The organism is Apibacter sp. ESL0432 (assembly GCF_019469225.1).
Lineage (GTDB): Bacteria > Bacteroidota > Bacteroidia > Flavobacteriales > Weeksellaceae > Apibacter.
The window spans coordinates 1-57,671 of the sequence record NZ_CP048266.1 but is presented as its reverse complement, the minus strand read 5'-3'; the positions used below and the strand labels follow the sequence as shown (position 1 = coordinate 57,671).

Annotated in this window: 54 protein-coding genes and 1 tRNA gene (1 of these 55 running past the window's edge); 20 read left to right on the top strand and 35 right to left on the bottom strand. The window is 30.5% G+C overall.

Annotation, left to right across the window (positions count from 1 at the left end):
- The 6 genes from GYM73_RS00275 to smpB all read right to left on the bottom strand — a co-directional run.
- Window positions 1-45, bottom strand: the beginning of a protein-coding gene (locus tag GYM73_RS00275; protein ID WP_220233773.1) for a histidine kinase. The gene continues 618 nt to the left of window position 1, outside the view; 45 of the gene's 663 nt are visible here — the first part of the coding sequence; the start codon lies at window positions 43-45; its stop codon lies off the left edge, out of view.
- Between the two features lie 124 nt (window positions 46-169).
- The gene (locus tag GYM73_RS00270) at window positions 170-1,243 is read right to left on the bottom strand and encodes an iron-containing alcohol dehydrogenase family protein (RefSeq protein WP_160542538.1); all 1,074 of its coding nucleotides are present in this window, start codon (window positions 1,241-1,243) and stop codon (window positions 170-172) included.
- 4 nt (window positions 1,244-1,247) lie between these two features.
- Window positions 1,248-1,997 (bottom strand): 3-deoxy-manno-octulosonate cytidylyltransferase, encoded by a 750-nt coding sequence (kdsB, locus tag GYM73_RS00265; protein WP_220233772.1) that lies wholly within the window; start codon window positions 1,995-1,997, stop codon window positions 1,248-1,250.
- Between the two features lie 241 nt (window positions 1,998-2,238).
- Entirely contained in the window at window positions 2,239-3,660 is a 1,422-nt protein-coding gene (locus tag GYM73_RS00260) for an OmpA family protein (RefSeq protein ID WP_220233771.1), read from the bottom strand.
- A gap of 105 nt (window positions 3,661-3,765) precedes the next feature.
- Entirely contained in the window at window positions 3,766-5,175 is a 1,410-nt protein-coding gene (locus tag GYM73_RS00255; RefSeq protein ID WP_160542541.1) for an OmpA family protein, read from the bottom strand.
- A gap of 63 nt (window positions 5,176-5,238) precedes the next feature.
- Window positions 5,239-5,697, bottom strand: coding sequence for an SsrA-binding protein SmpB (gene smpB / locus GYM73_RS00250; RefSeq protein WP_105296380.1), 459 nt, complete (start codon window positions 5,695-5,697; stop codon window positions 5,239-5,241).
- Window positions 5,698-5,742: 45 nt separating this feature from the next.
- Between smpB and GYM73_RS00245 the strand changes: the two genes are divergently transcribed.
- On the top strand, window positions 5,743-7,365 hold the full coding sequence (locus GYM73_RS00245) for an ABC-F family ATP-binding cassette domain-containing protein (protein ID WP_160542542.1): 1,623 nt from the start codon (window positions 5,743-5,745) through the stop codon (window positions 7,363-7,365).
- Window positions 7,366-7,530: 165 nt separating this feature from the next.
- On the opposite strand, the gene GYM73_RS00240 is transcribed toward GYM73_RS00245, so the two are convergent.
- The 5 genes from GYM73_RS00240 to GYM73_RS00220 all read right to left on the bottom strand — a co-directional run bounded on the left by GYM73_RS00240 (window position 7,531) and on the right by GYM73_RS00220 (window position 11,628).
- Window positions 7,531-8,172: a C40 family peptidase gene (locus GYM73_RS00240; RefSeq protein ID WP_255490341.1), complete on the bottom strand. Its 642-nt coding sequence runs from the start codon at window positions 8,170-8,172 to the stop codon at window positions 7,531-7,533.
- Between the two features lie 115 nt (window positions 8,173-8,287).
- On the bottom strand, window positions 8,288-8,770 hold the full coding sequence (gene rnhA / locus GYM73_RS00235) for a ribonuclease HI (protein WP_220234331.1): 483 nt from the start codon (window positions 8,768-8,770) through the stop codon (window positions 8,288-8,290).
- Between the two features lie 15 nt (window positions 8,771-8,785).
- On the bottom strand, window positions 8,786-9,490 hold the full coding sequence (locus GYM73_RS00230; RefSeq protein WP_220233770.1) for an HAD family hydrolase: 705 nt from the start codon (window positions 9,488-9,490) through the stop codon (window positions 8,786-8,788).
- A gap of 12 nt (window positions 9,491-9,502) precedes the next feature.
- Window positions 9,503-10,426: a 1,4-dihydroxy-2-naphthoate octaprenyltransferase gene (gene menA, locus GYM73_RS00225; protein ID WP_220233769.1), complete on the bottom strand. Its 924-nt coding sequence runs from the start codon at window positions 10,424-10,426 to the stop codon at window positions 9,503-9,505.
- 131 nt (window positions 10,427-10,557) lie between these two features.
- Window positions 10,558-11,628, bottom strand: a complete 1,071-nt coding sequence (locus tag GYM73_RS00220; protein ID WP_304511190.1) for a lipoate--protein ligase — start codon at window positions 11,626-11,628, stop codon at window positions 10,558-10,560.
- Window positions 11,629-11,781: 153 nt separating this feature from the next.
- Between GYM73_RS00220 and tyrS the strand changes: the two genes are divergently transcribed.
- The 3 genes from tyrS to GYM73_RS00205 all read left to right on the top strand — a co-directional run bounded on the left by tyrS (window position 11,782) and on the right by GYM73_RS00205 (window position 14,091).
- Entirely contained in the window at window positions 11,782-13,080 is a 1,299-nt protein-coding gene (gene tyrS / locus GYM73_RS00215) for a tyrosine--tRNA ligase (protein WP_220233768.1), read from the top strand.
- A gap of 75 nt (window positions 13,081-13,155) precedes the next feature.
- Window positions 13,156-13,650 (top strand): hypothetical protein, encoded by a 495-nt coding sequence (locus GYM73_RS00210; protein ID WP_160568630.1) that lies wholly within the window; start codon window positions 13,156-13,158, stop codon window positions 13,648-13,650.
- 15 nt (window positions 13,651-13,665) lie between these two features.
- Window positions 13,666-14,091 carry a DUF6646 family protein gene (locus GYM73_RS00205; RefSeq protein WP_220233767.1) on the top strand — a complete coding sequence of 142 codons (426 nt, stop codon included), beginning with the start codon at window positions 13,666-13,668 and terminating at the stop codon, window positions 14,089-14,091.
- A gap of 70 nt (window positions 14,092-14,161) precedes the next feature.
- On the opposite strand, the gene GYM73_RS00200 is transcribed toward GYM73_RS00205, so the two are convergent.
- The 8 genes from GYM73_RS00200 to GYM73_RS00165 form a co-directional block, all read right to left on the bottom strand.
- Window positions 14,162-14,752 (bottom strand): HAD-IB family hydrolase, encoded by a 591-nt coding sequence (locus tag GYM73_RS00200; RefSeq protein WP_220233766.1) that lies wholly within the window; start codon window positions 14,750-14,752, stop codon window positions 14,162-14,164.
- Between the two features lie 44 nt (window positions 14,753-14,796).
- Complete coding sequence (locus GYM73_RS00195; RefSeq protein WP_220233765.1) at window positions 14,797-15,525, bottom strand: SDR family NAD(P)-dependent oxidoreductase; 729 nt, start codon at window positions 15,523-15,525, stop codon at window positions 14,797-14,799.
- Window positions 15,522-16,322, bottom strand: coding sequence for a hypothetical protein (locus GYM73_RS00190; RefSeq protein ID WP_220233764.1), 801 nt, complete (start codon window positions 16,320-16,322; stop codon window positions 15,522-15,524). The genes GYM73_RS00195 and GYM73_RS00190 overlap by 4 nt, the downstream gene beginning before the upstream one ends.
- Window positions 16,323-16,915: 593 nt before the next feature.
- A complete protein-coding gene (locus GYM73_RS00185; protein WP_220233763.1) occupies window positions 16,916-18,241 on the bottom strand; it encodes an FAD-binding oxidoreductase in 1,326 nt (441 codons plus the stop codon).
- 4 nt (window positions 18,242-18,245) lie between these two features.
- A complete protein-coding gene (locus tag GYM73_RS00180) occupies window positions 18,246-19,112 on the bottom strand; it encodes a decaprenyl-phosphate phosphoribosyltransferase (RefSeq protein ID WP_220234329.1) in 867 nt (288 codons plus the stop codon).
- A gap of 86 nt (window positions 19,113-19,198) precedes the next feature.
- Window positions 19,199-19,795, bottom strand: coding sequence for a ribonuclease HII (locus GYM73_RS00175; RefSeq protein ID WP_220233762.1), 597 nt, complete (start codon window positions 19,793-19,795; stop codon window positions 19,199-19,201).
- On the bottom strand, window positions 19,796-20,566 hold the full coding sequence (locus tag GYM73_RS00170; protein ID WP_220233761.1) for a C40 family peptidase: 771 nt from the start codon (window positions 20,564-20,566) through the stop codon (window positions 19,796-19,798).
- A gap of 10 nt (window positions 20,567-20,576) precedes the next feature.
- Complete coding sequence (locus GYM73_RS00165) at window positions 20,577-21,209, bottom strand: O-methyltransferase (protein ID WP_220233760.1); 633 nt, start codon at window positions 21,207-21,209, stop codon at window positions 20,577-20,579.
- 590 nt (window positions 21,210-21,799) lie between these two features.
- Between GYM73_RS00165 and GYM73_RS00160 the strand changes: the two genes are divergently transcribed.
- Entirely contained in the window at window positions 21,800-22,126 is a 327-nt protein-coding gene (locus tag GYM73_RS00160; RefSeq protein WP_105296398.1) for a YegP family protein, read from the top strand.
- A gap of 177 nt (window positions 22,127-22,303) precedes the next feature.
- Window positions 22,304-25,114: an excinuclease ABC subunit UvrA gene (uvrA, locus tag GYM73_RS00155; protein WP_255570984.1), complete on the top strand. Its 2,811-nt coding sequence runs from the start codon at window positions 22,304-22,306 to the stop codon at window positions 25,112-25,114.
- Between the two features lie 134 nt (window positions 25,115-25,248).
- Here the strand turns inward: uvrA and GYM73_RS00150 are convergent, their stop codons facing one another.
- From GYM73_RS00150 to GYM73_RS00115, 8 genes are all read right to left on the bottom strand, one after another.
- Window positions 25,249-27,519 (bottom strand): aconitate hydratase, encoded by a 2,271-nt coding sequence (locus tag GYM73_RS00150; RefSeq protein WP_220233759.1) that lies wholly within the window; start codon window positions 27,517-27,519, stop codon window positions 25,249-25,251.
- Window positions 27,520-29,017: 1,498 nt separating this feature from the next.
- Complete coding sequence (locus tag GYM73_RS00145) at window positions 29,018-29,524, bottom strand: cupin domain-containing protein (protein ID WP_255570983.1); 507 nt, start codon at window positions 29,522-29,524, stop codon at window positions 29,018-29,020.
- A 45-nt stretch (window positions 29,525-29,569) separates the two neighbouring features.
- Window positions 29,570-30,631: an alpha/beta hydrolase gene (locus GYM73_RS00140; protein WP_220233758.1), complete on the bottom strand. Its 1,062-nt coding sequence runs from the start codon at window positions 30,629-30,631 to the stop codon at window positions 29,570-29,572.
- A 10-nt stretch (window positions 30,632-30,641) separates the two neighbouring features.
- Complete coding sequence (locus GYM73_RS00135; RefSeq protein WP_220233757.1) at window positions 30,642-31,391, bottom strand: carboxymuconolactone decarboxylase family protein; 750 nt, start codon at window positions 31,389-31,391, stop codon at window positions 30,642-30,644.
- Between the two features lie 383 nt (window positions 31,392-31,774).
- Window positions 31,775-31,848, bottom strand: a tRNA-Ala gene (locus GYM73_RS00130).
- A gap of 10 nt (window positions 31,849-31,858) precedes the next feature.
- Entirely contained in the window at window positions 31,859-32,290 is a 432-nt protein-coding gene (locus GYM73_RS00125) for an Rrf2 family transcriptional regulator (protein ID WP_105296402.1), read from the bottom strand.
- Between the two features lie 14 nt (window positions 32,291-32,304).
- Complete coding sequence (gene rsmI, locus GYM73_RS00120; protein WP_220233756.1) at window positions 32,305-32,976, bottom strand: 16S rRNA (cytidine(1402)-2'-O)-methyltransferase; 672 nt, start codon at window positions 32,974-32,976, stop codon at window positions 32,305-32,307.
- Between the two features lie 15 nt (window positions 32,977-32,991).
- Complete coding sequence (locus tag GYM73_RS00115) at window positions 32,992-33,687, bottom strand: hypothetical protein (RefSeq protein WP_220233755.1); 696 nt, start codon at window positions 33,685-33,687, stop codon at window positions 32,992-32,994.
- A 71-nt stretch (window positions 33,688-33,758) separates the two neighbouring features.
- Between GYM73_RS00115 and GYM73_RS00110 the strand changes: the two genes are divergently transcribed.
- Window positions 33,759-34,364, top strand: coding sequence for a thymidine kinase (locus tag GYM73_RS00110; protein ID WP_220233754.1), 606 nt, complete (start codon window positions 33,759-33,761; stop codon window positions 34,362-34,364).
- 14 nt (window positions 34,365-34,378) lie between these two features.
- Window positions 34,379-36,823 carry a bifunctional UDP-N-acetylmuramoyl-tripeptide:D-alanyl-D-alanine ligase/alanine racemase gene (locus GYM73_RS00105; RefSeq protein ID WP_220233753.1) on the top strand — a complete coding sequence of 815 codons (2,445 nt, stop codon included), beginning with the start codon at window positions 34,379-34,381 and terminating at the stop codon, window positions 36,821-36,823.
- A gap of 225 nt (window positions 36,824-37,048) precedes the next feature.
- Here GYM73_RS00105 and GYM73_RS00100 read toward each other — a convergent pair whose 3' ends face one another.
- Window positions 37,049-37,780: a S24 family peptidase gene (locus tag GYM73_RS00100; RefSeq protein WP_255570981.1), complete on the bottom strand. Its 732-nt coding sequence runs from the start codon at window positions 37,778-37,780 to the stop codon at window positions 37,049-37,051.
- 355 nt (window positions 37,781-38,135) lie between these two features.
- Here GYM73_RS00100 and GYM73_RS00095 point away from each other — a divergent pair, with 355 nt between their 5' ends.
- From GYM73_RS00095 to yaaA, 5 genes are all read left to right on the top strand, one after another.
- Complete coding sequence (locus GYM73_RS00095) at window positions 38,136-38,405, top strand: hypothetical protein (RefSeq protein WP_105296408.1); 270 nt, start codon at window positions 38,136-38,138, stop codon at window positions 38,403-38,405.
- A gap of 254 nt (window positions 38,406-38,659) precedes the next feature.
- Window positions 38,660-39,013, top strand: coding sequence for a hypothetical protein (locus GYM73_RS00090; protein ID WP_160542565.1), 354 nt, complete (start codon window positions 38,660-38,662; stop codon window positions 39,011-39,013).
- 261 nt (window positions 39,014-39,274) lie between these two features.
- Entirely contained in the window at window positions 39,275-40,009 is a 735-nt protein-coding gene (gene sufC / locus GYM73_RS00085) for a Fe-S cluster assembly ATPase SufC (RefSeq protein ID WP_220233752.1), read from the top strand.
- A 45-nt stretch (window positions 40,010-40,054) separates the two neighbouring features.
- Window positions 40,055-41,320, top strand: a complete 1,266-nt coding sequence (gene sufD, locus GYM73_RS00080; RefSeq protein WP_220233751.1) for a Fe-S cluster assembly protein SufD — start codon at window positions 40,055-40,057, stop codon at window positions 41,318-41,320.
- Between the two features lie 126 nt (window positions 41,321-41,446).
- The gene (gene yaaA / locus GYM73_RS00075) at window positions 41,447-42,205 is read left to right on the top strand and encodes a peroxide stress protein YaaA (RefSeq protein ID WP_220233750.1); all 759 of its coding nucleotides are present in this window, start codon (window positions 41,447-41,449) and stop codon (window positions 42,203-42,205) included.
- A gap of 16 nt (window positions 42,206-42,221) precedes the next feature.
- On the opposite strand, the gene GYM73_RS00070 is transcribed toward yaaA, so the two are convergent.
- On the bottom strand, window positions 42,222-42,752 hold the full coding sequence (locus GYM73_RS00070) for an RNA polymerase sigma factor (RefSeq protein WP_158254190.1): 531 nt from the start codon (window positions 42,750-42,752) through the stop codon (window positions 42,222-42,224).
- Window positions 42,753-42,932: 180 nt separating this feature from the next.
- Here GYM73_RS00070 and GYM73_RS00065 point away from each other — a divergent pair, with 180 nt between their 5' ends.
- From GYM73_RS00065 to GYM73_RS00040, 6 genes are all read left to right on the top strand, one after another.
- Window positions 42,933-43,478: an HdeD family acid-resistance protein gene (locus GYM73_RS00065; protein ID WP_105296414.1), complete on the top strand. Its 546-nt coding sequence runs from the start codon at window positions 42,933-42,935 to the stop codon at window positions 43,476-43,478.
- 289 nt (window positions 43,479-43,767) lie between these two features.
- Window positions 43,768-44,046 carry a co-chaperone GroES gene (gene groES, locus GYM73_RS00060; protein WP_055426187.1) on the top strand — a complete coding sequence of 93 codons (279 nt, stop codon included), beginning with the start codon at window positions 43,768-43,770 and terminating at the stop codon, window positions 44,044-44,046.
- A gap of 34 nt (window positions 44,047-44,080) precedes the next feature.
- On the top strand, window positions 44,081-45,709 hold the full coding sequence (gene groL, locus GYM73_RS00055) for a chaperonin GroEL (RefSeq protein WP_105296415.1): 1,629 nt from the start codon (window positions 44,081-44,083) through the stop codon (window positions 45,707-45,709).
- A 478-nt stretch (window positions 45,710-46,187) separates the two neighbouring features.
- Window positions 46,188-47,114: a mevalonate kinase gene (locus GYM73_RS00050; protein WP_160542569.1), complete on the top strand. Its 927-nt coding sequence runs from the start codon at window positions 46,188-46,190 to the stop codon at window positions 47,112-47,114.
- A 53-nt stretch (window positions 47,115-47,167) separates the two neighbouring features.
- Entirely contained in the window at window positions 47,168-48,064 is an 897-nt protein-coding gene (locus tag GYM73_RS00045) for a UbiA family prenyltransferase (protein WP_166005111.1), read from the top strand.
- 80 nt (window positions 48,065-48,144) lie between these two features.
- Window positions 48,145-49,041, top strand: a complete 897-nt coding sequence (locus GYM73_RS00040; protein WP_220233749.1) for a pseudouridine synthase — start codon at window positions 48,145-48,147, stop codon at window positions 49,039-49,041.
- A gap of 26 nt (window positions 49,042-49,067) precedes the next feature.
- On the opposite strand, the gene GYM73_RS00035 is transcribed toward GYM73_RS00040, so the two are convergent.
- Both GYM73_RS00035 and mltG read right to left on the bottom strand, forming a co-directional pair.
- Window positions 49,068-50,063, bottom strand: a complete 996-nt coding sequence (locus GYM73_RS00035; protein ID WP_220233748.1) for an acyltransferase — start codon at window positions 50,061-50,063, stop codon at window positions 49,068-49,070.
- A gap of 10 nt (window positions 50,064-50,073) precedes the next feature.
- Window positions 50,074-51,096, bottom strand: coding sequence for an endolytic transglycosylase MltG (gene mltG / locus GYM73_RS00030; protein ID WP_220233747.1), 1,023 nt, complete (start codon window positions 51,094-51,096; stop codon window positions 50,074-50,076).
- A gap of 128 nt (window positions 51,097-51,224) precedes the next feature.
- On the opposite strand from mltG, the gene GYM73_RS00025 reads away from it, so the two are divergent.
- Window positions 51,225-51,947 (top strand): shikimate dehydrogenase, encoded by a 723-nt coding sequence (locus tag GYM73_RS00025; protein ID WP_220233746.1) that lies wholly within the window; start codon window positions 51,225-51,227, stop codon window positions 51,945-51,947.
- Window positions 51,948-51,955: 8 nt separating this feature from the next.
- Here the strand turns inward: GYM73_RS00025 and GYM73_RS00020 are convergent, their stop codons facing one another.
- The 4 genes from GYM73_RS00020 to GYM73_RS00005 form a co-directional block, all read right to left on the bottom strand.
- Window positions 51,956-52,711: an SDR family NAD(P)-dependent oxidoreductase gene (locus GYM73_RS00020; protein ID WP_220233745.1), complete on the bottom strand. Its 756-nt coding sequence runs from the start codon at window positions 52,709-52,711 to the stop codon at window positions 51,956-51,958.
- 89 nt (window positions 52,712-52,800) lie between these two features.
- Complete coding sequence (locus GYM73_RS00015; RefSeq protein ID WP_220233744.1) at window positions 52,801-53,460, bottom strand: hypothetical protein; 660 nt, start codon at window positions 53,458-53,460, stop codon at window positions 52,801-52,803.
- A gap of 11 nt (window positions 53,461-53,471) precedes the next feature.
- Window positions 53,472-54,800, bottom strand: coding sequence for a DUF5689 domain-containing protein (locus tag GYM73_RS00010; RefSeq protein WP_220233743.1), 1,329 nt, complete (start codon window positions 54,798-54,800; stop codon window positions 53,472-53,474).
- Between the two features lie 40 nt (window positions 54,801-54,840).
- Complete coding sequence (locus tag GYM73_RS00005) at window positions 54,841-57,636, bottom strand: hypothetical protein (RefSeq protein ID WP_220233742.1); 2,796 nt, start codon at window positions 57,634-57,636, stop codon at window positions 54,841-54,843.
- Window positions 57,637-57,671 lie beyond the last annotated feature (35 nt).

Here is a 57,671-nt window from a genome sequence, read left to right as displayed (position 1 = left end):
TATGTTAAAAAGGAATATCAGAAAAGCAAAAAAAAGTTTCTTCATATAAGATTAAAATGGGTTGACTGTAAAAAAATTCCAGGCAACTTTAAAGTTATCCCGGAATTATCATTTTTCTTCAATTTATATCTTTGCATTAATTGAACTATTATTTTTCGAATAATAGTATTTACATTTCTTCGTAAAGTGCTCTTAATTTTTCTTTAGTCATTATTTTCTGCCAATCTTTACCTAATGCATTTTCCCAAAGCGGTGCCATTCCATAAGAAACATTTATCATAGTATTGAATTGTTCATCAGACAATCCTTTGCATACACCTTGCGGAATTTCAATCTGATTTTTTTCAACCATATATTTAAATTCCTTAACTCCTTCCGGATAATACTCTTCTAATCGGTCAAAAACAATGCAATTACCTACTCCATGATGAGTTCCTAGTAAATAAGAAAGTCCGTAACTCACCGCATGAGCAATTCCTACTTGTGAATAAGCGATGCTCATTCCTCCATGCCAAGATGCCATCATTAAATCTTCATCAGACTCATCATCCCATTCAGATTTATGAACATATACTTTTTGGCAAAGTTCTAATGCTTTTTCTCCGTAACTTTTACTGAAAGCATTAAGATATGTTCCTGTTAAAGACTCAATGCAATGAATATAACAATCCATACCGGTAAAAAATGCCTGATTTTTTTCTACTCCTTTTACTAAAGATGGATCCAAAATAACTTGATCAAAAGGGGTAAAATCTGAATTAATACCTAATTTTCTTTCCGGCCCGGTTAATATACAAGTTCTGGAAACTTCTGCTCCTGTACCACTAATTGTTGGTATACCTACATGATAAACAGCCGGATTCTTCACTAAATCCCACCCTTGATATTGAGAAGAAGAACCTTCACTATTCATCATAATTGCAACAGCTTTTGCCGAATCCATTACACTTCCTCCTCCTATTCCAATAACTCCGGAAACAGTTCCATATTCCTCTTTTAATGAATCTCTGATCGCATCAATTCCTTTGGTTTTGGGTTCATCAGTAGTATCTATAAATATAATTTTATCTTTTCCTTTTAAGGGAATTCTTTTTTCTAATTCTTTTCCTTCAAACACTTTATCTACTAAAAAAATAAATGGATAATCTTTATTTCTTTTTTCTTCAATAATTTCTGAAGTTTGATCAAAGCTTCCACGTCCATAAATTACACGGGGAACCATTGGGAAATTTCTGAATTTCATATTTTTATTTTTTCTCGTTTATCTGTTTTTTTAATATTTCATTTGCTTTTTCCAAATCCTCCGGAGTGTCTATTTCAACTCCTACAAAATCAGTCTCTATTACCTTAATTTTCATGCCATATTCTAAATATCGTATGCACTCCACCTTTTCTGCTTGTTCGTTTTGTAACATCGGTAATTTTGCAAAATCTAGTAAGGCTTGTTTACGAAAAGCATATACACCTACATGCTCATAGTAATCCGCCTGAAATGACTTTTCTCGAGGATATGGTATAACTGAACGTGAAAAATATAGTGCAAAGTCATTTTGATCTTTAACTACTTTTACATAATTAGAATCCTCAATTAAATTCCAATCGTCCATTTTACGAATCAAGGTAGCAACATCAATTTTATTTTCTTGATCTTTCTTAAATACTTCAATTAGCCTTGCTAACGGTTCGGTTTTTACAAAAGGTTCATCTCCTTGTATGTTTATGATGATATCGCATTCTAAATTTTCAACAGCTTCTGCAATTCGATCACTTCCTGTCTCATGTTCTTTTTTACTCATAATGGCTTTACCTCCGTTTCTGGTAATTTCATTATGAATGATTTCGGAATCAGTTACTACAAATACATCTGAAAAAAGATTGGTTTTGATTGCATTTTCATAGGTTGACCGAATGACTGTTTTTTCCCCTAACATACCCATCAGCTTTGCAGGGAAACGAGATGCTGCATATCTTGCAGGAATAACTGCTATTATTTTCACGTTATTTATAATTTAATTACAAAGTTAACTAAAATAGCTTTTGTTAATCGGTATTATCCCTATTAAAAAAACATTTTAAATGTGCTTTTTTTTATCTTTAAAATTTCTTTTTCAGCTATTATTTTTTTTACAAATCATTATTTAATGATTGTACTATTTTATTATGCTTTTATAAATAATGAATAAAAAAAGTCATCCAAAATTTGGATGACTTTTTTATTAGAAAAGTTTGTTTAGTAAATTATCTTCTTCTGTGACTAGGAGTTTTTACTTTAACTTCTTCTGTGATTGATACTTTTGAACCGGTTTGATCTAAGATCACAACTCTTCTGTTTTCTCTATCACAAGTTTCTTGATCCGGATAAAGAATATTTCCTTTATCGTCTTTCTTAGCATTGATATCTTGTTGTTTACATAACAATTCTGATTTACCGAATCCTCTTGCTATCAATCTATCTTTGCTTACTCCGTTTTTAACTAATTCGTTTACTACAGATTGTGCTCTTTGTTTTGATATTCTATTATTTACGGCTACAGATCCTACTCTGTCGGTATGTCCGTCTACAAAGAATTTTTTACCATCAAAACTTCCGTCATTTAACATTTTTGCAGCATCGTTAACTAATGGTAAAGATTCTGCTGTTAATTTAGAGCTGTTAAATTCAAAGTTGATATTTTTTAATTTGAATGTAACGTCTTTAGTTTCCCAAGGACAACCATTATTATCAATTGGTCCTTTTACTGTTGGACAAGCATCATCAATATCAGGGATACCGTCTCCATCTGTATCAGGACATCCTTGGAATTGTGCAGGTCCTGCTGCATTCGGACATCTGTCTTGATCGTCAGGAATACCGTCTCCGTCTGTATCAGGGCATCCTTGGAATTGTGGTAATCCCGGTGTATCAGGACATCTGTCTTGATCATCTGGAATTCCGTCCCCATCTCTATCGCTCGGCGCTACCGGAGGTGGTGGTAATGGTTGTTCTTTCTTAGCTCCAAATTTAAATATTAAAGATGCTGAGTGTTGAAAGAAGTCAGAATAATCTTTTGATTGATTAGTTACCCAGTTATATTGAGATTCTATGTTTAAACCAAAGTTTCTGGTAAACCAAAAGTTAATACCTACACCTCCGTTTACTACAAACATATCATCCTTTCCTGTAAATTTACCTCCTAACTTATAATTTTTATCTGAGTTATAATCATCATCATAAGCGTCTAAGTGAGTAGATGGATCATCCTCAACAATTTTAATTCCTTTATAAGAATATTTGTGATAGTTGGCACCTACTCTCACATATGGGTCCAGCCATCTTAATGATTTTGACTCACTAAGTGGAGTAAATCTAAGACCTAAACCTGCTAAAACAAAAAATTCGTCTTTTATTTTTAATCTTTTGTTATCCATATCACTTATTGAAGCTTGTAAATCAACTGCAAAGTTTTTACCAATACTTCTTGCTACAGTTAATTTTGATAATGGAAAAGAAAAACTATAATCATCGGTATCAAAATATCCGTCAAAGATACCACGCACTGACGTATGGTCAGTTGCATGCATCCCTATCCCCACATACCACTTTTCTGTAGTATTTTGAGCTTTAGTTACAATGGCCATTATAACAGCTCCTATTGTAATCAATAATTTAAATTTTTTCATATTAATTTCTTACTACTATGATTTATTTTATTCTACTAAACAAATTCTATTCCAATATATAAAAAAACCATCCTTATTAGGATGGTTTTTTTATTTGTAGATCAATTATTTCTTAATTTTCACTTCTTTTGTTACGGAAACTTTATCTCCTGCCTGATCTAAAACTACCACTCTTCTATTAGATCTATCACAAGATTCTTGGTCAGGATATAGTATATTTCCTTCTTCGTCTTTTTTAGTATTGATATCTGCTTGTTTACATAATAATTCTGTTTTTCCAAAGCCTCTAGCTATCAATCTATCTTTTTCTATACCTTCATTAATTAATTCGTTAACTACAGATTGTGCTCTTTGTTTTGATATTCTATTGTTTACGGCTACAGATCCTACTCTGTCGGTATGTCCGTCTACAAAGAATTTTTTACCATCAAAACTTTCGTCTTTTAATAATTTAGCTGCATCTTTTACTAATGGTAAAGACTCTGCTGTTAATTTAGAACTGTTAAATTCAAAGTTGATATTTTTTAGTCTGAAAGTAACGTCTTTAGTTTCCCAAGGACAACCGTTGTTTTCAATTGGTCCTTTTACTGCTGGACAAGCATCATCAATATCAGGAATACCGTCTCCATCTGTGTCAGGACATCCTTGGAATTGTGAAGGTCCTGCTGCATTCGGACATCTGTCTTGGTCGTCCGGAATACCATCTCCGTCTGTATCAGGACATCCTTGGAATTGAGGCAATCCCGGTGTATCAGGACATCTGTCTTGATCGTCTGGAATACCGTCTCCGTCTCTATCACTTGGTGCTTCTACCGGTGGAGGTGGCGGAAGTGGTTCTTCTTTCTTAGCTCCGAATTTAAATATAATCGATGCAGAATGTTGGAAGAAATTTATATAATCTTTAGAATATGCTGTTGCCCAGTTATATTGAGACTCTAGATTTATACCAAAGTTTTTTGTAAACCAGAAGTTAATACCTACTCCACCATTTAATATGAAATTATTATCATGACCGGTAAATTTACCTCCCAGTTTATAATTTTTCTTAGGATTATAATCATCATCGTAAGCGTCTAAGTGAGTGGTTGGATCGTTTTCAACGATTCTAATTCCTTTATAAGAATATTTGTGGTAATTTGCCCCTACTCTAACGTATGGATCTAACCATTTTAAAGATTTGGATTCACTTAATGGGGTATATCTAATACCTAATCCTGCTAAAACAAAGAATTCATCTTTAATTTTTAATCTTTTATTGTCTATTTCTCCAATTGAAGCTTGCAAGTCAACTGCAAAGTTTTTAGCTATGCTTCTAGCTACTGTTAATTTAGACAACGGTGGTACAATACTATAATCATCGGTATCAAAATATCCGTCAAAGATACCACGAACAGAAGTATAGTCTACCGCATGAGCTCCAATCCCGATATACCACTTATCCGAAATGTTTTGAGCAAATACAGTAGTTGCTAACGTTGTAGCCAATCCTGTAAGTAACAAATTGAACTTTTTCATATATAAAAATCTAATTTTTAGGTTGCAAAGTAACATTTTTATTATCTAACTCCCAAGAAAAAATTAATATTTCTTTACCATTCTGTTAATATTTCGTTTGGATTCTCTTTCTTTTATCGCTTCTCTTTTGTCATATAATTTTTTTCCCTTCGCAAGATATACTTGGATCTTCGCGATTCCTTTTTCATTGATATACAATTTTGTAGGAACAATCGTTAATCCTGTTTCTTTAGTTTTTCTTAACAGTTTGTTAATTTCCTTTTTATGTAATAACAGTTTTCTTTCCCTTTTTATTGTATGATTATAACGAGTTCCGTAATAATATTCGTCAATGGTCATATTTATTACATATAATTCGCCATTAATAATCTGACAAAAACTCTCTGCAATACTTGCTTTCCCTAATCTAATAGATTTTATCTCAGTACCATGTAAAACTATTCCTGCCTCATATTTATCCAATAATTCATAGTTAAATCTAGCTTTTCTATTCAGTATATTTACTTTATTTTCAAATTTCATAATCAAAGTTTTTCTTACTACTTTTGTACAAATTTATTAAAGTATATGCTTACAGTATCAAATTTATCTTTACAATTTGGAAAAAGAGTACTCTTTGATGAGGTTAATGTAAAATTTACGAAAGGAAACTGTTATGGAATTATTGGAGCTAATGGAGCAGGAAAATCTACATTTTTGAAAATTCTATCCGGCGATGTTGAACCGACTACAGGAAGTGTAAGCCTTGAAACAGATAAAAGGATGTCTGTATTGGAACAAAATCACTTTGCTTATGATGCATATCCTGTACTGGAAACGGTTATTAAAGGGAATCAGAAACTTTTCCACATAAAGGAGGAAATGGATGCTTTATATGCCAAACCTGATTTTTCTGATGAAGATGGAGTTAAAGCGGGAGAATTAGGTATTATTTATGAAGAAATGGGAGGTTGGAATGCTGAATCTGATGCAGGAACTTTATTATCTAATCTTGGAATAAAAGACGATGCACATTATAAAATGATGTCTGAATTGGAAAATGCTGATAAAGTAAGAGTATTACTTGCTCAAGCTTTATTCGGAAATCCTGATGTTCTTATTCTTGATGAGCCTACGAATGATTTAGACATTGAAACCATATCTTGGTTAGAAGATTTCTTGGCGGGATATGAAAATACTGTAATTGTTGTTTCGCACGACCGTCACTTTTTGGATGCAGTTTGTACTCATACCTGCGATTTGGATTTCGGAAAATTAAATTTATATACCGGTAACTATTCATTTTGGTATGAGGCCAGTCAATTAGCTGCCCGTCAAAGAGCTCAACAAAACAAAAAGGCTGAGGAAAAAAAGAAAGAACTTCAAGAGTTTATTTCCAGGTTTAGTTCTAATGTTGCTAAAGCAAAACAAGCCACGGCTCGTAAAAAAATGATCGAAAAATTAAATATCGAAGATATCAAGCCGTCTTCTAGAAGATATCCGGCAATTATTTTTGAACAAGAACGTGAAGCCGGGGATCAAATATTGGACGTTAAAGGATTGGAAAAAACTAAAGATGGTGAATTGTTATTCAGCAATATTGACTTGAACCTAAAAAAGGGGGATAAAGTTGCCGTTCTATCCAGAAATTCTTTGGCTATTACTGAATTTTTTCAAATATTATCCGGAGAGTCAGAACCTGATAAAGGGAGTTATTCTTGGGGTATAACTACTAAGCAAAGTTACCTTCCTTTAGATAATACAAAATATTTTCAATCGGACGATAACCTTGTAGATTGGCTTCGTCAGTATGTGAATACAGATGAGGAAAGACATGAAGAATATATCCGAGGATTTTTAGGTAAAATGCTATTTAGTGGTGATGAAGCTTTAAAATCTTGCAAAGTTCTTTCGGGAGGTGAAAAAATGCGTTGTATGTTTTCAAGAATGATGTTATTTAAAGCTAATGTTTTACTTCTTGATGAGCCTACCAACCATTTAGACCTAGAAAGTATTACGGCTCTTAACAACTCGTTAACCAATTTTAAGGGTACTATTTTACTTTCTTCTCATGACCATGAATTATTATCTACTGTTTGTAACAGAATCATTGAATTAACCCCTAAAGGTATCATTGACCGCTATATGAGCTACGATGAGTATTTATCTGATGCAAAAGTTAAAGAACTTAAAGCGCAATATTATAGCTAAGAAATTATTGGGCGGAATTTAAATCGTAAAGATTTTTATTTCACCCAAATGATAATACTATAAAACCTTTTAATCTTTAAGATGATTAAAAGGTTTTTTTATATAATAAACTTCGAATTATCCGGCTGGCAAGCGTGTTATTCTAAACAATATTTTTACTTTAACTTAAAGGATCCTTTGTGCTTTTTTAAATTTATTTTTCCAATAAGTTTCTTCGAGAGAACTAATTATAACCCCTTTAGATGTTGAGGCATGTATGAATGTAATTTCGCCTGAACCGGATATGTTATAGACTATACCTACATGATTTATTGAGCTCCCCCCTGTATTAAAAAATAATAAATCGCCTTCTTTTATTCGAGAGATACTTACATCTTTTCCTGCATTAGACATATCTATGGAACGTCTTGGTAATTTTACATCTATTCTTTGGTAAGCATTGCAAACTAAACCGGAACAATCTATGCCACTGAAAGTATTTCCTCCATATTTATAAGGAGTCCCTTTATATTTTTCTGCTTCTTTCAAAACCAAAATAACATCCGTAGATTTTATATTTTTATGAACTCCGTATTTTTTTGATTCTAAATTCGAATCTCTCTTTATCGGTTTTGAAATATGGGGTGATTTATGCGATGGTTTTGATTTTGAAATATGTTTATTTGTTTTATTGGAATTATAAGTATATCTTTTCGAATGAGGATGTTTTGATTTTTTATATGAAGAAGTTGCCTCGTAAGATACACAAGATGTAATAAATGAAAAAAACATCAACCCGAACACATAGATTACCATTTTACTTTTCATATATCTTATTTTTTAATAATCTTTGTGCTAATTTATAAAATTATGAACATTTTTTTAACACGTTATTTACTAATTTATTAACAAATTATTTTTTCAAATGGTTTAGACTATTTAATTAAAAAATATTTTTATTGTCTGATATAAGATTTTCATATCCCATATCAATGGACAGATTTTCTCCTTTAGCTGCAGCAGTTGCCAACTGATCCGCCTTTTCATTGTAAAAATGCCCATGATGCCCCTTTACCCAGTGGAAGGTCACTTTATGTTTTCTGTAAATTTTAATAAATCGAATCCATAGATCCGGATTTTTTACTTTTTCAAATCTTTTTTTCTCCCAGCCATAAATCCATTTATTATTAATGGCATCGACTACATATTTTGAATCAGAATATATTTCAACTTCTTGATCGGGTTTATTAATTTTTTCCAAAGCAATAATCACAGCCAATAATTCCATTCTATTGTTGGTAGTTAAGCGAAATCCTTCTGAAAAGTTTTTTTCATATGAAGTTCCTTTCAGCTTCATTATTATGCCATACCCTCCTTTTCCCGGATTTCCAGAAGAAGCTCCGTCTGTATAAACCTCAATCATAATATCTATTTAATCTATTTAAAAGATATTTTTTAATTCTAACAAATTTTTAATTATCGGAATTTCTGCATTTTTATAATGATCTTCTTTTTTGTAATTAAAATAGACCGGATACATCCCTATTCTTTGAGAACCTAGTACATCTGCCTCCCAATCATCCCCGATAAACGCGGATTCATTCACTAATGCATGGGCTTTTTTAAGACCTAATTCAAATACTTCTTTAGCCGGCTTTCTTTTATTTATTTCTTCTCCGCTGGTTAGGGTGGTTATATAATCTTTAATACAAGTTTCTTGAACTTTTTGTTCGGTTTGTATTATAAAGCCATTGGAAACAACATGCAATTGATAACCTTTTGTTTTTAGATATTTCAAAATTTCCTCTGCATACTCGATTAGATTATTGTTTTCCATGATCTGAGTTAAAAAATTGGCATTAAAATAATTCCAAATTTCAGGGTCATTTATATGAAATTCCAAAAACGTATCTTTGAATCTTTTCTCCAATATATCTGCTTTGCTTACCTTATCTTGCCTATATAAGGACCATAGATTTTCATTCCTGTTGTAATAACTTGTATAAAAATCTGAAAATTGTAATTGATACTTTTCTTCAATTTTTAAATTTTCATAAATATTTTTAAGAGTTAACTTTGAATTTTTATCCGTATCCCAAAGTGTATTATCAAGATCAAAGAATATGTGTTTTATGTTATTTTTCATGTATAGTTTTTTTTAAAGGCTTAATCCCATTCCAAAGAAAACGGAAAAACATAAGGCTAACAATGCTGTAGGTTTTAAGTATAAATCTAAATCTTTGGGGTTTTGGGTGTAAAGAATTTTTCTGCGTACTATAGTGTTCGGAATAAATAGTATAAAGAATAAAAATGGTTTTAATGATGACCAACTATCTAATTTTATAACAAATTCTTTCTGATGTATTAACAGGAAAATGAGACAAAGAATAAAAGGAAGATTCATTAGTACCATTTGATAATACTTAGCATTTTGAAATCCTAATCGTAATGCCAGCGTTTTTTTATGACTGATTCTATCCGATTCAATGTCTCTCATATTATTTAGATTCAAAACGGCTACACTAAATAAGCCAATTGCAGAGGCGGGAAGCAAATTATCCCAAGTAAAAGACTTTGTATAAAGAAATTCACTTCCTAAAACAGAAACCCATCCAAAAAAAATGAAAACAAAAAAATCCCCTAATCCCATATATCCGTAGGGCTTTTTTCCCATAGTATAAAATATAGCCGCCAATACACAAGCAATTCCCAAACCAATGAATATAAAAAATTCACTTTTATAATTGGGGATAAAAGCATACCAAAGCAGAACTATTGAAGAAAGTAGGGATAGAAATACAGTAATTAAAATTGCACGAAACATGGATTGTTGTGTAATAGCTCCCGATTGAATAGCACGAACCGGACCAACTCGTAACTCATTATCGGTTCCTTTGGTTCCATCTCCATAATCATTGGCAAAATTGGACAATATTTGAAATAATATGGTTGTAAGACAAGAAAGTCCAAAAATAATTCCATCAAAATTCCCTTTCCATTTGGCAAGTAATCCTCCTAAAATGATTCCACTTAATGAAAGCGGTAACGTTCTTAATCTAGCGGCCTCAATCCAATTTTTCATCTGTTTTTCTTCTATTTTTTAACTTTTTACAAAAATACACTAATTATATGATAGATTTAACGCATCCTGAATTGGATAATAATTGTGTCAAAATATATAGAATTATACATTTCTCTAAGATCCCCGACTTATCAATATATTAAGGTAAGAAATTCATCAAGTGTGATTTTCCCAAAATATGTTGATAGATCAATATCTTTTAATGAATCGGCAACGGAAGCTTTTGTGTATTTTTTTCCTAATAATCTGTTCTCTATATCATCAAGGTCTCCCACTCCGAAAAAATCTCCATATATCTTAATTGCAGTAATGTTTCCTTCTTCTACATTTAATTTTAAATCAATGGAACCTATTGGAAACCGTTGACTTCTTTCCATATAAAATTTGGGAGAACGTCCGTAATTCCAATCCCAATTTGAATACCTTTGATGTGAAATTTTATTTATTTGTTCCCAATCTTTTTCCGTCAATTCATATTTATTGACATCTTCTGTTTTATCTACATTAAAAATTGAAAGTAGTAATTTATCTCTAAATTCTTCTATGGTTAAATCTGTTGTGACAAAATCAGATATATTGGCTACTCTGCTTCTGATTGATTTAATTCCTTTCGATTCAATTTTATCTTTTCTTACCTTTAAAGAGTTAACAACTTCATCCATGTTGCTGTTGAATAATAGTGTTCCATGGGTAAACATTCTTTTGTTAGTGGCAAATTGAGCATTTCCGCTTATTTTCTTTCCTTCTACTACTATGTCATTCCTTCCCTTAATTTCCGCATTGACTCCCATTTGCTTCAATGCTTCTAGTACCGGATGTAAATATTTTTGATAATTTGAAAAACTATTACCATCATTTTTGGTAATAAAACTAAAATTTAAATTACCTCTATCATGATACACAGCTCCTCCTCCCGATAACCTCCTAACAACTTTTATGTTTTTTTCTTCTACATATTCTGTATTGATTTCTTCTATAGTGTTTTGGTGTTTTCCTATGATTATGGAAGGATCATTTATATAGAAAAGAAGATATGAATCTTCCTCAATTGGCAAGTTCATTACAAGATACTCTTCAATAGCTAAATTAATTTCGGGATTGTAATTGTTTTTATTATCTACAAATAACATTCTCATTTTTTTTGGATCAAAAATACAATAAATAGTTTTTACGCCTTCTTTTCTGAATATACAGCGGCTCATGGGTATTCATTATAAGTAAACCAATGTGATATTAAATATTATAATATATATTTAATTTGTTTAGTTAAAACCGTAAAAAAAGTATAATTTATGCTTATAAATGGAACATATTCATCGAAAAATTATAAATTTGCCTGTTGAAAAATCTAACATATGAATTCTTTTATTGAAGAGTTAACTTGGAGGGGATTAATTCATAATATAATCCCGGGAACAGAAGAACAATTAAATACGGAAATGACGCTGGGTTATATTGGTTTTGATCCGACTGCAGATTCTCTTCATGTAGGAAGCCTGGTGCCTATCTTACTTTTAGTTCATTTTCAAAGACATGGTCATAAGCCTGTTGCTTTAGTGGGTGGTTCCACAGGTATGATCGGCGATCCATCCGGAAAAAGCGCAGAGCGTAATTTACTGGATAGTGAAACTTTACAAAAGCACATTTTAGGAATAAAATCTCAATTAGAACGATTTTTAGACTTTGACAGTAACAAGTCAAATTCTGCCATACTGGTTAATAATTATGACTGGATGAAGGATGTTACTTTTTTAGACTTTGCCCGTGATATTGGAAAGCACATAACCGTTAATTATATGATGGCTAAAGATTCCGTCAAAAAAAGATTAAACGGTGAATATCAAGAGGGTATGTCTTTTACAGAATTTACATATCAACTTTTACAAGGTTTTGATTTTTATCATTTATACAAAGAAAAAGGAGTTAAACTTCAAATGGGTGGTTCCGATCAATGGGGAAATTTGACTACAGGAACTGAGCTAATTAGAAAAAAAATCGGTGAAGAAGCTTTTGCTTTAACTTGTCCACTAACTACAAAGGCTAATGGTACTAAATTCGGTAAAAGTGAGGGAGGTGAAAATGTTTGGTTAGATGTAAATAGAACTTCCGTTTTTAAATTTTATCAATTCTGGTTAAATATAACAGATATTGATGCTGAAAAATATATAAAAATATATACATTCCTTTCCAAGGAAGAAATTGAACTATTAATTAGAAATCATAATGAAAACCCATCCCTTAGGATTTTACAAAAAAAATTAGCTGAAGAAGTTACCCGTTGGGTTCATGGTAAGGAAGAAACGGATAAGGTCATAAAAGCTTCCTCTATTTTGTTTGGAAAATCAACTAAGGAAGATTTCCTATCTTTAGATGAAACTACTTTTTTATCTTTATTCGAAGGGGTTCCGCAAAAAGAAGTTTCTTTAAATATTCTTAAAAACGGAATTTCAATTCTTGATGCATTATCAGAAATAAGCGGTTTTTTATCTTCAAAAAATGAAGCTAAAAGAGCTCTTAAGGAAAAATCAATTTCTGTTAATCAAGAAAAAGTTAACGATGATTTTATTATTAATGAATCAAATTTAATTCAAGGAAAATACGTTTTACTTCAAAGAGGAAAAAAATCATATTTTATCCTTAAAGGAATTGAATAAAATAGTTTTTATTTTAAGTAAATATTTTAAAAATAACACAATATATATTTTTGCAACACGTTATATAACAAATAGATGAAAGGGCTTATTAAGTTTTATCATCCTGATGAAACCTTAGTGTATCACATCAGGAAATGTTTTTGTAAGGTTGTTTTTCTAAACAAGAAAAATACATTAGTAGTTGAAATAGAATCAGATGATGATTTAGATCACGTAGAAGAAGACTCATATCAAAATGAATACCCGCAAGTGTCTTTTTCCATTGAAGATTTCGAAATTCCAGTAAAAACTATACAGCAACTTTGCGGAAAATCTTTTCAAATACCTTCGTATGAAGAAAAAGAAAATGAAAATGGCGAAGCAGAAGAATTATATTATACAAATCTGAATTTAAATGATGAAGAGGATTTGGAAACTGACAATAATGAATTGAAATTCGGTAAAGATGAACAGGGTAATTTAAAACTTATATGGCAAGGCTATTGTGAAGATTTTATTACTCAAGAAGAACCCTTACGATTTAAAGTATCTTGCTCATTTATCAACGATATCTTAGAAATAGATGAATAACCTGAACCATATATAATGAAAAAATTAATAGTACTTTTTTATTTTTTAGGGCTGATTTCTTTTACTCATGCTCAGAGTTTTAGTGGTATTGGAGACCAAAAAGTACAGTTAGGAATTAATGCTTTCGGATATGGAACCGGAATTACTGCTACTTATGATTACGGAATAATGGATTGGCTTTCCATTGGTGGGGGTACCGATTTTTATTGGAGCGCAGATGATGATAATTTTTTTATTTATGGACGGGCTAATTTTCATTTAAATGACCTCTTAGACCTTCCTCATACTATGGACTTATATCCCGGAATAAATATAGGAGGAAGAAATGACGGTTTTGGTATAGGTGCACATATTGGGTATCGGTATTTCTTCGATGATAAATTTGGTGCATTTGCAGAGCTAGGCAGCCATGGTTCTATTGGAGTTATTATAAACTTATAAAAATATACAGAATATCAGATTAAATCAGGAATTTTACTAGTAGATTTTTTCTTCTGAACTTTCTACATTTTTATTCAAAATGACGATAAAAAGGATCTGTCGCAAGTTCTAACATATTTTTATCTCCTTTACTATCTCCAAATGCGTATATTTTGGAATAATGGGCTAATTGTATTTCACTAATTATTCTAACTACTTTCTGCTTATAATTACAATTGGGTGTAGCAAATTTACCGGTAAAAACTCCATCAATATATTCTGCTTCTGTAGAAATCAAACGTAATCCTAAATATTTTGCAAAAGGTTTAACCCATAGATCTAAGGAAGCTGTGACGATATATTTATTGGGTTCTCTTGATAACGCTCTTATGTATTCCAATGCCTTGGGCCTGATAATAGTATTTTTCCTACTTTCAAAATAATATTGAGCAAATTCTTCTAATTCTGAACGTGTTTTACCTTTTAAAAATTGAGAGATAAATTTTTGCTTAATTTTTCCTGCATCGAATATTTTAAATCTTACCAATATAAATAAAGGAATAAATTTAATAAAGACTTTTTTGTATTTATGAGGAAAAGAAAATTGTAAAAAATCAAATAAAGTATCTTTGTTTGTTAACGTTCCATCAAAGTCAAAAAGATATAATTTTTTTTCATCCATTGAAAATATGATTTGTTTAGCATTTGTTTTAAAAGTGTATTATATTACATCTTTAATTTTTTAAATATAAATTCCGGAATATTCCTTACAATTAGCATTATATATCTCCAGATGCCCGTTATATAAATTTTATTTTTTTTCTTCTTATATGCTTTATAAATAATGTCTGCGGCTTGTTGCGGTGAAGCGGTTAGGAGTTTGGGTAATGCCATTCCCAAAGTCATTTTGGTATCCATAAATCCGGGAAGAACGGTCATAACATGAACATTTTTATGATAAAGATAATTACGCAAACCGTCTAAATAAACCATAAATCCGGCTTTAGAACTCCCGTAAATAAAATTACTTTGCCTACCCCGAAGTCCGGCAACAGATGATAATCCGATGATAGTTCCTGATTTTTTATTTTCAAATTTTTGAGCAAAATAATTTACTAATGGTACAAGTTTAGAATAATTTATTTCAAGAATTCTTTGTGTATTATATTCATCATATAATCCCGCTTCTGTATTTTTTCCTAAAAAACCTGTCGCACAAAATAATAAATCTGAATCAATAGAATCAAATACAGAATAATCAACATCTTTAGTTAAATCAAAATTTATAATTTCGGAATCTTGTTTAAACTTAATTAAAATATGCTTTGATAATCGTTGGGTTTCTTCCGGGTTTGAAGTTATTAAATATATTTTGGGATACTTGTTTATATTTTCAGATAATAATTTATTAATAAATGCTTGAGAGATGTCTGAAGTTGCTCCTAGAATTATCATTTTATTTCGGAATTGTATAATATTAAACTTTTATTTGTAATTGAATTGTCTTTTTGAATGGATTGTATATCAGGATTAATTGATCTTACAATATTAGAATTTATATAACCGGATTGTAAATAAGGATGAAAGTATTCAAATTTTTTATTAAGTAATGGAATTTTATATATGGAAACATGATCTTTACCCGTATCATTTAAAAAATATTTTAGATTTTTTCTTTCTTTTAAAATTTTTATCACTTTTGATCTATAAGAAAGGTAATTTACAGGCGATTTCAGTTGATATATTATATTTATTGCTAACGATAAAATACTTAACATAAAAATATAATGCAATTTGTTGGAATAAGTTTTAAAAAATAATATTAAAAATGAAAAACAAAAACAAAAAGATGCCGGGGCCAACATTCTTGTGTTTAATGATTCTATTCCTTGTGTAAATTCTGAAATAAACATTAAAATGAGATATACACATCCTATTGTCAGTAATAATTGATGAAATGTGGTAACCTTACCTTTAAAAGGCATTCGATAAAACCATATATAGGATATTAGAAAGAATAAATCTATTAACAATATACCTATCATTAAAAAAATTATTACCGACGCCGGTTCCAGTATTTTAATTGAAAATATAGGATTAACAACATTTACAACACCTAATAAATTATCTAATGTATGTTTCCATAGGCTATCTAATGAGGGAGATGATCTTATATGCTCGCCAAAAAAACTTCCAAATTCCAGGTAATTATAGATTAAATATATACATATTCCTAAAGATGAAAATAACAAATAATAAAAATAATTTTTATATATAAGTTTATCGAAGAGCTTATATTTAATTGTATAACATATAAAGTAAATTATTATTGCTATAAAAATATATAAGCCTGTATATCGTACTAAAGTTAAAAATACAGTTAAGATAACTGCCGGATAAATAATTTTAAATTTTAACTTGTTTTCTGTCAAAAATTTATTTAAATAAAAGATTAAAATATAAAAAAGTGTTAAGAAAATACTTTCAGAAATAGAAAGAATATAGAGAGAAATAATAAATTTAAAAGTAACCAGTAAAACCGTCTCCTTAAAATAAAATTTTTTTAAATATGAGAAGCCAATTATAACAGCAAAACTTAGGCAACTAATAATTCGAGAACTAAAATAAAACTCATTTGTAAAAAAATATCCAATCCTTAAAACTATTGGATATCCGATAGGAAACAAATTACTTTTACCATTGGGTATATCCTTTGCAATCTTAAAATAAGATAATGAATCAGGTGTTATCCCACCAAACGGCAAAAACAAAGGTAATAAAGCAATACTTATAAATGTAATTATGATGAGAATCCAATATTTAACTTTCTTATAATCCACCATTATCAAGATAAATAATTGGTAATTCTTTTTCTTTGTAAGGAATCAAATTTATCCGTTTCGGGAACTTTGACATAGTCTATAAGTGATTTTTTGGACATGGAATCTTTGGCTAAATAAATCCTTCCCCCATAATGTTCAACTATTTCATCTAATTCCTTAACTAGAAATGGTAATTTTTTATTGATTTTAAAATCCAATGCTAAACTGTATCCGTCAATAGGAAACGAATTATGAGCATTTATATTTCCTTTTTTATATAATTTTAAAACTGCAAGGAATGAACCTTGGCCACTTTTTGCTATGGTTTTTAAAATCTCCGTCATTCCCTCTTTACCAACCTTTTTAGGTATTATAAATTGATATTGAATAAACCCATTTTTACCATAAATTCTGTTCCAATTGTTGATCGCATCTAAAGGGTAGAAAAATGTATCATAGTCTACTACATTACTTATGATTTTTTTTCTTTGTTTTAAATAATATAAAAAATTAAAAGCCTTAACAGACCATGTATTCAACACAAATGACGGAAAATCAAAAGGAACATTTAATTTTAATTTTTTCTTAGTTTGTAATGGATTTTCTTTCCATTGAGTGGGTAATTCAGACAACTTTGCATGTTCACCCACCATTAATATTGATCTTCCCATTTGTTTGCCTTTTTGTAGGCAATCAATCCATGCTACACTATACGTCCAATTTTCACATTCCTTGAAAAATTTAAAAATTTCCTCAAGGTTTTCAGCTTTTAAAACTTTTTGCTTAATATAAGCCGTCTGTATTCTTTTTAAAGTAAATTTAGCAGAAATGATGATACCGGTTAATCCCATACCTCCAATGGTATTCCAAAATAAATCGGAATTTTCCTCACGGGAGCATTTTTTTATTTCTCCATCTTGGGTGATTATTTTGAAATCAATCAAATAATCCCCAAAACAACCTTCTAAATGATTATTTTTTCCATGAACATCAGATCCTATGGCTCCTCCAACCGTAATTAATTTAGTACCCGGTGTTACAGGTAAAAAATAACCTTCCGGAACAATTACATCAAGAATATCAGACAAAATAACTCCGGATTCACATTCAAAAATACCATTTTCTCTATCAAAGGATAAAAATTTATTTAATCGCAGAGTAGATAAAACATGATCGCTGTTTAACGAATTATCGCCATAAGACCTTCCGTTTCCCCTTGCAATAATTGAAGTACTATTTTTTATTATATTTACTATTTCTTTTACGTCAGATGTTATATGAAAATTAGTTTTAACTACCGGATATTTCCCCCAATTAGTTATATTTATTTTATTTTCAATTTCACTCATCTTTTTAATTTAAATATTTTAGTATAAAAATCATCACGATCCAAATTGCTAAGTCTATTTGGAGAAATAGGTCTCTGTAAATCATCTTGGTAGGAGATTCTGTTTTATTATATACAAAAGTTAATTGTAAATATCTTAGAATACCAATTACTGCAAACAAAGAAGTATACACAATGTAATAATGGAAGTTCATTTTTATTACAGGGTCTAAGGTATACATAATATAACAAACGACAAAAGAGGTAGAAACCATCGTAATTGCAATATCTATAAATTGGAGATTATACCCGTCTAAAGCTTTCCTAGTTTGACCTGTCAATTGAACGTTAATTAATTCACCTCTTCTCTTCCCTAAAGCCATTACTAATGCCAAGAAAAATGTAATTAATACAGCCCAAACTGATATGGGTAAATTAGTTGCAAATCCCCCCATATAAATTCTTAGTAAAAAACCTATAGCAATAATTGATACATCAATAATAGCGATATGTTTTAAATTAAAGCTATAAGCTAAATTCATTATTAAGTAAACTGTTATAATTAAAATCACTCCCCAGGAATGAATAGTATAACCTACAAAATAAGCAGCAAAAATTAAAAGAAGACAAATGATTAAAGCATGATTCAATTTTATTTTGCTGGCGGCTAATGGCCTGTATTTTTTTTGGGGATGTAATTTATCTTTTTCGATATCTGTATAATCGTTAATAATATATATTGAACTTGCAATAAAGGAAAATGAGAAAAAAGCCAATATTGAATTTAATACTAAATGTAAATCCAATAATTTTCCCGCAAAAAAAATAGGAAGAAATACAAAGACATTTTTAAGCCATTGCTTGATCCTTATTAACCTTAAATAATCCACTATTAGTATGACCTTGAATTTATAAGATGTAAAGATATAACATTTATGTCAATTATATATTCAAAGGAATTAGCTAATAGTTTTCTAATTCAAAAATTTAAGGATAATTGTTCATCTAACAGTTTAAAAGTCTTTCTATGAAGATATGTAATTCCATATTTTTTTATTGCTTGTCTATGAGCAGTCGTTGGGTATCCCTTGTTCTTTTTCCATAAATAATCAGGAAATTCTTCATGGAATTTATCCATTATAAAATCTCTGTGATTTTTAGCCAAAATGGAGGCAGCAGCTATATTCATATAACTAGCATCACCCTTTATCGCACAAAAATGCGGTATTTCTTTATATTTATGGAATCTATTTCCATCAACTAATAAAAATTCCGGTTGAACTTTTAATTTATCCACAGCTAAATGCATAGCTAAAAAGCTGGCATTTAAAATATTAATTTCATCAATTTTTTGTGGAGAAACTTCTGCAATTGCATAATCAATTGCATTTTGTCTAATAATACTATCTAATTCTTTTCTTTTCCTTTCACTTAGCTGTTTGGAATCATTGATTTCTTCATTAAAAAAGTCTTCAGGAAGCACGACCGCTGCTGCAACTACAGGGCCGGCCAAACAACCTCTTCCTACTTCATCCAGTGCAACTTCAAATTTATATTTTGAATATTTTAATTTCATTTAGAATATTCTTCTGATAAAACGCAACTGATGCGTGTATTTATTAAGATCTGAATTAAATATTCCTGTATAATCTAAATTGTCAATGCGCACTTTTCCGTGGGCATGTAGAATTTTCTGATCAGGAAGTATAAACCCCACGTGTATAATTTTCCCATCCTGATTTTCAAAAAAAGCAAGATCTCCCGGTTCTGCTTCTTCTATAAAACTTAATACTTGCCCTTCTAATGCTTGTTGACCGGCATCTCTTGGTAATTTATATCCGGCTAATTTATATACCATTTGAACCAAACCACTGCAATCAATACCATAGGTTGTTTTTCCCCCCCACAAATAGGGAGTATTTATGTATTTAAAAGCCAATTCTAAAATTTGATCTTTTTTTTGTTTTCCTTTTAACAAAGTTTCATCAATAAAAAAATGTTTATCGGAAGCTAATTTAAAAACACTATTTTCAATAGCACCGTGAACCTCTGCACCAATGGTAACCGGAAAAGGTTGATTATTTAAAATTAATAGGCTGAAAGGCTCTGATATATATGAATGATCTTGAGAAAAATTAGCAAATTCTATTTCACTTAGAATGGAAACCTGTTTATAATCTACCCATCCTTCATAGCCATCAAAATAAATTTTAATTTTAACCCATTGTTGTTTCACTTCTAAAATCTCACATAGCTCTCCAAACAATAATTGAGTAACCATTTCTGATGAATCAGACGGTTCTTTTCGTACTGGGGCAACACTTACCTGGCAAATAGATTTACTCATAAATGCAAATTTATTTTTTTCTAACAATACTTATACCATCTCTAATAGGTAAAATTAGCACTTCTAGTGATGAATCCGATCTTATAAAAGAATTGAATTCCCTTATACTTTCCGTTTTTTTGTCTTTAAAATCTTGGACTACCTTTCCCTTCCATAAAATATTATCTGCTATTATTATTCCCCCTGAACGCAATTTTGGCTTAACTATCTCAACATACTTACTATAATTCTTTTTATCGGCATCCAGAAAAACCATATCAATTTCCTGATTAATTTCTTGTAAAACATTTATAGCATCATCCAAAATAAAATTAATTTTTTGGGAGTATTCAGATTTTAAAAAGTATTTTTTAGGTATATATGCCGTTTCGCGATTATTATCTACTGTTATTATTTTACCAGACTCTGAAAGTCCTTCAGCTAAACATAATGTTGAATATCCGGTAAATGTTCCTATTTCAACTATTAAATGAGGAGAAATTAATTTCGAAATCATACTTAACAGTCTTCCTTGCAATAAACCGGACAACATATGTGGTTGCGTCGTTTTTAAATACGTTTCTCTCCTTAATTCTTTTAATAAAGTCGGTTCTTCTGTACTGTTTTTTTCTATATAATCTTCAAGTAAAGGGGTTATCTCCATTATTTTATATTATTCTTTACAAATATAATTCGTTTCTAAAAAATCATTACCATTAAATGGCATTATATCTAACTAATAATTAGGATATTTAAATATAATAACATTTACATTCTATTATATAAAATGTCTTCTATAAAGCAAATTATAAACAAAATTATTTTATCAAAAATTTAATTACACATATTTTTAATGAATTTAATAACATAAATTATAATAACTTTTTAACAGTATAACATAATGGATAAAATACAATATTTTTATACACATAAAAGTTATAAAGAAAAAATATAACCATTATAAGTATATATAAGATAAACTAAAATCATATAAAATTGCATGCAACTGGTGAAAAATGCAAAAATGTCAGTATACAATTTTGTGTACATCATTGTAAAAATTATCTTAAAAAATGTTAAAATTTAAATTATAAATTTTATTCAAAATAAGCTACAATCCTTTATTTTAGCCTATCCTATGAAATTATCACATTTTTTATCTATTGTTAAAAAATACAGAATAGTTTTGTTTATAAAATAATGGCATGATTTTTTCCTACCTTATGCCATATTAACACTAAATAGTATAACAATATGTTTGAAATTTTCAAAGACAAAGAAGGAGCTTTTTTCTTTAGATTAAAAGAAAAAAATGGTCAAATTATTCTTGAAAGTGATGGATATACACAAAAAACAAATTGTCAAAAAGGAATCAGTTCAGTAAAAAGAAATTCCAAAAATGAAGATCGTTTTGAAGTGAAACAAGCTTCCAATAAAAAATGGATGTTTAGTTTAAAATCCGGAAACGGACAATTAGTAGGGACCAGTTCTTATTTTGATTCTGAAACCGATGCTAAAAACGGTATAAGAACAGTAATGAAAACTGCACCTGTATCCGAAACAGTTGACTTGTCAAAATAATAGATTCCATAAATTGTTATCAAAAAATGAAAAAACCATCCGCTGGATGGTTTTTTTTTATAATTAATACGATACTAATTACATTTTTAAAAAATTATTTATTTCCCTACCTTTGTATATACTATATTTATAGTAAAATAGCATTACTTTTCAATTTAGCTAATCAAATACAAACTTTTGAAAACAAATAATAAAATTAAAACACATCCAGATCAAGATGTGGTTTTCATAAAAAATGCACATCTTCATAATCTTAGAAATATAGATGTTTCCATTCCCAAAAATAAATTAACCATAATAACTGGTGTATCCGGAAGTGGAAAATCTACCCTGGCTTTTGATACCTTATACGCAGAAGGTCAAAGACGATATGTGGAAAGCCTAAGCTCCTATGCGCGGCAATTTTTAGGAAAATTAGAGAAACCTCAAGTAGATGACATTAAGGGACTTGCTCCGGCAATTGCCATTCAACAAAAGGTTATTTCAGGAAACCCTAGATCAACCGTAGGAACTTCTACTGAAATTTATGATTATTTAAGACTATTGTTTTCTCGTGTAGGTAAAACCTATTCGCCCATATCGGGACAAGAAGTAAAAAAAGATGAGGTTACAGATGTTATCGATTATATACTCTCTTTAGCGGAAGGTGGTAAATACATCTTATCTGCTCCGATTACTACGGTAGATAAAGATTTTAAAGTATTTTTAAATACTTTGAAAGGCCAAGGATATGTCAGGTTGGAAGTTGGTGGAAATATTGCTACTATTGAGGATTTGGAAAGTTTTGGATTTGTACCGGATAGCAATACCCCTATAAATTTAGTTATTGAACGTTTTTCCGTTGAACATAATGAGGAATTCTTACAAAGATTTGCTGATAGTGTTCAAATTGCTTTTTACGAAGGCAAAGGCTCTTGTTCCATTAAAAATGTTGATACCCAAGAAATTAAAACCTTTTCTAATGCATTTGAACTGGACGGAATTAAGTTTTTGGAGCCTACCATACATTTTTTTAGCTTTAATAATCCTTATGGAGCTTGTCCGGTTTGTGAAGGATATGGAAAAATTTTAGGTATTGATGAAGACCTGGTAATTCCTAACAAAAATTTATCCATATATGAAGATGCTGTTGTTGCTTGGAGAGGAGAAAAAATGAGTGAATGGAAAGATGATTTTATTAAAAAATCATCTAAACTCAACTTTCCCATTCACAAACCGTATTTTGAATTAACAGATAAACAAAAAGATATTTTATGGAAAGGTACAGGGGATCATAGTTTTCCCAGCCTGAACCATTTCTTCAAAATGGTTGAAGAAAATACGTATAAAATTCAATACAGGGTAATGCTTTCCAGATATAGAGGCAAAACTATTTGCCCGGAATGCAAAGGAAAACGTTTACGACCTGAAACCAATTACGTTAAAATCAATGGATATTCGATTAACGATTGGATTGATTTACCTATTGACCAATTACACGGTATAATAAAAAATTTAACGCTTAATGAATATCAACAAAAAATTGCTAAACGATTACTTTTTGAGATTAATAGTAGAATTGAATTTCTTTTAGACGTTGGCTTGGGATATTTAACTTTAAATCGGGCTTCTAATACCCTCTCCGGGGGAGAATCTCAACGAATTAATTTAGCAACATCATTAGGAAGCAGTTTAGTAGGATCTATTTATATTTTAGATGAACCAAGTATCGGACTACATGGAAGAGATACCAACCGCTTAATTACTGTTCTGGAAAAATTAAGAGATCTGGGAAATACCGTGGTTGTAGTTGAACATGATGAGGATATTATGAAAGCTGCCGATTATTTGGTTGATATTGGACCAAAAGCCGGTAGTCTGGGAGGGAATGTCGTATTTTCGGGCACTTATTCGGAAATGATGCAAACCCATACATTAACCGCCGAATATTTAAATGGTGAAAAGAGAATTGAAATACCTAAAACTCGAAGAAAAACTAAAGAATTTATTGAAATAACAGGAGCCAGACAAAATAATTTAAAAGGCATTGATGTTAAATTACCCTTACACTGTTTAACGGTTATAACCGGAGTAAGCGGTTCAGGTAAAAGTACCATAATGAAAAATATCTTAACTCCTGCATTACAAAGAAAATTGGGAATAAACGGTGATAAACCCGGTAATTTTTCCGAATTAAAGGGAAATTGGAAGGAAATTAAACATCTGGAACTGATTGACCAAAATCCAATCGGAAAATCTTCTCGATCTAATCCTGCTACCTATGTTAAGGCTTTTGACGATATACGCGATTTATTTTCCAAGCAAAAACTAAGTAAGCTTAACAATTTCAAACCGAAACATTTTTCATTCAATGTAGAAGGTGGACGTTGTGAAACTTGTTTAGGAGAAGGATTTATAACTGTTGAAATGCAGTTTATGGCAGATATTGAATTAGAATGCGAAACCTGTCATGGCAAAAGATTTAAGCAAGATGTTTTGGAAGTAAAATATGAAGGTAAAAATATTGCTGATGTCTTAGAAATGACCATTGATGAGGCCATAGCCTTTTTCAACAAACACAATCAGGATAAAATTTCAACCAAATTGCAACCTTTACAAGATGTGGGCTTAGGTTATTTGGAATTGGGACAATCATCCGGTACACTATCCGGAGGAGAAGCTCAACGAATTAAATTAGCTTCATTTTTGGTAAAAGGTAATTCTTCCGAAAATACCTTATTTATTTTTGATGAACCAAGTACCGGTTTGCATTTTGATGACATAAATAAATTACTAAAATCATTTAATGCATTAATTGAGAAAGGCCACAGTGTAATGGTTATTGAACATCATCCGGATATCATCAAATGTGCAGATTATCTGGTTGATATCGGGCCGGATGCCGGAATTAATGGAGGAAATATTGTCTTTCAAGGCACTCCTGAAGAAATTATTAAATGTAAAGAATCTTATACCGGACAATTTTTAAAAGAAAAGTTTAACGAATAATGATACGTACACTTTGTTTACACGTTTAAATGTTTATTTAAAAATGACAAAATTTCAGTAATCAATCATTATATTATTAAAAGAAAAAACACCGGAATTAACCGGTGTTTTTTTATGATTGTTTTTTTATTTTTTTAGATCTTACCCTCATTTTTCTTAATTAAATTTAATGCTGAACCTGCCTTAAACCATTCGATTTGTCCATTATTATAAGTATGATTAGCTATGATATTTTCTCTAGTTCCATCAGAATGAACTAATTCAATAGTAATAGGTTTTCCGGGAGCAAATTGATCTAAATCTAAAAAATTAAATAGATCATCTTCCTGAATTTTATCGTAATCTTCGGGATTAGCAAAAGTTAAAGCTAACATCCCCTGCTTTTTTAAATTTGTTTCATGTATTCTTGCAAAGGATTTAACCAAAACAGCTCTTACACCTAAATGACGAGGCTGCATAGCTGCATGTTCTCTTGATGATCCTTCTCCATAATTATAATCTCCTACAACAATAGTAGGAACTCCATCTGCTTTATATTTTCTTGCCGAATCAGGAACAGCCATATATTCTTCTGTATCTTCATTCTTAACTTTATTAGTTTCCATATTAAAAGCATTTACAGCACCAATCAAAGTATTATTTGAAATATTGTCTAAATGTCCTCTGTATTTTAACCAAGGTCCGGCCATAGAAATATGGTCTGTAGTACATTTTCCATAAGCTTTAATCAGCAATCTCATTCCGGTAATATTTTTACCGTCCCATGCAGGGAAGCTTTCTAACAACTGTAATCTTTCTGAAGTAGGTGAAACTTGAACCTGTATTCCGGAACCATCTTCGGCAGGTTTTTGATATCCCGGATCATCTACTTCAAATCCTCTCAGTGGAAGCTCAAATCCTTGAGGTTCGTCCAACATAACCTCTTCTCCTAAATCGTTTATCAATTTATCTTTTCTAGGATCAAAACTTAGATCTCCTGCAATAGCCAATGCAGTAACTAATTCCGGAGAAGCTACAAAAGCATATGTATTAGGATTTCCATCTGCTCTTTTGGCAAAATTTCTATTGAAGGAATGTACAATAGTATTCTTTTGTTGTTTTTCTGCCCCTTCTCTAGCCCATTGTCCAATACATGGTCCACATGCATTTGCAAAGACTTTGCCTCCAATTTTATCGAAAACAGCTAAATATCCATCTCTTTCTACGGTATAACGTACCAATTCCGACCCCGGTGTAATGGTATATTCTGCTTTAGGGCTAATCTTTTTATCTGCTGCTTGTTTCGCTATCGAGGCTGCTCTTGAAATATCCTCATAAGAAGAATTGGTACAAGAACCTATTAATCCGACATCTACTTTTAAAGGCCATCCATTTTTTTCAGCTACTTCTTTAATTCGAGATATAGGTGTTGCTATATCCGGAGAAAATGGACCATTGAGATGAGGCTCTAAAGAAGTTAAATCTATTTCAACAACCTGGTCATAATATTTTTCCGGGTTTTCATAAACTTCTTTATCGGAACGAAGTTCCTCTTTAATTTTATCTGCAATGTCTGCAATCTCTGTACGTCCGGTAGCTTTTAGATACTTTGACATATTTTCATCATAAGCAAATATTGAAGTAGTTGCTCCTACTTCCGCTCCCATGTTACAGATAGTTCCTTTTCCGGTAGCCGATAATGATTCTGCTCCTTCTCCGAAGTATTCAATGATACATCCCGTACCTCCTTTTACGGTCAAAAGACCTGTTACTTCCAATATGATATCTTTAGGTGCAGTCCAGCCATTGAGTTTACCTTTAAGATGAATTCCAATTAATTTTGGAAATTTTAATTCCCAAGACATTCCCGCCATAACGTCGACCGCATCAGCTCCTCCAACTCCAATGGCAACCATTCCTAAACCACCTGCATTAGGGGTATGGGAATCAGTTCCTATCATCATTCCTCCCGGAAATGCATAATTTTCAAGAATCACCTGATGTATAATTCCCGCTCCGGGTTTCCAAAATCCTATATTGTATTTGTTGGAAACCGATGATAGAAAATTATATACTTCGTTATTTTTATTGATTGCCTCTTGCAAGTCTTTATCGGCTCCAACTCTGGCCTGAATTAAATGATCGGCATGAACGGTAGACGGCACCGCTACCTTTTTTTTACCGGCTTGCATAAATTGTAATAAGGCCATTTGTGCAGTAGCATCCTGCATAGCTACTCTATCCGGTGCAAAATCTACATAAGATTCTCCTCTTTTATATGCTTCATATGGATTTCCATCAAACAAATGTGAATATAATATTTTTTCAGAATATGTCAGAGGCCTCCCCACTACTTTTCGCGCCATTCCAACCTTTAACTGAAAGCGATTATACACCGCTTTTATCATATCTAAATCAAAAATCATATAGTAAATTTATTTTTTGCTTTGTTAATTTTATGTAACATTTAAATTTTACTTTACTATTGCTGTTTAATGACAGCCTTTTAATAAAACAAGTATTTTTAAAGGAAAATTTATCTGCTAGGTTTTTAAATATACAATTTTAAAATCAATATATACGATGTTTTAATTTTTTGACAGATATTTATAAAGATTCTAAATAATTTTAAGATATATTATAGGTATTATATTAAATAAAGCTCTTTATATATAAATTTATTTGATATAAGAATTTATTTTTTTTATTCAATTTATACACATTTATTAATATTTAAATACAACTAATTAAATATACTGTAAAACTATTTATAATATAAAAAAAAGAGGCTGTTATTAATATATGTTTAAATTATTCAAGTGTTATAAACGGAATTATTTGCCTATAAATTTAAAGCTTTAAACAAAGAATGAGAATATAAATTTAATCGATTAAATTTTAAAAGGATTATCAATTAAAAGCTCCCTTTTTTTTAAAAAAAAAGAGAGCTTTAACTACACTAATTAGTTGTTTACATATAACAATAGGTGCTTAATAATATTATAAAATTTGTACGAAGCAAAGATATTCTATTATTGTAACATTAAATTGAGGAATCCCGTAATTATAATTTTTTTTTATAATAAAATTTTTAAAAATTAAAATTTATGAATTTCTAATAAATTATAATATCTTCTTAAAACTCCTTATAATGCTTAAATAATTCATCATAAATTTATTTTACAAGTATATATTTACAGATAAAAAATATATTTTTATGAAATAAATCATATCTAAAAAATCTCAATAAACATGTAAAGAGATATGGATTTTAGTTAATTACTTATGTATAAATAAGATATTTCTTACTATTCGATAATTAAAAAAATAACAAAAATGAATAATATTATATTTAGATAAATATAATATTATTAAAAAACAATTACCATATAATTTTATAATATTTAGATATATTGCAAATTATATTACCATATATTTTTGTAATTGTTATTACAATTATATTAAAAATTGAAATTATATATTCATTTAAACGGTTAAACTTGTCTCTGGTTCTTCATCTATAAAAATATTATTACAATTCTAACAGTTATTTATGATTTAACTTTATTTTTTCATTAATATATATTTTATATTTCAGATGTATTAATAATTAAAAACTTTATTCTTAAGATTGAAAACAATATTTTACCTTATATATAATTAATAATGATTGATTTTTATTTTTACTATACAATCATTTTGTTTTTTTATAACCTTTTTAAAGTAAACAGATGTAGTAATATTATTCGACGCATATAATTGTTACCCTATTTAGACTACAAAATGAAAAATTTAAATTTATTATCCTGAACTTGATAATATACTTTTGAGTATATAGGTTTTACTATTCGAATATTTTAACTACTAGCAGCAGTATAGTATTATCGATAAAATGGATTAGAATATAAAATATTACCTTTTAAATTAAAAATCCCCGCTAAAATATTCTTTATCGGTAACCGGATGAAGCCACACAGCTCCACCTAAATTGCTATTAGTTCCAATGGCAATATGTGTCATGGACTGATCTTTTGAAGCTCCATGCCAATGCTCAATAGCAGGCGGACATTTTATTACATCTCCTTTTTTAATAATTTCAACGGGCTCCCCTTTTTCTTGATACCATCCTTCCCCTTCAGTTATCAATAATATTTGGCCTCCTGGGTGATAATGCCAATGAGTTCTTGATCCCGGCTCAAAACTTACAGAACCAATTACAACATTATAAACGCTATCGGATGGAGCTAAATATGTTAACCATACGTTTCCTGTAAAATGCTCATTGGAAACCTTAGTTCCTTTAGGAAAAATCGCCGACACTTCCCGTGCATCCTCCAATCTATTACTTTGATGGGCACTCCTACACGCCATTAATAATAATAAAGTACATAAAAGTATTCCTTGAAAAAATGAGCCCCTAATTTGATTCATGGTTTATTAAATTTTAAAAAAACTTGATGATTTATCCACTACTTTTTAAAGGTTTTTCTTATAAAATTCAACTAATTTATTTACTGCTTGAGATACATATTCAGGTTTCCAATAGGTTTGTATATGAGTTGCCCCTTCTATTTGGAATAACTCCTTATTTTTTGCATTAATAGCCTTAGAAAAAGCTTCTTCGGTCATGTATTTGGTATCTGCTTTATTTCCAGCAATCATTACTAATGGCTGATTAAGTAATTCTATTTGATCGGTCGCATCCCACGCCATTAAGTATATAAGACTACTAGTAGTATAAAGAAAAGTTGAATTGGGATGCGCATGAGTTCTGTAATAATATACAAATCCTTCACGATATAAATCCGTAGGAGTTTTATTAATCTCTTCATCCGTAACACTAGCTACTCCCGAATACAAAATTTCTCCTCCGGATGCTTCTTGGGCTCGAGCCTCGGATGCTTGTTTTAAACGTTCTTGAATCGTACTGACTTGTGAGTTCCGGAATCCATTGCGTCGTACTTCTCCCGAATTAAACATACTAAGAGTGGCTATAGCTTTTAATCTTTTATCTGTTTGAGCCGCCTTAAGTGTATATCCACCACCCCCGCAAATTCCCAGAGCTCCGATACGATTGGTGTCAACTCCGGGGTATTGAGAAATGTAGTCTGCCATTCCATGAATATCTTCGGTGCGATAGGCAGGATTATCCGTATGACGAGGCTCTCCCCCACTGGCTCCTTGGTAGGCTGCATCGGCAGCTATGGTAATATAACCTGCTTCTGCCAGTTTTTGCGCATAAAGTCCGGCAGTTTGCTCTTTCACTCCCCCGTTAGGATGGGCTACAACTACAGCCGGATATTTTTTTGAAGAATCGTAATGAGCCGGAGTATAAACATTAGCCGCTATTTCAATCCCATGTAATTTATAGGTAACCGGATGTATATTTACTTTTCCCGGTTCATTTTTTCCGATCGCGCCTTCATAAACTAAGGTAAACGGATTTTGTTGATCGTTTTTATAAGACGATTGTGCTTGTATTGCATCAGCCCCTACTAATGATGTTGCAATAGCTAATATTGAGGTTAATTTATTCATGATTAAAATGTTATGTATTTTTTTCTTGCTGTTCAACTATTTCATTTACAATTTTTCTTACAGAGGAAGCTTCTTTTCTTTTTAAAGTTGTTTTTATTATAGATGTAAATTGTTGAAGTTGTCGGGGAGACCATCCTACATTAAGACAGATATTTAAATGTGAACGAAGCATAGGTTCTGCTTTTCCTATTGCACTAATAACTGAAATGGTTACTAATTCCCTTTCAGCATAAGTAAGAATATCTCTTTCAAAAATATCGGCAAATAAATGTTCTTTCAAAAAGGTATCAATTATCGGAGCAAATGCTGAATAACCACTAAGTTTTTCAGGTTGTTGAATTTTAGTCAATTCTTCAAGTATCTTTTTTCCTCTTTCATATTTGTTTTCGTTCCTCTTAAGGGGAGAAATATCTTTTCCATCTATATCTTTTATGCCTTGATTTTTACGATCCTCAATCACTTCCATAAAGGTTTGTAATCCCCGAATACTTCGCGGAAATCCACAATAGGCATATAAATGTACCAAGATCTCTTTGATTTCATTTACTGTTAAACCGGAGTTAAGCCCATTATTTAACGCTTTTTTAAGTTGAGATAAGTCTCCTTTAGCTGTAAAGCTCGATATAATTATTATACTTTGCTGCCTGGAATTCAAAAGAGGATCATGTATTTTATTGTTATGTTGCGATTTAAGATGGCTAACCATACCAATGACAATAAATAAAAACAGTATGGTTTTATGATATATTATTTTCATCATTTAAATACATGCAGTTATTAACATGGATCTTTTAAAATTTAATTATTTCATCTCTACCCATACTATAATTGCAATGATTATACCTTTATAAATTTTTAAATCGTTGACAAAGACACCGATGGTATTCTTTAAACTATTTTTAAATTATTTTAATGATAATCATGTTTATTAACATTGATAGAGCTAATGTAAATTTCTGATTTTAAACCACGTTAATTTGTATATCTATTACCTTTATTTCTACCAATATAACTGATTTTTAAATGGATTGATTTTCAAAAGAGAGGAGGTAATTACTTATAGATGTAGAAATAAGAGTTATTAAAAAATAAAAGCACCGAATTATTTTTTTGGTGCTTGTTTAAATTTATTTCCTTTATTTGTGGAGCTGATGGGGCTCGAACCCACGACCTTTAGACTGCCAGTCTAACACTCTAGCCAGCTGAGCTACAGCCCCGAATTTTCGATCACAAAGATAACTTATTTTTCTTTTTTGCCAAACTTGCTAAGGTTGTTTTTCTATATATTTCTAAGGTAGCATCTCGAACTTCTATAAATACATCTCGTATGGTACAAGTATCTTCTGTTGTACAAGTATCACACGGTTGATGATACATAATCGACACACAAGGCAATAATGCGATCGGACCATCCATTAATCGAATCACTTCTATCAAGGTTACTTTTTCGGGATCTTTATTCAATCGATACCCTCCTTTTGCTCCTCTTCTACTGGTTAAAAATTGTGCGTTCTTAAGGTCTCTTAAAATATTTTCCAAAAACTTTTTGGGAATATTTTCATCATTAGAGATTTCTGTCGACAATATACTTTTATCCTTATCTTGTCTTGCTATATAAATTAAAGCTTTTAATGCGTATTTACACCGGTTGGAAATCATAAATCTAAAGATACTTATTTTCCTTCAATTAGTAAAACTATTTCCCCTTTCAAAGGCTTTTCTTTGCATATTTTTACTATTTCGCCTACTCTGCCACGCAACGTTTCTTCATACATTTTGGTAAGTTCCCTGCTTATGCTAACTCGTCGATTTTCTCCGAAAATTTCCGAGATTTGTTCCAAAGTAGTATTTATTTTATGGGGGCTTTCATATAAAATAATAGTTCTGCTCTCTTGAGATAGCTCTTTAAGTTTAGTTTGCCTTCCTTTTTTGGCCGGTAAAAAGCCTACAAAAATAAATTCATGAGAAGGAAGACCTGAGATAGCCAGGGCAGGAACAAAAGCCGTTGCTCCCGGAAGGCATTCTACCGATATATTTTTTTCTATACACGATTTTACAAGCATATATCCGGGATCCGAGATTCCCGGCGTTCCGGCATCGGTGATTAAAGCAATGACAAGTCCTTCAGAAATTTGCTGAGTATATCCCTCTGTTTTTTGATGTTCATTAAACATATGATATGATTGCATAGGCGTTTGGATATCGTAATGCTTTAAAAGCTTTCCGGAAGTACGAGTATCTTCAGCCAAAATTAAGTCTACTTCCTTTAAAAGCCGTAAAGCCCGCAGGGTAATATCTTCCAGATTTCCAATAGGAGTTGGAATTAAATATAGCTTTCCACTCATATACTTTATAAACTTTTAAGAATCAAACCTGTGTACTATTAAACCGGATAGACGTTCCACATATTCTTCTTTGTTTTTCCAATTGTATTTTACGAACATTTTTTCCATCCATCTTTTTGCTTCTTCTATCGTTTGGGTTTGGTTTAACTGAGCAAATTCAGCATCCATATCTGATTTGCTGCCATTAAACAATTGACTGATAAATGCTATGGAATCATTAAAATCTAAATTAATTGGTCGTACAATTCTATTCTTTTCTTGAGGTTTTATTTCTGCAATTTGGATATTCAGAGAATCCATTTTTTTTAAATTTTCTTCCTCAGATTTTCTCATCTCTTTAGTTATGTCAACTGCTTCTACAAAGGGATCCTCAACTTTTTGTTCTTCTGTGATTACATTGTTTTCAACATTATCTTTATTTATTGATTCTATAGGATCAGACACTTCACATATTTCCTCTTTGTCCGTTTCATAAAAATCTCTAACCTCTACTTTTTTTTCCTGAACTTTACCATTACTTTCTAAATTTTCAAGAATCTGCTGATATTTAGAAGTAGATAATTGTTTTAAAAAAATAAATTTTTCGTATAAATTTTGAATTTTCTGCTGATGCGACAAAAGACCTGAAAAGCTTTGCACACGGCTAATTTCTCCGGCAATGGACTTTATTTCCTCTAGAACTTCCTTTTGAAATATTTCTTTAGCATTCATAATTTGCTTTTTAATATGTTCGTTAATTTCTACTTTTGTAAAAATTTTTATTAAAGACCCGAAATTTACAAATGTTTCTTGAAAATACAACAAATAGCACTCAACAAACTGGCTGGATTGAAGTAATTTGCGGTTCCATGTTTTCCGGTAAAACTGAAGAACTTATACGCAGACTTAAACGTGCAGAATTTGCAAAACAAAAGGTTGAAATTTTCAAACCTGCCATGGATGTAAGATATGATGAAACATTGGTGGTTTCCCATGACCAAACTTCTTATCCCAGCACTCCTATTGATAATCCTTTAGAAATTCCTCTTTTGGCAGCCGATTGCGATGTTGTAGGAATCGATGAAGCTCAGTTTTTTAGCGATACTATAGTGGAAGTTTGCAATCTACTTGCTAATCAGGGCAAAAGAGTTATAGTTGCAGGTTTGGATATGGATTTTAAAGGCAGACCTTTTGGACCGATGCCCTTTTTAATGGCTACCGCCGAATACGTAACAAAAGTACATGCTGTTTGCGTAAAAACTGGAAATTTAGCTAATTATTCCCATCGAATTTCATCCGGTGAGAACTTGGTGGAATTAGGAGAAAAGGACAAATATGAACCTCTAAGCAGGCAAGCTTTTTGGGATATAATGAATAAGGAAAAAGTACAGAAAAAGGATGAAATTTAACTAGAGATTCTACGATGAAATATTCAGCATCTCAACTGGCCCGCATTATCGATGCCCAACTCATCGGCAATCCTGATAGAATAATTAAACATGTTTTCTATGACAGCCGAAACATAGTATCTCCTGCCGATGGTGCTTTTATTGCATTTAAAGGAGTTCGAGACGGACATACTTATATGGAAGATGCTTATAATAAATCGGTTCGAATTTTTATAGCGTCACATATTCCCTCAATGCATCACGATGCTACATATTTGATATTAGATGATACGGTTTCTGCATTGCAAAAATGGGCTCGTCATCACGCAACTTCTTTTCCTAATCTTCTAACCATAGGCATTACAGGAAGTAATGGTAAAACCATACTAAAAGAATGGCTTGACCAATGTTTATGGGATGAATTTTCAATTATAAAAAGTCCTAAGAGTTTTAATTCTCAAATTGGACTTCCCTTATCTCTATTACAAATTACTTCTAAACACAATTTAGGAATTTTTGAAGTCGGAATTTCCAAACCCGGTGAAATGGATAAACAGGAAGATGTTTTGCATCCTTCGATTGGAGTTCTCACAAATGTACTGGCAGCTCATTCCGAATATTTTAAAGATCGGGAAGAGCAAATTGTGGAAAAAATTAAACTTTTTAAACACTCAAGTGCAATTATTTATCCAAGTGATCCGATTATTTCAAAAATAATTCAAAAAACGTATCCCAATAAAAAATTAATTTCTTTCGGAAAGGACAATTCAGACATCCAATTATTAGATATTTCTCTTACCGGTAATACAACAGAATTGAACGTTTCCATTTGGAGGGAAAAAAGAAAATATACTATCCCTTTTACTGACAATGCCTCTATTCAAAATGTATTATGTTTAGTAGCCGTACTTTCTGAATTGGGTTGTAAATACGATTCTATACAAGAAAAAATTTTTCATTTGCAACCGGTATCGATGCGTTTAGAACAAGTATCGGGAATTAATAATTGTACTATTATAAACGATACCTTCAATTCGGATTATCAATCATTGGAAATAGCCTTACAGTTTCTTTTTCAGCAAAATAAACCTAAAAAAGTATTGGTATTATCAGATATTTTCCAATCTCGTCTTCCTGAAGCTGCATTGTATAAAAAAATTGCTGACTTGGTTAATTCTTTTCCTTTACATCATGTCCTTTTAGTAGGAGAAAAAATGCACCAATATCAAAGCTTATTTAATGCTATGTTAAAAAGCTTTTTGTCCACGGCAGAAGTTATTAAGTTTTTAGAAAGTCGATCTATAAAAGATGCTGCCCTATTAATTAAAGGGGCCCGCAAGTTTGAATTGGAAAAAGTTGCTCAATTATTGCAAGTTCAATCTCATGATACCATACTGGAAGTTAATCTGAATTCACTTTTGAATAATGTAAATTATTTCAAAAGTCAATTAAAACCTAAAACTAAAATTATTGCCATGGTTAAGGCTTTTTCTTACGGTTTGGGAAATTTTGAAATTGCAGAAGTTTTACAATATTATCATATAGATTATCTGGCAGTAGCTTATGCGGATGAAGGTATTAATTTAAGAGACCGGGGGATTTATTTACCTATTATGGTTATGAATCCTGAAATCAGCAGTTATGATCGTGTCATTGAATATAACTTGGAGCCGGAAATATACAGTTTTAGGGAACTTGATTTATTTACACAAAAATTAAAAGAAAAAAACGTATCGGATTATCCTATTCATATTAAAATAGATACCGGAATGCATCGCTTAGGCTTCCAACCCGATGAAGCTCAAAAATTAGGTGATTTATTAAAAGATAATATTTATGTAAAGGTAAAATCGGTTTTCAGTCATTTTGCAGTGTCCGATGTGTTAGAGCAAGAAGAATTTACCAGATTACAAGCGACGAAACTGAAATATTCATTTGATCTATTAGTTAAAATATTAGGTTATCGGCCTCTTCTTCATATAGCAAATTCAAACGGTATTTTTAATTATCCTGAATATCAATTTGACGCCGTTCGTTTAGGTATTGGTATGTATGGATATATTGATAACGAAAAGGCTTTAAAAATGCTGGAAAATGTAATTACTTTAAAAACTGTTATCTCTAATATTCACAATCTTAAACCCGGAGAAACGGTTGGATATGGTCGACATTATGTTGTTGAAAAAAATTCTTCTATTGCAACTTTACCTATTGGCTATGCAGACGGTATTCGTAGAATCATAGGAAACGGTAAAGGATATGTAACGATACAGGGAATGAAAGCTCCTATCATTGGAAATATTTGCATGGATATGATGATGATTGATGTAACGGGTATTGCTTGCAAAGAAGGAGATCCAGTCATTATAATTGGTGAAAATCCTAGTTTGAAAGAATATGCTGACTGGTATCAAACAATTCCTTATGAAGTCTTAACCTCTATTTCGCCCAGAGTAAAGCGCATCTATTACAGGGATTAAATATTCCTTATTATACTATTATATTTGAGGATCATCTATATTCTTATATAATTTTGAACTAATAAGCCTTTAATTACTATTGATCACAATATTATTTATTTATAAAAAATTTATAATATCTACAGGTTTTAAAAAAAACGGTTAAGGTAAAAAAGTTACTTTATGAAGTTTACAAATAAATTTTACTTAACCGTATAAAATCTTAAATGTATTAAAAATAGTAATTTAATTATGCAACCGTATACTTGCTCGTATTAAAGCAATAGCATTTATATGTTCCATTAACATATCTTTAGGCTGATGATGTTGATTCTGTGAAACCAGCTTTATATAATTGTCCCCTAATTCGGATTTTTGGACAAACTTAACGGTAATATATTCACTCCAATCATCAATTTTTATAGATAGTAAATACATTTCTCCCCAAAAAATTTTATCTAAAGTTATTTCTTTATATAATACTATATCACCACTTTTCAGTAATGGATACATGGAATCTCCTTTCACATATACTCCTCCATCACAATTAGCTATACCCGGTATACGAATTCGATCCAGAATTGCTTCACTGGAAGTCCCCTTAAAAAGCTCAACCAAACCGGCTGTAGCTTCTAAATCATATAATGGGACATCTTGTATTTCTCTAACAGGATCCGCCGTTTTACGGTGCACATTTATCGGAACAGTAATAATTTCTTTTCCTCTCGGAAATCCTGATCCTCTTTTTAACATGGATTCCCTTCCGGTAAGAAGCCAATTTACATTTATTTCATCAAACTTATTGGCAATATCTTCTAATATATCATAAGAAGGTTTAGTTCCTTCCCTTTTTAATCGGTTTAATTTTTCCGAAGAACTATATCCCAACCCATTAATTGCAAAATCATGAACACTTCTAAATCCTTTATATTTAATGATCTCAGCTATTCTTTCAAAGAAATTTGTGTTATTTTTCATATTTTATTTATTTTTTGCAAATATGTTTGTATGTTTGCTTTGTATTATAACGTAAATATACATTAATTTTTTAAAAACCCATATAATTACCAGAAAATTAATTTATTAGATATCGAAACTTTTATTTCGATTTACAAACAAACAAGAAAGATGTTAACTAAATAGGAACTAATAAATGATTATATGAATATAAAGAACAAAATACCATTTTTAAGATTGATTCCACGAATTATAACGGTTTAGTTAAATATAGTGCGCGAATTTAGAATGTTATTAATATTCAATTATAATCCGATTTAGCTTAGTCTCAATTAGCAATTAAAAAGAAGCAATTCACCAATTAATACACCATACCATGAGAAAAAGAAAATTAAACATCCATGATTTAAGAACCTGTTTAAGCTATGATTCTGAAGTTCGAAAATTTCTTAGTTTAAAGGAAAGATGCATCATCCATCATAATCAAATTAAAATTTTAGAGTGGTCCTACCCTTTAGAAATACCCGTCGATCTCATTGATAAAATTGAAGATAAATTAGATGAAATACGTCGAAAAAGATGGAAACGACCTGAGTTTCATTTTGAAAGAGAAAGCAACCATATTACGAGAATACAAATAAAATGAAAGAAAATATTCTTTTTTTAAGATTTATCTATTGATATGTTACCGATTTCATTTTGTAAGAATTTCCTTTTTTTATTCTTTTTTATTGAAAGCTTCTTTATTATTAGCTTTTCTTATCCCTTAATTTTCAAGAAGTAATAAGCTAATAATTTTTGTTATCGAAACTAGACACCCTAAAAATTAATATTTTATATGATATAATTAAAGTGTATTTCATATTTAAAACCTTAAATAACAACCTTTAAAAAGTCCATATGATACCATATTATAAAGAAATTAACGAAACACTATTTGATTTTTTTATCCAAAACAAAGGTGTGATCCTTGTTACTGTGATCAGTATGATCGCTCGTTCCTTATATAAAGGAACTTCTGTATGCAGACTTCTTATCAAAACACCCATTTCCATAATAATAGGAATTTCTATGGGGATACTGATGCAAGAATTTACCGATGTATCCCACAATACTATATACGTATTATGTATGCTTACCGGTGCATATACGGGAGAAATTTTAGATGGCATTGAACAACTTTTAAAGTGGATTCCATCGGCTTTAAAGAAAATTATAAGTAAAAAACTGGATATTGACGATAAAGACTCTTAATTTAAAGAGAATCAACATCAATTGGATTCATGGAATTTATTAAAACATACTTTTTTAAATAAGAAGTATTTTAAAATGAGAGATTTTCTGTGAAATATTCCATTTAATAGGAAACCTTTGCATTAGTAAGTCTTTGAAAAATATTTATTTAAATAATGTTAATCAATTTTGAAATCAATAAAATTTATAACCTATTTTTTACAGCAGTTATAAAGGTAGTATATTTGTTTTTGAATAAGTTTAAGATAATATACGATAAAAATGCTATCAATAAAAAATTTGCACGCAAGAATTGGAGAAAAAGAAATACTTAAAGGAATAAATCTTGAAATCAATAAAGGAGAAGTACATGCGATTATGGGTCCTAATGGAGGGGGAAAAAGTACGCTTTCCAATGTAATTACCGGAAGAGAAGATTATGAAGTTACCGAAGGTTCTATTCTTTTAGATGGAAAAAATTTGTTAGACCTTGCTCCTGAAGAAAGAGCCAATGCCGGTATATTTATGTCTTTTCAATATCCCGTGGAAATTCCGGGTGTTAGCGTTTCCAACTTTTTAAAGACAGCCATAAATGCTAATCGCAAAGCTCGTGGACAGGAAGATATTTCGGCACAGGAATTTTTACAAAAAGTTAAAGAAAAATCTGAAATGCTTGAAATAAGAAAAGATTTTCTTTCCCGATCTCTTAATGAAGGATTTTCAGGTGGTGAAAAGAAAAGAAATGAAATTTTCCAAATGGCTATGTTAGAACCTAAATTATCCATTTTGGATGAAACGGATTCAGGGCTTGATATTGATGCATTACGTATTGTTTCTAACGGGGTTAATAAATTAAAAAATAAAGATAATGCCGTTTTAGTTATTACTCATTACCAACGCTTATTGGATTATATCGTTCCTGACTTCGTACATGTTTTAATGAACGGAAAAATTATAAAATCGGGAACTAAAGAATTAGCATTGGAATTAGAAGAAAAAGGTTACGATTGGTTATAATTTTGAATTCGCCAATCAGTCATCCTCTTAACTAAAATTAGTAAAATGAACATTCCACAACATACAGAATTAGTAAAAATTATAAAACAAGCTCAACAAACATTAGAGAATAGCAGTCTTCCAACCTCAAAAAATGAAGATTGGAAATTTTCAAAAATAGCAGATTTTAATCCGGAAACTTATGAAACTGCAAAGAATAATCCTGTTTCTAAAAAGATTATAGAGAGTATTTTAGGTAATGAATCGACTTCTTTTAAAATAGTTTTGATTGATGGAATCATTTCACCAATGTATTCCAATTATCCACAGGATTCATGGAAAGTGCTTCCTTTTTCTGAAGCTTTAAAAAATGAAACGTATCAAACAATTATTCTCTCTAAGCTAAATTCCATTTCTAATAATGAGAATTATTTTAACGTATTAAATACGGCATCATATCAAGAAGGAATTTTTATTTATGTACCTAAACATACAATAGAGAATCAGTTAATTGAATTAATCTATATAAGCTCAAAACAAGAATATAAGGCCATTAGCAACCTTCGTAATTTATTTGTCATTGAAGATCAGTCTCAAATTCAAATTTCTGAAAGAATTCATACGCTTTCTGAATTGGACTTCTTCCATAATATAGTTACAGAAATAGTTGTTGGAAAAAATACGAATTTCAGCCTTTATAAAATTCAGGATGATAAACATTCCTCTTGTTTAATAGACTCTACCTATATTGAACAAGAAAAAGACAGCAACGCCTTTGTGCATACTTTTTCTTTTGGCGGCAAAACGGTTCGTAATGAATTATCTTTTGATCACAAAGGAGAAAATATCAATTCAACATTAAAAGGGGTTACCCTTATAGGAGATGGACAAGAAGTGGGAAATCATACACTTGTAAAACATAACCAACCTAATTGTGAAAGCCATGAACTTTATAGAGGGATATATCAAGATTCTGCACATGGCATATTTAACGGAAAAATTAAAGTAAATAAAATAGCTCAAAAAACGAATGCTTTCCAGCAAAATAATAATATTTTGCTATCTGAAAATTCGAGCATCGATACGAAACCTCAGTTAGAAATTTTTGCAGACGACGTGAAATGTTCCCATGGATGTACCGTAGGTCAACTTGATGATGATGCCTTGTTTTATATGAAACAAAGGGGAATACATGAGAAAGAAGCTAAAGCTTTACTTATGTTCGCATTCTGTGCGGATGTAATGGAATCTGTTTCCATTCCTTATTTGAAAAATAAAATAAACAAGATTATTGCTCAAAAATTAGATGTAAATTCTGATTTTGAAATATAAAAAATATATATAATTTTTTTCAAAGGTTAGGATTAATTCCTAACCTTTCGTATTTAAAAAAGTTAAATTCAACGTTTAAACTTCAATCTTTTTTAATAACTTAGCTACATCGCTAATAAATTTTAAATGAAAATACTTCTTTCTCCGGCAAAAATTATGAGTTTGGAAACCAATTCAAGCTGGAATCAACACACTCAACCCGAATTCATTGATTATAGTAAAAAATTACAACATGTTTTAAAGGAATATTCTCCATCTGATTTAGAAAATCTATTGAATATCTCATCAAAATTGTCCGAAGAAAATTGGGAACGAATTCAGAAATGGACTCCCAATCCTTTAAAAAAGGAGTGCTTACAGGCAATTTTTGCATTTAAAGGAGAAGTTTACAGAGGGCTAGATGCCGAATCCTTATCCAAATCCGCCTTAGATTATTTACAAAAAAATTTATTAATTTTTTCAGGCCTTTACGGTTTGCTTCATCCTTCAGATGATATTATGTTATATCGATTGGAAATGGGAAAAAAACTTAAAACCGAACAAGCCAACGATTTATATGGGTTTTGGAAAGATATATTGAATACTTATTTGAATAACTTACTTGAAAATGATGAACCTATACTAAACCTTGCGAGTAAAGAATATTTTAAAGTAATTGACCTAAAAAAGTTGAAAGGTCAAGTTATGGATATTGAATTTAAAGATTATAAAAATGGATCTTTAAAAAGCATTATGATGTATTTTAAAAATGCCCGTGGAAAGATGACTCGTTGGTGCGCTGAAAACTCTATCACCCATTGGGAGGATATCAAGACGTATAATGAGGACGGCTATGAATATTCAGATCAATTATCTACAGAAAAAAGTTTAGTATTTGTCAGGTAATTAAAGTAAATCTTTTTTAAGATAAAAGCTTACGTGCTCTCATCAAGCTTACTTTTACATTAGCTAAAGATAAACCAGTTTCTTCAACTATATCTTTAAGCTTTTTACCTTCTACATATCGTGAATAAATTAATTTTCGATAATTTTCAGGAAGATTATTTAATCTTTTTTCAAATGCTTCTAAATTTTGTTTATCAATAAACAACTGCTCAGGCGATGGTTCCCAATCTCTTGGCTGTTGATAGTCATCGTCTAAAAATTTATTTTTATCCTTATTTTTTTTTCTTAAAAAATCTATGGCTGAATTATGTGCAATGGAAGTAACCCAAGTTCTAAAATCAAAATCAGAATTGTATAAATTTAACTTACTTAAAACTTTTGTAAAGGTTTCAACAGTGAGCTCTTCTGAATAATTTTCATCTTTCACTAAAGAAAAAATATAGGACTTAATATCACTCCAAAATAAATTTACTATTTTACTTTGAGCCTGTTGCCTGGAATTTTTTGCTTCTTCGATTAGCTGTAATAGATCTAATTTATTTTTCAATTTGAAATTATTCTCTTTTTTAGTTGACAATCTACAATAATAATACCTAATTAAAAAAATAAAAATTTAATAGTTACACTTATTATATGAGCACTTATCAACCTTTATTCCATTTGTATATAACAATTTCATGGCATTATTTTTGAAATTATCTTATCCTAATAATTACATAAAATTTATATGAAATCATTTATAAAAAATTGGTGGATTATGCTCCTTTTAGGCATATTGTTCATTTTAGCAGGTATTATAGTAATGGTGTCTCCTACTCCATCACTAATTTTCTTAACAACATTTTTTTCTGTCTCTTTTCTGGTTTTTGGTATTTTTGAAATTGTTTTTTCATTAAGTAATACTCATACCAGCAATTGGGGATGGTATTTGGCCGGTGGTATTTTAGATTTATTGGTAGGGATTATATTAATATCCTCCAATATATTTACTCAAATGGGAATCTTATCTTTCTTTATTGGCTTCTGGCTGTTATTTAAAGGAGTTAGTTTAATTGGCCACTCGTTTGATATTAAGAACATGGGGTTAAGTAATTGGGGATGGTTATTAACTTTAGGCATACTGGAAGTTATCCTTTCATTTGTAATAGTGGTATTCCCTCCAATCGGATTAGCCGCTTTGCTAATATGGGTTAGCATATCTATGTTGTTTTTAGGGATTTATTACATCAGTTTATCTTTTAGTGTTAAAAAAATAAAAAATAATATAGTTTAATTTTAAATTATCTATATTTCATTATAGACCTTTGATATTTTTATTTTATCAAAGGTTTTTTCATTTACACTTAACTTTTTAAACGTATTTTAAACTTATAGTACTGTATTACAGATACTTATTTATAAAAATAAATACCCCACTTAAACAATATATATAAGTCATCTGACACCTTGACGCGTTTACTTTCTTTTTGTCATAAAACTTTTATTTGGCATATTTTTAGAAAAAAGAAAAGGGTATTACCAATTAGTTTAAAAAAATAATATAAAAATTAAAAATAATAGATATGTCAGAACTATCAATTAAACCATTGGCTGACCGTGTAGTAGTAGAGCCGGCAGCTGCTGAAACAAAAACAGCTTCAGGAATCATTATCCCTGATAGTGCTAAAGAAAAACCACAAGAAGGGGTTATAGTTGCAGTAGGAGCCGGAAAAAAAGACGAACCGTTAACTGTTAAAGTTGGTGATAAAGTTTTATATGGTAAATATTCCGGAACTGAACTAAAACTTAATGGAAAGGATTATCTTATAATGAGAGAGTCTGATATTTTAGCAATTGTTTAATTAAACCAAATACTCAAATCTTAAAAAAATTAAAATGGCAAAAGATATAAAATTTAATATTGAATCTAGAGATGCCCTTAAAAAAGGGGTAGACGCTTTAGCTGACGCTGTTAAAGTTACTTTAGGACCTAAAGGAAGAAATGTAGTTATACAAAAATCTTTCGGAGCTCCTCATGTAACTAAAGATGGTGTTACTGTTGCAAAAGAAATTGAATTAGAAGAGCCTATTGAAAATTTAGGAGCTCAAATGGTTAAAGAAGTTGCTTCTAAAACCAATGATGTTGCCGGTGATGGAACAACTACAGCAACTGTATTGGCACAAGCTATTGTAAGAGAAGGATTAAAAAATGTAGCTGCGGGTGCAAATCCAATGGATTTAAAAAGAGGGATTGATAAAGCAGTAGCTGCTGTTGTTGAAGAATTAAAAAAACAATCTCAAGAAGTTGGTTCTGATTCAGAAAAGATCAAACAAGTTGCATCAATTTCTGCAAATAACGATGATACTATCGGTTCACTTATTGCTGAAGCTTTTGGTAAAGTAGGAAAAGAAGGTGTTATCACTGTGGAAGAAGCTAAAGGTACAGATACTTACGTAGACGTAGTAGAAGGTATGCAATTTGACAGAGGATACCAATCTCCTTACTTTGTAACTAATACAGATAAAATGATCACTGAGCTGGAAAATCCATATATTTTATTATGCGATAAAAAAATATCCAGCATGAAAGATTTACTTCCTGTATTAGAACCGGTTGCTCAACATGGTAAATCTTTACTTATTATTTCTGAAGAAGTAGATGGTGAAGCATTGGCTACTTTAGTAGTAAATAAGTTAAGAGGGTCTTTAAAAATTGCTGCTGTTAAAGCACCGGGATTTGGAGACAGAAGAAAAGCAATGTTAGAAGATATCGCAATTTTAACAGGAGGAACCGTTATTTCTGAAGAAGCAGGATTAACTCTTGAAGGAGCAACATTAGAAATGTTAGGTACTGCTGAAAAAGTATCAATTGATAAAGATAACACGACCATCGTTAACGGTGCTGGAAGTGATGAAAACATCAAACAAAGAGTAGCTCAAATTAAAGCTCAAATTGAAAATACTACTTCTGATTACGATAAAGAAAAACTTCAAGAAAGACTTGCTAAATTAGCAGGAGGAGTAGCTGTTTTATATGTAGGTGCTGCTTCAGAAGTTGAAATGAAAGAGAAAAAAGACCGAGTAGATGATGCATTACATGCAACTCGTGCTGCTGTTGAAGAAGGTTTTGTTGCCGGAGGTGGTGTCGCTTTAGTTCGCGCAATTAACGGAATTGAATCTCTTAAAGGTATTAATCAAGATGAAGAAACCGGTATCAAAATCGTTAGAAGAGCTATTGAAGAACCACTTCGTCAAATTGTAGCTAATGCCGGTGGTGAAGGTTCTGTTGTTGTTAATAAAGTTAAAGAAGGAAAAGATGATTTCGGTTACAATGCTAAATCTGAACAATACGAAAATATGTTCAGTGCCGGAATTATTGACCCTACTAAAGTAACTCGTGTTGCATTAGAAAATGCGGCTTCTGTTGCCGGAATGTTATTAACTACTGAATGTGTAATTACTGATATTAAAAAAGATGAACCTGCAATGCCACCAATGGGTGGAGGAATGCCGGGAATGATGTAACAATCACATTTTTTCTTTATAAAAATAAAAAATCCCGGAATTCCGGGATTTTTTTATTTTATTTTAAATTATTCAATTGATTTTTAGAATATTCTTTATTTTATATTTATACCGTTATTTGTTGAATTTATTTTTACTCATACATTACAGCTACTTAACTTCTTATTTAAAAAACCGTCTACAACAAGGTAACTCGCTAATTAGATGAATAATAGCAATTATATCTAAACCTAAAAAAATTACTGATACGTATGCAATATCAAAAAATTTGTATACGATTAAGTTAATCTTCTAGTTACTGAAAAATTTATGTCAAATTATTCATTATCAGTAATATTATTTTGTTCATAAAGCCATTCGATTGAAGTAATTTTTAAAATAAGAAACTGTCAAAGGTTTTTAAAAATATTAGTTAAATTTTAATTATAAAATTAATATAATGTGTAAATTTGTAACGTTTTTTGAAGAATATTAAAATATGAAGCATCCTTTATTTTATGCAAAAATTTTACTCTTTGGAGAATATGGAATTATTGAAAATTCAAGAGGGTTAACCTTACCCTACAATGCCTACAAAGGAACCTTACAGTTTTCATCAGAACTTAATGAAATTGAATCAAAATCAAATAAATCATTGCATAAATTTGCAGATTATTTGAAAACTTTATCATTACCTGAAAAATTTTCGATTAATATTTCTCAGCTTGAAAAAGATATTGAAAAAGGAATGTTCTTTGATTCTAATATTCCTCAAGGGTATGGGGTTGGTAGCTCCGGTGCTCTAGTAGCTGCTATCTTCGATAAATATTCTGTAAATAAAATTTCATCTGATAAGATTCTAAAAACTGATTTAAAAGATTTAAAAAATGTTTTAGGACAAATGGAATCTTTTTTTCACGGAAAAAGTTCAGGTATTGACCCTCTTATCTGTTATATGAATATCCCGTTGTTAATTCAGCCTAATGCAGATGTTGACAAAATCGGATTGACTGAGAGCAAAGATGGAAAAGGAGCTGTTTTTTTAATTAATTCCGGTATGCCCGGTGAAACAGAACCTATGGTTCAGATATTTTTCGAAAAACTTAAAAATGAAGGTTTTAGAAAAACATTAAAAGAAGAATTTATAAAATATAACAACAATTGCATAGATTCTTTCCTCAATAGAGATATGGGGTCCTTTTTTCAAAACTTGAAACATCTTTCTCTGTGGGCCTTAAATCATTTTACCCCTATGATCCCTCGAAAATTTTTAAAAATTTGGAAAAAGGGTATTGATACTAATACTTATTATTTGAAACTTTGCGGATCCGGAGGTGGCGGATATATATTAGGCTTTACCCAGGATTATGAAGCTACTGAAAAAATGTTAAAAAATTACAAAAAAGAAGTCGTATACCGTTTTTAATTATAAATCCCTTAATTTTTTTTGTATTTTTACCTGATTAATATCCTTAATGGATGTACTCTTCAGGAAAAAAAATAATTTTAATTAACCTCTCTTTTTTGGTTAGAGTTAGAATTTTTAATGTAATTATGCTAATTCTAGCCATGTATATTTCTGCTATCTATTTATTTGGTGATGAAAAAAATATTGTTGAGAATTTAAAAAATATAAAGCTTCATGGTATAGTCTTATCCTCATCACTAAGTGCCATGGCCGGTTATATAATAAATTTTTTTTACGATCAGGAAAAAGATATGATATATAGGCCGATAACTTCTATATTGCAACGATTTATCAGTAATGGAATAGCTTTACGATTTTACATTTTCTTCAATTTCATATCTTTAACTATTGCCATAGTGTTATCTTATCGTATTTTTATTTTTTTTCTAATCTATCAATTTATCATTTGGTTTTACAGCCATAAACTCAGTCGAATAGTTTTTATCAATAATTTGACTAATTCTGCAATTATGCTTTTTCCTTTTTTAGCACTGTTTTTATTTTATGAAAATTTTTCTTCTTACATTTTATATCTTTCCGGATTTTTATTCTTTATCATATTCATCAAAGATATTTGTAAAGATCTTCTCTCCTATAAATATGATCATCTATTTAACTACCATACTTTGCCTAATACTTTAGGTATTATACCTACCAAAATTATATTAAATATATTATTTTGTTTATTATTAGGTATTTCATTTCAATTAAGTTGCGAACCTCATCTTTATGAAATACGACTTTACTATTTACTAACCATCCTATTATGCGTTTGTTCGATTGTGGTTATCTGGTTAAGTAAACCTCAATATATTCAAATATTAATATTTATGATCAAATTTTGGATTTTTTTAGGCACTATTTCTCTAGTATTTATTGATGGGAATCCCTTAACTTTGCACTTTTAAAGAAGTTTGTTTAAAAACAGCTTTCTACCCATTTATATTCACATATATCATAAAGGTATATTAACATAGATTTGTAACAGATGAAAAATAATAAATCATACGACAGAAGAGGCTCTGGAAGAAATGAAAAGTCTCATAAAAAAGAATATTTCAAAGCCAATGATAAAAAGGAAAATAAAGCCGGTAAAAAAAATAAATTCGAGGATAAAAAACGATTTGCATCAACTGCTCCATTTAGAAAAAGATTACCTAAACCCCCCAAAGAAAATGAGGGAACAAGACTTAATAAATATATAGCAAATTCAGGCGTTTGCAGCAGAAGAGAAGCGGATATATTTATTCAAAATGGAGTTGTTGAAGTTAACGGAAAAATTATTACAGAATTTGGGTATAAAGTACAACCGGGCGATGAAGTATTTTTTGACGGAAGATATATTCGCCCTGAGAAAAATGTATACGTACTTTTGAATAAACCCAAAGGTTATATTTCAACCACTAAGGATGAAAAGGCCAGAAAGACCGTATTGGATTTAGTCGCAAATGCTTCTCCTTATCGTTTATATCCTGTCGGCCGATTGGATAGGCAAACTACCGGTGTACTTCTTTTAACTAATGATGGAGATCTTACTAAAAAATTAACCCATCCTTCTCATGAAGTTAAAAAGATTTATCATGTCACATTAAATAAAAAAGTTTCGGTTGAAGATTTTGGTAAATTGTTGGAAGGTTTACGATTTGAAGAGGGAATAGCTAAGGTTGACAAGATATCCTACATTGAAGGAGCTCCAAAAAACGAAGTAGGAGTTGAAATTCATATCGGGTGGAACCGTATTATTCGAAGAATGTTTGAAAGGTTAGGATATGAGGTAGAAAAGCTCGATCGGGTAATGTTTGCCGGATTAACAAAAAAAGCATTAAAACGAGGTTACTGGAGAATTCTCACAGACCTCGAAGTTAATACTTTAAAAATGCTTTAATTATTTGATATTTTCTAATTCTCCTATTAGATAGTTATTTTTTTCTTGATGGTTATCTTATTAACAATATTGTCAACTAATTTTTGCCATACATACGCTAAAATAAATGTTACAATAAATGAACATATATTTTCAATGTTGGATGGCAAAAACAGATGAAAAAAATAGAGAATTTTCTCATGAAATATAAATAAGGTAAGGCTATGTATTCCTAAAAATGTAAGAATCGGAAATTTATACGACTTAAACAAAGAAAAGAAATAACATAAAAACATACACAATGGCAAAGTTATAAGAATAAAAGGAGCCACATAAATTCCATATTCTTCAAAATAAGGAGTGTAATAATAAAAATAATAAAGAAGACATACTCCTACTATTAAACTTAATGCAAATAAAACTATTGTAATTTTATTAAATTCATATTCCTTATTTCTGATTAAAAAATCAGCTAACCAAAAACCTATAACGTAATGAGGTATCCTAAATGTTAAATTATAAAGATATTCATATGTACCATGTGTTGAATAGCTAAATACATAAGCTGCTGTTATAGCACATAGGGTAGTCACGGTCTTATTTATTTTAAAAAATTTGTAATATAAAGGCGTTAAAAGATATAAAAACAAAAGTGCTGGAATATACCAATCATATATATATCCTAAACCCACATTTCTCCAATATCCTAAAGTAGTTAAATTATAAAATAAAGCATCCGATTTCCAAATCCCCAATTTTATCGCTACGATAGTTACTACTATAACAATTGGATAGTAATAAGGTAATATACGTAATGCTCTTTTTTTATAAAAATGTCTTATTGAATCATCATTATGGATAGAAAAATAGACACCAAAACCGGATACTAATATAAAAATATCCACTCCTCCGTAGCCTATCCGTTTAAAGAATTCTAAAAAATTTGATGTACCTACATACACGTGAGAATGGTAAAACATTACCCATAAAATGGCAAAACCCATCAATATGGTTCTGTATTTACTCAGTAAATTTAATTTCATAATATTTATTTTAGTTTATTTTGAGCGAATTTAACCAATCAATGTAGTCTCTGGCATTTTTCATATGCTCTGCCGGATTCGAGGTAAAGGCATGTCTGCCGGTATTTCTTATGGCACACATATACAAATAATCAGTTGTAGCCGGATTTAAAACGGCATCGACTACAAAATCATTAGGAATACATATAGGTAAAGGAGGTAAACCTTTATACTTATAGGTATTGTATGGAGAATCAATAGATACATTTTTTACTCTCTTAACTTGAACCTTAAAACCATATACTTTTCTTTCAGCATACTGAACGGTAGGATCCGATTGTAATTTCATATCTTTTTTTAGACGATTAAGATATAAGCTGGCGATGATGGGCAGTTCGTCTTTTTTTACATATTCCCTTTGAACTATAGAAGCTAAGGTATAAACTTCTATAACAGACAAACCTAATTTATCGGCTTCTGCTTTTCTTTTTTCATTCCAAAAACGGTTATGAATAGTTTCAAATCTTGAAAATAATTTTTCCGGAGAAGTGTTCCAGTCCATATAATAGGTTTCAGGAGTGAAATATATTTTCAGTTCTTCCACATCATTATATCCTTTTAATGATGCTTGTTTTTTAAAATAATTTATAAAATGCAAAGAATCATCTTCTAAATTCTTACCTAAATCGGAAGCTAATTCATAAATGTCATCATATGATTTAATTCTTAAATGAACTTCATCTTGCTTGCCTAATAACAATCGCCTGATTAAATCTTTATTATTTTCGCCTACATTTAATTTATACCTTCCTGCTTTTATTTTATCCGGATATTTTTTGGCATAAGCTACTTTGTCAAAAGATTCGATGTCTTTAAGATAAGGAGCTATCATTTTTTTTACCTGATGGTAACTAGCTCGAGTTGGAATATATATAAGCTTTTCCTGTATAACATTAGAGCTGTAATATTTTTTGTAATAAGGAACGCCTATTATAATTAATCCCAACGAAAGTAATAAAAACAAAATTATTATAATAATAATTATTTTTTTCATATTCGATTACTTGGTTCGACAAACATCCAATTAGGATTAAACGCTGCAAAAATACATATCTTTATTTAATTTGTATAATATAAACTCGGGTTTTTATATATTTGTTAGTAACTTCAAGTTGATTAAATATGATTTTAGGTTTATTAGGGAAAAATATTTCTTATTCTTTTTCCAAAAATTATTTCACGGAAAAATTTAAACTAATGGGATTAAAAGATTTTTCCTATAAAATATTTGATATTCCTTCCAAAAATGATATTTCAAAACTCTTTAACACGCCGGATTTACTCGGTTTTAATGTTACCATTCCTTATAAAAAAGATATCCTAGATTTTCTAGATGAATTAAGTCCGGAGGCTGAAAAAATTGGAGCTGTTAATACGGTTAAAATTAAAGGTAAAAAAAGGATAGGTTATAATACCGATGCAATCGGTTTTAAAAACTCATTAGTTCCTTTATTAAAACCTCATCACCAATCGGCTTTAATTCTCGGTAACGGTGGAGCTTCCCAAGCGGTCGCATATATATTACACCATCTTTCCATACCTTATACAATCATCTCCCGAAACGGAATAAATACCTATAGCTCATTAACCCAAGAAATAATTTCATCTCACAATTTAATTATAAATACAACACCGGTAGGAACTTATCCTAATATAGAAGATTGCCCCCCTGTACCCGCTCATTTTTTTACCCCTGAACATTTAATTTATGATTTGATATACAATCCTGAAGAAACTAAATTGTTACAGCTGGGAAAAAAAGCAGGTTCACAAACTAAAAATGGATTGGAAATGCTCCATTTACAAGCTGATCATGCCTGGAATATCTGGTATGAAAATAAGTAACTAAATAATTATTTTCTGTCAAATAACGTTCCGGAAGCTTGAGCTTTGGGAAATATGGTCATATCCGCAATTTGTACATGGTCGGGTCTAGAAACGGCATAATAGATAGCATCCGCTATATCTTCTGCAACTAAAGGCTCAAAACCCTGATAAACAGAGTCTGCTCTTTTTTGGTCTCCTTTAAATCGAACTAAGGAAAATTCAGTTTCAACAGCACCCGGAGCAATATTGGTAACTTTTATCCCTTTAGTTAATAAATCCATTCTCATTCCTTTACTGATTGCTTCCACGGCATGTTTGGTAGCACAATAAACCGTTCCTTTTGGATAAGTTTCCTTTCCTGCAATAGAACTTATATTTATTATATGTCCTCTTTTGTTGGCAACTAAAATAGGCACGACGGCTTTGGATACATATAGAAGGCCTTTAACATTCGAATCGATCATCGAATCAAAATCATCAATTGAAGAATCCAAAAATGTGTCTAATCCATGGGCATTTCCTGCACAATTTACTAATATATTTATATCTTTCTTGTTTTGATCCGACAAACTTTCTATAGCAGAAAATACCGCTTCTCTATTTCCAACATCGAATGAAAGAGTGGTTATTTTCACTTTATCTTCCAATTCTTTTTTTATATCGTCCAATCTACTTTTTCTTCTTCCACAAAGTATAAGGTTGATTCCTTTTTCAGCGAAAATTTTCGCCGTAGCTTGACCTATACCTGAAGTAGCCCCGGTAATTAAAGCTGTTTTTTGCATATACTATTTTTAAAGAATTAACTAACTAAATATACAAAATTATTCCAATTAAAATAGCTTATAAAAAACAGTTTGTTTATTATTTACCTTTATTCAAAATTCGGAAAATTCTCAACCAATTCAATATCATCAACTCTAAAACCTCTATCATTACTTGCCGCTTCACTAATCAATTCTAAGGTTGAAATTTCTTTTAAAATTTCATCCGGAATTCTGATCATTACGCCTTTGTATTTGTTTCTATTGTTGAATGCATTAAGTTCAATATCGGGTAATGTCAGCTCTTTCTCATTAAATCTAATTCTTAGCTTGTTTGTATTAGAAATATCATCTGAGTTATAAATATTTGCATTGAAATTATATCTCAAGGCTATATTTTTTCGGTTTCCTAATGGGATATTACTTATGATTAAAGACGATTCTTTGTTTGCCGGAAACCATATAAAAAATTCTTTCTTGGCAATTTCACTGGATCCGTTTAATTTTCTAATATCAGCCAGTCTAAATGGATCCGAATAAACTGCTCCTTTTGCTTCTCCATCAAAATTAGTAACCGCTGTTATTTTAGGCCATGGACTTGAAATAATTATTCCTCCCTTGACTTTAGTTACCTTATTAAAAGTTTCTTTAAAAAATCCGCTTGGAGGAATCGGGGGCGTTGAATAGTCATCATTATCAACACAGGAGATAAGAAATCCCTTAACCACCAATCCAATAATTATAAGTGAATATATGTATTTAAATCTCATCATTTCAATAATTAATCTTCCAATTGTATCGTATCAATCCTAATTCCTTTTTTATTTTTACTTGCCGATCCAAAAAATTCAATTTTTTGAGTACCATCCGGAATAGGAATTCGCACAGTATAAAATGTATTTTTATTGTTGCTTATATCTAAAGCAATATGGGGCAGCTCCACTTCAACATCATTACATTTCACTATTAAATCATCCACAAAGCCAATATCCAATGAATCAAAAATGCCTACATTGAGTTTAAACGATAAAACCATTTGTTTATGACCGGATGTATTGATATGGTCTATAATTAATGAAGCATTAGTATTTGCCGGAAACCATACCAAAGGGGAAGGAAATGAAGTTCCTGAAGTTCTAATATCTGCTTTTCCATAAGGATCACTATAGGTGACCGATTGAGAATTATCAAAACCGTTTGCATTATTTATTTTAGGTCTTACGGATACATTTGAAACCTTATTAAAAGTTTCAATAAAAAAAGGTTGAGTAAGTGGAAAATCTTTGACATCTTCTATAGTTCTCAGGTTCAATCTATAGGTTTTATACATCCCATCATATCGGGTCATAATTCCTCTCAATTTACCCTCTCCATAGGGAATTTTATATCCCGCAAATGAAGCATAATTACTTATAGGTACAGTAAAATAATTGAGATTTATAGTATTTACCTGATTGTCAGTGCTTGAATTGTTTCTTACAAATGTCTTACCCGATTCATTAAATTCTACTCTGCTAATTTCAACCAAGGTACACAAATATGTTTCATTATTATTGACCTCTCTAGCAGTTAATAATTTACCGTCTGAATTTCTTTTAATAACCAATTCTTCTTCATTTTTTTGATCTTTACCCAAGATAATATTCGATTTCATAATTGAAGGGGATATTTGATCGACAATATATTTTTCCGGCTGTGTGGGAAGCATACCAATCTGAACCATACCGTTTTGCTTTCCATAATAGAGATTATCTAATTTAATATATAGTTTAGACCCAAGCGGATAATAAGTATATAAGCTGGATTTATTAATGCTGAGTACAATCCCTTGAGTTCCGTCTTCAGTTACTAAAAATAAATTTTTATAAATATTTCCGGCATGATCTGTTGAAATAACATAACCCTCTAAAATTTCGCCATTTGTAAAAGCTTGTGCCTCTATACCATTTTTTCCGGTAAAAACAGGAGCTTTTTTTAAAAGATCGGAAATGTATACAGTTGCTTGCATTAGCCGACCTTGATTTACTGACGGATTTTTATAATCATCATCATGTACACAGGCCAAGAGAAACCAAGATATAAATATAAATAGTACACTATTTTTAATCATTTTTTCAATTTTAAAATTTATCGTTTATTTCAGCATTAATTTAAAATCTAAAAGAAACGTTTATGAAATACGATCTGCCTCTATCGTAAAAAAGCTTATTGCCAAAAAGCGGATAGGCCAACGATTTATCTTTTTCCAATTGTTCATAATTGGAATATCTTCCTTGCTCAAATGATCCGGTAACATATCCTCTTTCATTTAAAATATTATTTACCGAAGCACTTAAACCCAGGGAATATTTACCCATTTTAAGAGATTTACCCAAAGAAGCATTTAACATAAAAACATCTTGAAATTGCTTCTGTTTTATAATTGATTTAACATTTTCTTGAGTAGCTCCCTCATAGGGAAAAGCATCATCTTTCATAATAAAATTTTTGGTTCTTGATAGAGAAGATATATTCGAATAATTATCTTGTAAAAAATTACCACTAACTCCTACCCACCAATAGTTTGGCGAATCATATTTAATTCCTACAACATATGCTTTTTGCGGTGTTCCGGTAATCTTATAATTTTTAATGAAAGAAGATCCGTAATCATGTACACCCGGTGAATTATCACTAAGTATGTACAAATTAGGATTATTTTTATATGTATATTGTCCTACAGATGCTATACCGGAGAGGGTTAAAGATGGTGTTAATTTCCATTCCAACCCTATTTCGGACCCTAAATATTCTTTTTCAACACCTGCTAAAACTTCTGAAACAAACGCGTCTTCACTTTCATCTAAACTAACTCCTTTAGCATAATAACGTGTTATTTCTACCGCATCTTTTATCTTTGTATAATATCCGGTAATCCTGGCTTTCACAGAAGGAGACCTTAAAATATATGTTAAATCATTAGTATTTATTCTTTGATTAGATATATGAGGTGTTATATCATTATTTAATCGGGAATTCACAAATATTTCATTTAAAGTTGGTGAAGACTCAAAATAGGCGGAGTTTACTATAATGAAATTTCTTCCATTAATCTTATAAGTTATTCCTGTTCTAAGACCCAATTCTGTAAAATTGGCTTTATTAGATTTTCCGTACGAATTATTCGGATATAATCCGTGTTTAAATTTTCCGTCTCTATAGGCTTCATTCCAACCGAATACTAATGATACTGCCATCTCCCAATGGTTTAACGTTACTCTTGAGGTAGCATTTCCTGTTATTTCCTGCCTGAACATTCGGTAATCATATTCCGTTTTCTCGCCTTTCCTTGCCACACTACCCGGTTTTAAGCTGTTATAATCATCGGTAGATGAACCGGAACCATCACCCTTTATAAATGAACTTTCATTTACGACAAAATCTGCTCCCAATAAATCATTTACCTCTCTATAATTATCTGAAACTAAATTTTGATAATTTATATTGAGAAATAATTTCCAATTATCGCTCAAAAAAGTATGCAAATGAGTGGCAGCATTAAAGGTTTTATCTTTATAAACATCATCCACCAGGAAATAGGAAGCCCTTCTGCCTATTTGCCCGCTGTAGGGATCTTGATATGTTGGAGCATGATAATTCGTATTATATAAATATCCCCAATCGAGTTGAGTCACGTTGAGATCATTAGTCTCCCAAGCATGTAGAAAATTTTCATATTCCGTCACATTTTCCTGACTAAGCCAGTAACTAGGTAAATTTTTATAATAAGTTGGAGATGGATTATCGGCTTCATACCTATTTAGACGGGAACTTTTATTATATCCAAATTGATATGAGGCTGTAGTTGTTATCTTTGTTTTATCGCTTAAATTCCAGTAATGAGTTAACATAAATATCGGCTCAAAAATTCTTTTTACCCTTTCATTTCTTTTATCTCCATCTTGCCAGCCCCAATATGAATTATAATTCTTACCTCTTAGGTCATATACTTCTTGTGTATTAGGACTCATTCCTGTTTTTCTTGTAGGAGCACCGAATGCAGTAAGATTTAGTCTGTGGTTATCATTAATTTTTTTCTCAAGAGATGCGAAGTACGCATATGAATTGTTATAGGTCCCATCAATTACTCCTTCTTCCATCCATCTTCTGGAACCTGAAAAAGTGAAAGCCCATCCTGACGGAAGCATTCCCGAGGAATACGTTGTCATGATTCTATGTTGATACGTACGATTTGAAAAAGAATAGGTTAGCTGAAATCCTTTCCTGTAAGAAGAAGAACGTGTATCGTAATAAGTTGTTCCTCCCAAATTGCTGAAAGAATAATCAGAGATGGTATTATTTTCTGCTAATTCGTAAGGATATTTAATAACATTATTTAAACCACCCCAATTTCCAAAATCAGGTTTTCCTGTATGATTTTTAGACATTGGAATACCATTAAACATAATATTTGCATAACTGTTATCAATTCCCCTTACTTTGATCCAGTAAGATCCTAATTCAAAAGAGGCGGTTTTAGAAAACACATCTTTAGAAGATTGTAATAACCCAATTCCGGTCATTGATTGAGAACTCTCTTCATCAGGCGAAAAATCATCTTCCATCAATGTCAATAAACCTTCATCCTCTTGAGAAGGATTATATTCTAATTTTATCACTCCTAAATCTTTCCTCATTTCTTTAGGAAAAACTTTTACCGTTAGAGTTAAAGGCACATAGCCTACTCTATTAATGATGATTAGATAAGTTCCGGCAGCTACATCTTTAAATTGAAAATATCCTACCCTATCGGATTTGGATTGTATCAAACGATCTTCACCTAAGCTAACGACAGCCTGATCCAAAGGCTTATCCTGGTCTCCTTTGAGATAACCATAGATCATAGTTTGCGCAAATATTACCTGATTTACAAAAAGTATCCAATACAATAACTTAAATTTCATCATCTTTTAGTAATTTCAAGAAGCCTATTGAAGCAAAT

Coding starts and splice junctions, on each gene's coding strand:
- GYM73_RS00270 (WP_160542538.1), bottom strand. CDS start 1,243: ATGAAATTCAGAAATTTCCCAATGGTTCCCCGTGTAATTTATGGACGT.
- GYM73_RS00260 (WP_220233771.1), bottom strand. CDS start 3,660: ATGAAAAAATTTAAATTATTGATTACAATAGGAGCTGTTATAATGGCC.
- GYM73_RS00255 (WP_160542541.1), bottom strand. CDS start 5,175: ATGAAAAAGTTCAATTTGTTACTTACAGGATTGGCTACAACGTTAGCA.
- smpB (WP_105296380.1), bottom strand. CDS start 5,697: ATGAAATTTGAAAATAAAGTAAATATACTGAATAGAAAAGCTAGATTT.
- GYM73_RS00245 (WP_160542542.1), top strand. CDS start 5,743: ATGCTTACAGTATCAAATTTATCTTTACAATTTGGAAAAAGAGTACTC.
- GYM73_RS00240 (WP_255490341.1), bottom strand. CDS start 8,172: ATGAAAAGTAAAATGGTAATCTATGTGTTCGGGTTGATGTTTTTTTCA.
- GYM73_RS00230 (WP_220233770.1), bottom strand. CDS start 9,490: ATGAAAAATAACATAAAACACATATTCTTTGATCTTGATAATACACTT.
- menA (WP_220233769.1), bottom strand. CDS start 10,426: ATGAAAAATTGGATTGAGGCCGCTAGATTAAGAACGTTACCGCTTTCA.
- GYM73_RS00220 (WP_304511190.1), bottom strand. CDS start 11,628: ATGAGCCGCTGTATATTCAGAAAAGAAGGCGTAAAAACTATTTATTGT.
- tyrS (WP_220233768.1), top strand. CDS start 11,782: ATGAATTCTTTTATTGAAGAGTTAACTTGGAGGGGATTAATTCATAAT.
- GYM73_RS00210 (WP_160568630.1), top strand. CDS start 13,156: ATGAAAGGGCTTATTAAGTTTTATCATCCTGATGAAACCTTAGTGTAT.
- GYM73_RS00205 (WP_220233767.1), top strand. CDS start 13,666: ATGAAAAAATTAATAGTACTTTTTTATTTTTTAGGGCTGATTTCTTTT.
- GYM73_RS00200 (WP_220233766.1), bottom strand. CDS start 14,752: ATGGATGAAAAAAAATTATATCTTTTTGACTTTGATGGAACGTTAACA.
- GYM73_RS00195 (WP_220233765.1), bottom strand. CDS start 15,525: ATGATAATTCTAGGAGCAACTTCAGACATCTCTCAAGCATTTATTAAT.
- GYM73_RS00185 (WP_220233763.1), bottom strand. CDS start 18,241: ATGAGTGAAATTGAAAATAAAATAAATATAACTAATTGGGGGAAATAT.
- GYM73_RS00175 (WP_220233762.1), bottom strand. CDS start 19,795: ATGAAATTAAAATATTCAAAATATAAATTTGAAGTTGCACTGGATGAA.
- GYM73_RS00170 (WP_220233761.1), bottom strand. CDS start 20,566: ATGAGTAAATCTATTTGCCAGGTAAGTGTTGCCCCAGTACGAAAAGAA.
- GYM73_RS00165 (WP_220233760.1), bottom strand. CDS start 21,209: ATGGAGATAACCCCTTTACTTGAAGATTATATAGAAAAAAACAGTACA.
- GYM73_RS00160 (WP_105296398.1), top strand. CDS start 21,800: ATGTTTGAAATTTTCAAAGACAAAGAAGGAGCTTTTTTCTTTAGATTA.
- GYM73_RS00150 (WP_220233759.1), bottom strand. CDS start 27,519: ATGATTTTTGATTTAGATATGATAAAAGCGGTGTATAATCGCTTTCAG.
- GYM73_RS00145 (WP_255570983.1), bottom strand. CDS start 29,524: ATGAATCAAATTAGGGGCTCATTTTTTCAAGGAATACTTTTATGTACT.
- GYM73_RS00140 (WP_220233758.1), bottom strand. CDS start 30,631: ATGAATAAATTAACCTCAATATTAGCTATTGCAACATCATTAGTAGGG.
- GYM73_RS00135 (WP_220233757.1), bottom strand. CDS start 31,391: ATGATGAAAATAATATATCATAAAACCATACTGTTTTTATTTATTGTC.
- GYM73_RS00125 (WP_105296402.1), bottom strand. CDS start 32,290: ATGATTTCCAACCGGTGTAAATACGCATTAAAAGCTTTAATTTATATA.
- rsmI (WP_220233756.1), bottom strand. CDS start 32,976: ATGAGTGGAAAGCTATATTTAATTCCAACTCCTATTGGAAATCTGGAA.
- GYM73_RS00115 (WP_220233755.1), bottom strand. CDS start 33,687: ATGAATGCTAAAGAAATATTTCAAAAGGAAGTTCTAGAGGAAATAAAG.
- GYM73_RS00110 (WP_220233754.1), top strand. CDS start 33,759: ATGTTTCTTGAAAATACAACAAATAGCACTCAACAAACTGGCTGGATT.
- GYM73_RS00105 (WP_220233753.1), top strand. CDS start 34,379: ATGAAATATTCAGCATCTCAACTGGCCCGCATTATCGATGCCCAACTC.
- GYM73_RS00100 (WP_255570981.1), bottom strand. CDS start 37,780: ATGAAAAATAACACAAATTTCTTTGAAAGAATAGCTGAGATCATTAAA.
- GYM73_RS00095 (WP_105296408.1), top strand. CDS start 38,136: ATGAGAAAAAGAAAATTAAACATCCATGATTTAAGAACCTGTTTAAGC.
- GYM73_RS00090 (WP_160542565.1), top strand. CDS start 38,660: ATGATACCATATTATAAAGAAATTAACGAAACACTATTTGATTTTTTT.
- sufC (WP_220233752.1), top strand. CDS start 39,275: ATGCTATCAATAAAAAATTTGCACGCAAGAATTGGAGAAAAAGAAATA.
- sufD (WP_220233751.1), top strand. CDS start 40,055: ATGAACATTCCACAACATACAGAATTAGTAAAAATTATAAAACAAGCT.
- yaaA (WP_220233750.1), top strand. CDS start 41,447: ATGAAAATACTTCTTTCTCCGGCAAAAATTATGAGTTTGGAAACCAAT.
- GYM73_RS00065 (WP_105296414.1), top strand. CDS start 42,933: ATGAAATCATTTATAAAAAATTGGTGGATTATGCTCCTTTTAGGCATA.
- groES (WP_055426187.1), top strand. CDS start 43,768: ATGTCAGAACTATCAATTAAACCATTGGCTGACCGTGTAGTAGTAGAG.
- groL (WP_105296415.1), top strand. CDS start 44,081: ATGGCAAAAGATATAAAATTTAATATTGAATCTAGAGATGCCCTTAAA.
- GYM73_RS00050 (WP_160542569.1), top strand. CDS start 46,188: ATGAAGCATCCTTTATTTTATGCAAAAATTTTACTCTTTGGAGAATAT.
- GYM73_RS00045 (WP_166005111.1), top strand. CDS start 47,168: ATGTACTCTTCAGGAAAAAAAATAATTTTAATTAACCTCTCTTTTTTG.
- GYM73_RS00040 (WP_220233749.1), top strand. CDS start 48,145: ATGAAAAATAATAAATCATACGACAGAAGAGGCTCTGGAAGAAATGAA.
- GYM73_RS00035 (WP_220233748.1), bottom strand. CDS start 50,063: ATGAAATTAAATTTACTGAGTAAATACAGAACCATATTGATGGGTTTT.
- mltG (WP_220233747.1), bottom strand. CDS start 51,096: ATGAAAAAAATAATTATTATTATAATAATTTTGTTTTTATTACTTTCG.
- GYM73_RS00025 (WP_220233746.1), top strand. CDS start 51,225: ATGATTTTAGGTTTATTAGGGAAAAATATTTCTTATTCTTTTTCCAAA.
- GYM73_RS00020 (WP_220233745.1), bottom strand. CDS start 52,711: ATGCAAAAAACAGCTTTAATTACCGGGGCTACTTCAGGTATAGGTCAA.
- GYM73_RS00015 (WP_220233744.1), bottom strand. CDS start 53,460: ATGAGATTTAAATACATATATTCACTTATAATTATTGGATTGGTGGTT.
- GYM73_RS00010 (WP_220233743.1), bottom strand. CDS start 54,800: ATGATTAAAAATAGTGTACTATTTATATTTATATCTTGGTTTCTCTTG.
- GYM73_RS00005 (WP_220233742.1), bottom strand. CDS start 57,636: ATGATGAAATTTAAGTTATTGTATTGGATACTTTTTGTAAATCAGGTA.